52 protein-coding genes (2 of these 52 only partly in view) are annotated in these 57,671 nt (G+C 64.5%); 21 read left to right on the top strand and 31 right to left on the bottom strand.

From position 1 onward, the window contains the following. On the top strand, positions 1 to 380 hold the 3' end of the coding sequence (locus tag D9V28_RS09565) for a Glu/Leu/Phe/Val dehydrogenase family protein (protein WP_121659465.1). The gene continues 787 nt to the left of window position 1, outside the view; 380 of the gene's 1,167 nt are visible here — the last part of the coding sequence; its start codon lies off the left edge, out of view; the stop codon is at positions 378 to 380. Positions 381 to 645: 265 nt separating this feature from the next. Further along, positions 646 to 2,064, top strand: a complete 1,419-nt coding sequence (locus D9V28_RS09560; protein ID WP_121659464.1) for a DUF6421 family protein — start codon at positions 646 to 648, stop codon at positions 2,062 to 2,064. 74 nt (positions 2,065 to 2,138) lie between these two features. Here the strand turns inward: D9V28_RS09560 and D9V28_RS09555 are convergent, their stop codons facing one another. Beyond that, positions 2,139 to 3,872, bottom strand: a complete 1,734-nt coding sequence (locus tag D9V28_RS09555; protein WP_229727839.1) for an alkaline phosphatase family protein — start codon at positions 3,870 to 3,872, stop codon at positions 2,139 to 2,141. Positions 3,873 to 3,902: 30 nt separating this feature from the next. On the opposite strand from D9V28_RS09555, the gene D9V28_RS09550 reads away from it, so the two are divergent. The 3 genes from D9V28_RS09550 (at position 3,903) to D9V28_RS09540 (ending at position 6,667) form a co-directional block, all read left to right on the top strand. Next, positions 3,903 to 4,568, top strand: a complete 666-nt coding sequence (locus D9V28_RS09550; RefSeq protein WP_121659462.1) for an SDR family NAD(P)-dependent oxidoreductase — start codon at positions 3,903 to 3,905, stop codon at positions 4,566 to 4,568. Positions 4,569 to 4,631: 63 nt separating this feature from the next. Further along, complete coding sequence (locus D9V28_RS09545) at positions 4,632 to 5,981, top strand: sensor histidine kinase (RefSeq protein WP_229727841.1); 1,350 nt, start codon at positions 4,632 to 4,634, stop codon at positions 5,979 to 5,981. Continuing rightward, entirely contained in the window at positions 5,978 to 6,667 is a 690-nt protein-coding gene (locus D9V28_RS09540; protein ID WP_121659461.1) for a response regulator, read from the top strand. Before D9V28_RS09545 ends, D9V28_RS09540 begins: the two co-directional genes overlap by 4 nt. Positions 6,668 to 6,697: 30 nt before the next feature. Here the strand turns inward: D9V28_RS09540 and D9V28_RS09535 are convergent, their stop codons facing one another. From D9V28_RS09535 to D9V28_RS09485, 11 genes are all read right to left on the bottom strand, one after another. Then, positions 6,698 to 7,573: an HpcH/HpaI aldolase/citrate lyase family protein gene (locus tag D9V28_RS09535; protein ID WP_121659460.1), complete on the bottom strand. Its 876-nt coding sequence runs from the start codon at positions 7,571 to 7,573 to the stop codon at positions 6,698 to 6,700. Next, complete coding sequence (locus D9V28_RS09530) at positions 7,570 to 8,757, bottom strand: CaiB/BaiF CoA transferase family protein (protein WP_121659459.1); 1,188 nt, start codon at positions 8,755 to 8,757, stop codon at positions 7,570 to 7,572. Before D9V28_RS09530 ends, D9V28_RS09535 begins: the two co-directional genes overlap by 4 nt. Next, entirely contained in the window at positions 8,754 to 10,691 is a 1,938-nt protein-coding gene (locus D9V28_RS09525; RefSeq protein WP_121659458.1) for an SUMF1/EgtB/PvdO family nonheme iron enzyme, read from the bottom strand. Before D9V28_RS09525 ends, D9V28_RS09530 begins: the two co-directional genes overlap by 4 nt. Next, on the bottom strand, positions 10,688 to 11,620 hold the full coding sequence (locus tag D9V28_RS09520) for a ribokinase (protein WP_121659457.1): 933 nt from the start codon (positions 11,618 to 11,620) through the stop codon (positions 10,688 to 10,690). Before D9V28_RS09520 ends, D9V28_RS09525 begins: the two co-directional genes overlap by 4 nt. Next, the gene (locus D9V28_RS09515; RefSeq protein ID WP_121659456.1) at positions 11,617 to 12,984 is read right to left on the bottom strand and encodes an ADP-ribosylglycohydrolase family protein; all 1,368 of its coding nucleotides are present in this window, start codon (positions 12,982 to 12,984) and stop codon (positions 11,617 to 11,619) included. The genes D9V28_RS09520 and D9V28_RS09515 overlap by 4 nt, the downstream gene beginning before the upstream one ends. Next, positions 12,981 to 14,150 (bottom strand): ADP-ribosylglycohydrolase family protein, encoded by a 1,170-nt coding sequence (locus D9V28_RS09510; RefSeq protein WP_121659455.1) that lies wholly within the window; start codon positions 14,148 to 14,150, stop codon positions 12,981 to 12,983. The genes D9V28_RS09515 and D9V28_RS09510 overlap by 4 nt, the downstream gene beginning before the upstream one ends. Before the next feature lie 73 nt (positions 14,151 to 14,223). Continuing rightward, positions 14,224 to 15,519 (bottom strand): ABC transporter substrate-binding protein, encoded by a 1,296-nt coding sequence (locus D9V28_RS09505; protein WP_121659725.1) that lies wholly within the window; start codon positions 15,517 to 15,519, stop codon positions 14,224 to 14,226. 42 nt (positions 15,520 to 15,561) lie between these two features. Further along, on the bottom strand, positions 15,562 to 16,401 hold the full coding sequence (locus D9V28_RS09500) for a carbohydrate ABC transporter permease (RefSeq protein WP_121659454.1): 840 nt from the start codon (positions 16,399 to 16,401) through the stop codon (positions 15,562 to 15,564). Then, a complete protein-coding gene (locus D9V28_RS09495) occupies positions 16,398 to 17,330 on the bottom strand; it encodes a carbohydrate ABC transporter permease (protein ID WP_121659453.1) in 933 nt (310 codons plus the stop codon). The genes D9V28_RS09500 and D9V28_RS09495 overlap by 4 nt, the downstream gene beginning before the upstream one ends. Continuing rightward, a complete protein-coding gene (locus D9V28_RS09490; RefSeq protein ID WP_121659452.1) occupies positions 17,327 to 18,403 on the bottom strand; it encodes a LacI family DNA-binding transcriptional regulator in 1,077 nt (358 codons plus the stop codon). Before D9V28_RS09490 ends, D9V28_RS09495 begins: the two co-directional genes overlap by 4 nt. 138 nt (positions 18,404 to 18,541) lie before the next feature. Then, positions 18,542 to 19,759: an MFS transporter gene (locus D9V28_RS09485; RefSeq protein ID WP_121659451.1), complete on the bottom strand. Its 1,218-nt coding sequence runs from the start codon at positions 19,757 to 19,759 to the stop codon at positions 18,542 to 18,544. 138 nt (positions 19,760 to 19,897) lie between these two features. Between D9V28_RS09485 and D9V28_RS09480 the strand changes: the two genes are divergently transcribed. From D9V28_RS09480 to D9V28_RS16515, 6 genes are all read left to right on the top strand, one after another. After that, a complete protein-coding gene (locus D9V28_RS09480) occupies positions 19,898 to 20,782 on the top strand; it encodes an ABC transporter ATP-binding protein (RefSeq protein ID WP_121659450.1) in 885 nt (294 codons plus the stop codon). Further along, positions 20,779 to 21,900 (top strand): ABC transporter permease, encoded by a 1,122-nt coding sequence (locus D9V28_RS09475; RefSeq protein ID WP_121659449.1) that lies wholly within the window; start codon positions 20,779 to 20,781, stop codon positions 21,898 to 21,900. Before D9V28_RS09480 ends, D9V28_RS09475 begins: the two co-directional genes overlap by 4 nt. Before the next feature lie 139 nt (positions 21,901 to 22,039). Continuing rightward, the gene (locus D9V28_RS15960) at positions 22,040 to 22,276 is read left to right on the top strand and encodes a hypothetical protein (protein ID WP_147440961.1); all 237 of its coding nucleotides are present in this window, start codon (positions 22,040 to 22,042) and stop codon (positions 22,274 to 22,276) included. 46 nt (positions 22,277 to 22,322) lie between these two features. Next, a complete protein-coding gene (locus D9V28_RS09470) occupies positions 22,323 to 23,411 on the top strand; it encodes a threonine aldolase family protein (RefSeq protein WP_121659448.1) in 1,089 nt (362 codons plus the stop codon). A 129-nt stretch (positions 23,412 to 23,540) separates the two neighbouring features. Then, complete coding sequence (locus tag D9V28_RS09465) at positions 23,541 to 24,998, top strand: amino acid permease (protein WP_121659447.1); 1,458 nt, start codon at positions 23,541 to 23,543, stop codon at positions 24,996 to 24,998. A 715-nt stretch (positions 24,999 to 25,713) separates the two neighbouring features. Beyond that, entirely contained in the window at positions 25,714 to 26,163 is a 450-nt protein-coding gene (locus tag D9V28_RS16515; protein WP_371870003.1) for an FUSC family protein, read from the top strand. On the opposite strand, the gene D9V28_RS09455 is transcribed toward D9V28_RS16515, so the two are convergent. Beyond that, entirely contained in the window at positions 26,160 to 27,143 is a 984-nt protein-coding gene (locus D9V28_RS09455) for an NAD-dependent epimerase/dehydratase family protein (RefSeq protein WP_121659445.1), read from the bottom strand. The genes D9V28_RS16515 and D9V28_RS09455 overlap by 4 nt on opposite strands. A gap of 155 nt (positions 27,144 to 27,298) precedes the next feature. Between D9V28_RS09455 and acs the strand changes: the two genes are divergently transcribed. From acs to D9V28_RS09440, 3 genes are all read left to right on the top strand, one after another. Continuing rightward, positions 27,299 to 29,353 (top strand): acetate--CoA ligase, encoded by a 2,055-nt coding sequence (gene acs, locus D9V28_RS09450; RefSeq protein ID WP_121659444.1) that lies wholly within the window; start codon positions 27,299 to 27,301, stop codon positions 29,351 to 29,353. A gap of 333 nt (positions 29,354 to 29,686) precedes the next feature. Continuing rightward, positions 29,687 to 31,378, top strand: coding sequence for an RICIN domain-containing protein (locus D9V28_RS09445; protein WP_220700478.1), 1,692 nt, complete (start codon positions 29,687 to 29,689; stop codon positions 31,376 to 31,378). 79 nt (positions 31,379 to 31,457) lie between these two features. After that, positions 31,458 to 32,450, top strand: coding sequence for an LLM class F420-dependent oxidoreductase (locus tag D9V28_RS09440; protein ID WP_121659442.1), 993 nt, complete (start codon positions 31,458 to 31,460; stop codon positions 32,448 to 32,450). Positions 32,451 to 32,513: 63 nt separating this feature from the next. On the opposite strand, the gene D9V28_RS09435 is transcribed toward D9V28_RS09440, so the two are convergent. Genes D9V28_RS09435 through D9V28_RS09425 form a run of 3 tightly spaced genes read right to left on the bottom strand, consistent with a single transcriptional unit; the run spans position 32,514 to position 34,482 of the window. Then, positions 32,514 to 33,224 carry a hypothetical protein gene (locus tag D9V28_RS09435; RefSeq protein ID WP_121659441.1) on the bottom strand — a complete coding sequence of 237 codons (711 nt, stop codon included), beginning with the start codon at positions 33,222 to 33,224 and terminating at the stop codon, positions 32,514 to 32,516. Next, positions 33,221 to 34,126 carry an ABC transporter ATP-binding protein gene (locus D9V28_RS09430; RefSeq protein WP_121659440.1) on the bottom strand — a complete coding sequence of 302 codons (906 nt, stop codon included), beginning with the start codon at positions 34,124 to 34,126 and terminating at the stop codon, positions 33,221 to 33,223. Before D9V28_RS09430 ends, D9V28_RS09435 begins: the two co-directional genes overlap by 4 nt. Continuing rightward, positions 34,123 to 34,482 carry a GntR family transcriptional regulator gene (locus D9V28_RS09425; protein WP_121659724.1) on the bottom strand — a complete coding sequence of 120 codons (360 nt, stop codon included), beginning with the start codon at positions 34,480 to 34,482 and terminating at the stop codon, positions 34,123 to 34,125. The genes D9V28_RS09430 and D9V28_RS09425 overlap by 4 nt, the downstream gene beginning before the upstream one ends. Before the next feature lie 208 nt (positions 34,483 to 34,690). Between D9V28_RS09425 and D9V28_RS09420 the strand changes: the two genes are divergently transcribed. Beyond that, complete coding sequence (locus D9V28_RS09420) at positions 34,691 to 35,281, top strand: nitroreductase family protein (RefSeq protein ID WP_121659439.1); 591 nt, start codon at positions 34,691 to 34,693, stop codon at positions 35,279 to 35,281. Between the two features lie 76 nt (positions 35,282 to 35,357). Here D9V28_RS09420 and D9V28_RS09415 read toward each other — a convergent pair whose 3' ends face one another. Then, positions 35,358 to 37,511 carry an ATP-dependent Clp protease ATP-binding subunit gene (locus D9V28_RS09415; RefSeq protein WP_121659438.1) on the bottom strand — a complete coding sequence of 718 codons (2,154 nt, stop codon included), beginning with the start codon at positions 37,509 to 37,511 and terminating at the stop codon, positions 35,358 to 35,360. A 129-nt stretch (positions 37,512 to 37,640) separates the two neighbouring features. Between D9V28_RS09415 and solA the strand changes: the two genes are divergently transcribed. Next, complete coding sequence (solA, locus tag D9V28_RS09410) at positions 37,641 to 38,804, top strand: N-methyl-L-tryptophan oxidase (RefSeq protein WP_121659437.1); 1,164 nt, start codon at positions 37,641 to 37,643, stop codon at positions 38,802 to 38,804. 59 nt (positions 38,805 to 38,863) lie between these two features. On the opposite strand, the gene D9V28_RS09405 is transcribed toward solA, so the two are convergent. The 5 genes from D9V28_RS09405 to D9V28_RS09385 form a co-directional block, all read right to left on the bottom strand. Next, on the bottom strand, positions 38,864 to 39,238 hold the full coding sequence (locus D9V28_RS09405) for a hypothetical protein (RefSeq protein WP_121659436.1): 375 nt from the start codon (positions 39,236 to 39,238) through the stop codon (positions 38,864 to 38,866). Positions 39,239 to 39,371: 133 nt separating this feature from the next. Then, positions 39,372 to 41,114, bottom strand: a complete 1,743-nt coding sequence (locus tag D9V28_RS09400) for an HNH endonuclease signature motif containing protein (protein WP_121659435.1) — start codon at positions 41,112 to 41,114, stop codon at positions 39,372 to 39,374. A 207-nt stretch (positions 41,115 to 41,321) separates the two neighbouring features. Next, complete coding sequence (locus D9V28_RS09395) at positions 41,322 to 42,707, bottom strand: LLM class flavin-dependent oxidoreductase (RefSeq protein WP_121659434.1); 1,386 nt, start codon at positions 42,705 to 42,707, stop codon at positions 41,322 to 41,324. Positions 42,708 to 42,769: 62 nt separating this feature from the next. Continuing rightward, positions 42,770 to 43,441, bottom strand: a complete 672-nt coding sequence (locus D9V28_RS09390; RefSeq protein ID WP_121659723.1) for a response regulator — start codon at positions 43,439 to 43,441, stop codon at positions 42,770 to 42,772. Beyond that, the gene (locus tag D9V28_RS09385; protein WP_147440960.1) at positions 43,429 to 44,676 is read right to left on the bottom strand and encodes a sensor histidine kinase; all 1,248 of its coding nucleotides are present in this window, start codon (positions 44,674 to 44,676) and stop codon (positions 43,429 to 43,431) included. Before D9V28_RS09385 ends, D9V28_RS09390 begins: the two co-directional genes overlap by 13 nt. A gap of 130 nt (positions 44,677 to 44,806) precedes the next feature. On the opposite strand from D9V28_RS09385, the gene D9V28_RS09380 reads away from it, so the two are divergent. Genes D9V28_RS09380 through D9V28_RS09370 form a run of 3 tightly spaced genes read left to right on the top strand, consistent with a single transcriptional unit; the run spans position 44,807 to position 46,952 of the window. After that, positions 44,807 to 45,517 carry an ABC transporter ATP-binding protein gene (locus D9V28_RS09380; RefSeq protein ID WP_121659722.1) on the top strand — a complete coding sequence of 237 codons (711 nt, stop codon included), beginning with the start codon at positions 44,807 to 44,809 and terminating at the stop codon, positions 45,515 to 45,517. Beyond that, positions 45,514 to 46,278 (top strand): hypothetical protein, encoded by a 765-nt coding sequence (locus D9V28_RS09375; RefSeq protein WP_121659432.1) that lies wholly within the window; start codon positions 45,514 to 45,516, stop codon positions 46,276 to 46,278. The genes D9V28_RS09380 and D9V28_RS09375 overlap by 4 nt, the downstream gene beginning before the upstream one ends. Before the next feature lie 44 nt (positions 46,279 to 46,322). Continuing rightward, entirely contained in the window at positions 46,323 to 46,952 is a 630-nt protein-coding gene (locus D9V28_RS09370; protein ID WP_121659431.1) for a hypothetical protein, read from the top strand. Positions 46,953 to 47,217: 265 nt separating this feature from the next. Here D9V28_RS09370 and D9V28_RS09365 read toward each other — a convergent pair whose 3' ends face one another. From D9V28_RS09365 to clpS, 3 genes are all read right to left on the bottom strand, one after another. Next, positions 47,218 to 48,426, bottom strand: a complete 1,209-nt coding sequence (locus D9V28_RS09365) for a glycosyltransferase (RefSeq protein ID WP_121659430.1) — start codon at positions 48,424 to 48,426, stop codon at positions 47,218 to 47,220. Positions 48,427 to 48,507: 81 nt separating this feature from the next. Then, positions 48,508 to 49,035, bottom strand: coding sequence for a DUF2017 family protein (locus D9V28_RS09360; protein ID WP_121659429.1), 528 nt, complete (start codon positions 49,033 to 49,035; stop codon positions 48,508 to 48,510). Beyond that, on the bottom strand, positions 49,032 to 49,316 hold the full coding sequence (clpS, locus tag D9V28_RS16310) for an ATP-dependent Clp protease adapter ClpS (protein ID WP_371869999.1): 285 nt from the start codon (positions 49,314 to 49,316) through the stop codon (positions 49,032 to 49,034). The genes D9V28_RS09360 and clpS overlap by 4 nt, the downstream gene beginning before the upstream one ends. 162 nt (positions 49,317 to 49,478) lie before the next feature. On the opposite strand from clpS, the gene fgd reads away from it, so the two are divergent. Continuing rightward, positions 49,479 to 50,483: a glucose-6-phosphate dehydrogenase (coenzyme-F420) gene (fgd, locus tag D9V28_RS09350; protein ID WP_220700491.1), complete on the top strand. Its 1,005-nt coding sequence runs from the start codon at positions 49,479 to 49,481 to the stop codon at positions 50,481 to 50,483. A gap of 2 nt (positions 50,484 to 50,485) precedes the next feature. Beyond that, positions 50,486 to 51,268 (top strand): MBL fold metallo-hydrolase, encoded by a 783-nt coding sequence (locus D9V28_RS09345; RefSeq protein ID WP_121659426.1) that lies wholly within the window; start codon positions 50,486 to 50,488, stop codon positions 51,266 to 51,268. Positions 51,269 to 51,302: 34 nt separating this feature from the next. Here D9V28_RS09345 and D9V28_RS09340 read toward each other — a convergent pair whose 3' ends face one another. From D9V28_RS09340 to D9V28_RS09315, 6 genes are all read right to left on the bottom strand, one after another. Next, positions 51,303 to 52,967, bottom strand: coding sequence for a RecQ family ATP-dependent DNA helicase (locus tag D9V28_RS09340; protein ID WP_229727847.1), 1,665 nt, complete (start codon positions 52,965 to 52,967; stop codon positions 51,303 to 51,305). Positions 52,968 to 53,053: 86 nt separating this feature from the next. Then, positions 53,054 to 54,175: a class I SAM-dependent methyltransferase gene (locus D9V28_RS09335; RefSeq protein ID WP_121659425.1), complete on the bottom strand. Its 1,122-nt coding sequence runs from the start codon at positions 54,173 to 54,175 to the stop codon at positions 53,054 to 53,056. A 66-nt stretch (positions 54,176 to 54,241) separates the two neighbouring features. Then, entirely contained in the window at positions 54,242 to 55,438 is a 1,197-nt protein-coding gene (locus tag D9V28_RS15955; protein ID WP_147440959.1) for a DUF2062 domain-containing protein, read from the bottom strand. 247 nt (positions 55,439 to 55,685) lie between these two features. Next, positions 55,686 to 56,099 (bottom strand): heat shock protein transcriptional repressor HspR, encoded by a 414-nt coding sequence (locus D9V28_RS09325; RefSeq protein WP_121659423.1) that lies wholly within the window; start codon positions 56,097 to 56,099, stop codon positions 55,686 to 55,688. Between the two features lie 3 nt (positions 56,100 to 56,102). Then, entirely contained in the window at positions 56,103 to 57,089 is a 987-nt protein-coding gene (locus D9V28_RS09320) for a DnaJ C-terminal domain-containing protein (RefSeq protein ID WP_121659422.1), read from the bottom strand. Between the two features lie 5 nt (positions 57,090 to 57,094). Then, positions 57,095 to 57,671 carry the 3' portion of a nucleotide exchange factor GrpE gene (locus D9V28_RS09315; protein WP_121659421.1) on the bottom strand. Its footprint extends 53 nt past the window's final position, so the window shows 577 of its 630 coding nt (coding positions 54-630); its start codon lies beyond the right edge, outside the window; the stop codon is at positions 57,095 to 57,097.

Genomic DNA, 57,671 nt, shown 5'->3' with positions numbered 1-57,671 from the left:
GGTGCGCGGCCGTCGTCGGTGCAGCGAACAATCAGTTCGCCGATGCTGACGGGGCTGAACTCCTCGCCGAGCGCGGGATCCTCTGGGCGCCGGACTTCATTGCGAACGCCGGAGGTGTGATCTACCTCGACATGGCGTCGAAGCCGGGTGCGGACCGGGCCGCAATCCTCGGTCGCGTCGACGACATCGGCCACACGCTCAAGGCTGTGTTCCGTGATGCCGCCGCACGGTCAGTCACAACGCTGGCCGCCGCGGAGAAACTCGCGATCGACCGGCTCGACGCGGCCCAGGCTCCAGCAACATCGACCGAGGCCGCGCACCACGTTCGCGCCGCTCGGGGCGTAGCGGCGACGACGGGTCAGTTTCTGCAGCCGGCATAGATCGGGCGTGAGGTCGAGCCGAGTGAACACTCGGGCGCTCACGGCAGTTGCCGTGGCATCCGTTCTGCCTCGAAATCGTGTGCCGCCCACGCCCGAATGCGGAGACCTTGAGCGCCGCCTGTTCCGTGGCTTACCCAGCGCACGCAGTTAACCTGCGCGCCGGTGTGATTTCCCGCAGCCAACGCTCGCAGGAGGCAAAGAAACGCTCCCACTGCGCCGGATACGCTCGAGACACACCGTTTGCAACGACGCCGGGAGGGTTGTTATGTCTGAAATTCACGCACAAGTGATCGTTGGCGAGCCCGAGGTCGTTGAAGACCGCGACCTGGCCATGCACCCGGCCTGGCTTCGTCTCAAGGACGCCGCTGTGAGCATCCGCCCGCTTCAAGTCAAGGACGGATCAATTCCCGAAGCGGATGCCCATGGTGCAGCACACGAACTCGTCACGACGATCGTCGGTGCGGTTCGTGAGCTGGCTCCGCTGTTTCCCTGGGACGCCGAGTATCTCGACGCCGTTGTGATCGACTTCGAACGCTGGGCGGCCGAGGACTTTGGGGTGCCCGACTTCTACGACTCGCTTCGAGCGTTCCAGCCGCAGCAGCACCGCATCGACGGGCGCAAGCACCTGGTGATGTTTCCGATGTACACGCAGAACGGGTCGACCGACCGGCTCGTTGAGGCTGTGCTCGTTGAAGTGGTCTGGCCGGTCTTCGTCGCCGAGCTCGAGGCCGGGGAGTACTCAAACAAGCTGTTTGTTCCAATCCGGTTTCTCGACTTTACGCCGGGGTACGACACCAACTCCGCTGTGTTGTTTCCGGAGACCGTCGCGATGCGCGCGATCCCGACCTTCACCTGGGGTGCGATCTTCGCCGACCGTGAGGCCGCGAGGTTCCGGCGGGTCGTGAAAGCGGCCGCCGACATCACGAAGCTTGAGTTGCCTGCCGACGCGCAGGCGCTGCTCGAGAGCCAGGAGCTCGCCGAGGAGACCTTCGTGATGTGGGACCTCATCCACGACCGCACGCACATGCGCGGCGACCTTCCGTTCGACCCGTTCATGATCAAACAGCGAATGCCGTTCTTCCTCTACTCGCTCGAGGAGTTGCGCTGCGACCTGACGGCGTTCCGTGAATCGGTGAAGCTCGAACGAACCCTGTCTGCGCAGAGCCCGGCCGAGCTCACCGAAGCGGAGACCGAGATCCTCGCCCACGCGAAACTCGTGCAGTACGCCGTGATCTTCGACCGAATCTTCCGGTTCGCGCTCACCGGCAGCAGGGTGCGCAACTACGACGGGCTCGGCGGCCAGCTGCTGTTCGCGTGGCTGCACCAGCACCACGTGCTTCACTGGACAGACACAGCGCTCACCATCGACTGGGCTGACGTGCCCGACGTTGTGGTCGCGCTCGGCAATGCGATCGACGAGCTCTACTGGCGCTCGATCGACCGGCCGAAGGTCGCGCACTGGCTCGCCGCGTACGACCTCGTGTCGAGCACGCTCGAACCGCACCCCGCCTCGGCGTGGGCGCGCGGCCTGCCCGACGACGTCCTGACCGGTGCTCCGAAGGGTTACACCGACCTGGTGAGAGACGACGAGTTCCCGCTCAGCATGTTTTACGAGGCACTCTCAAAGAAGATGAGCGACGTGATCGAGTCGACGGCGGGTATCACCGGGACCACGGGCAATTAGGAGGCTGTTTTCGAGAACGGATGCTCCGGCATCCGTTCTCGAAAACACAGCTCGGTTCGCGACCGGGTTACGGATCAATCGGAGAGCCCGAACAGCCCCCTGCCGTGTTGAACGAGAACGTCGTAGGCGTCGCCGTACGTCTCGGGGACGGGCCGGTTGGGCTCATACTTGGCGAGCAACAGCCCGAGCACCCCTTTGGCGGGCGGCGTCAGCGGGTGGTGCGCGTCGGTTTCGTGAACCTTCCCCTGTGACTCCGAGTTCGGTGGCACGTACGCCGGATGAGTGTCAGGCCACAGCGCCGGCTGCCGCGGTTGGGTCAGGGTGAGCGCGTTGGTGATGGGGGATGCTGTGTCGTTCCGCCTGCTCAGCGGTTTCAGGCCATGCAGTGCGCTCAGGGTGCTCGCAACGGCTCCGTGGTGCATTTCTTCGGAAATGATCGTGCCGGACGGCGTGTAGGCGGAGATCACCAGGGCCGGAACCCGGCAGCCGAGTCGGTCGAAGGTGAAGCCCATTTCGCCGGGTTTCTGATCCTTGTCCGGCGGGGTCGCCGGCGGGGGCGGCACATGGTCGAAGGTTCCACCGTGCTCGTCGAAGGTGACCAGGAGGGTCGTGTTCATGGCGTTCGAACCGGATCCGGACGCCGAGTTCTTGATCGAGGTATAGATCTCCGAGAGCAGCACCTCCCCGGCCCGCACATCGGAGAGCGCACCGTCGATGACCGGTTCACCGTCCACCTCGCTCTCGCGCAGCCGACCCACTGGCGGATGCATGTCGTTGTGGTTGAAGATCATCCGCGGTTCGATGAACGAGTATGCCGGCAGGGTGCCGTTTGCAACGTCCTGATGAAATTGCTTCATACCGCGGAAGTTGGACATCCAATACTTCTCGGTCGCCGCGGCATGGATGAGTCCGGTCAGCGAGATCAGCTGGTCGTCGTCGTAGTACACCCGCCAGGAAACCCCGGCGGCCTCGAGCTGGTTGAACAGGGTGGTTGTGAACCTCGGGTCGAGCCACTTGCGAATTCCGCCGTTCTCGACATTGGTGACGAACCCGTGCGAGGTGCCGGCGTGGAAGAACGATCGGTTACAGAACGTCTGTGACGGCACTGCGCAGTGCCAGGCGTCGTACACCGCGAAGTTGCGGGCCAGGGTGCTCATCACCGGAAGCATCTCCGGCGAGAATCCGCCCATCGCGGCCGCGTACTCGACCTCGGTCGGTTCTTTCCCCTGTTCGTGTCGATAGTTGATGATGTAGTCGGTCACGAACCCCGACATGGTCGGGGTGGCCCCTTTCGGCGGAGCGTTGAACGGTGACGCCGCGCCGCCCTCGGTCAGGTGGGCGTTGCCGGGCGGGTCGACAAGGTTGAACAACTGCGTGTTCACGTGCGGGTAGGTCTCACCAGGGTCGGGGTCCGGCTGCGACATCACCGTGTCGGTGGGCCCGTCGTACACGTGGGTGGCCACGACAGTGCCGTCTGGCGCCGTGTTGCTGTAGTCGCCATCCGTGACCCCCTGAAACGACTGGCCGCGCGGCGGATCGGTGTTCTCGTACAGTCGCCCGAGCAGGTTGTCGAACGAACGGTTCTCGAACATCACAACGACGAGGTGATCGAACCCGGGTTCGGACCGAGCGGGCACCGGCGTGTAGCCCAGGTCGGTCCCGACGTTCGCCGCGACGGCCGCACCGGCGAGGCCGCCGACCGCGAGCCCCGAAACCGCGATGCCGGACGCCCGGAAAAAGTCGCGACGCGATGCGCCCGACGACGGTTCTGGCTCACGTTCCCGCGATTCCATGGTTGATTCTGGCACGGCACCGCCTCACGCGGCCAGAATGGAGCCATGATCGCACTTGCCGGAAAACTCGTGCTCGTTGCCGGCGCCACAAGCACCGCAGGCGTTGCTGTCTGCCGTGAGCTGGCCGCGGCTGGCGCACGGGTGATCGCTGTCGGTTCCAATGAGGAGCGCCTGGCCCGGTTGACCGAGCAGGTACCGGATGCCATAAGCCAGGTTTATGACCTGGCCAGCTTCGACGACGTGGTCGCGTTGGGCGAACGCATCCACACTGAGATCGGTTCGGTCGACGGGCTCATCCACCTCGTCGGCGGGTGGCGCGGCGGCGGTGGGCTCTCCGGCCAGAGCGATGACGACTGGGAGTTCCTGCATTCCCGCATCGTCACCACCCTCCGTAACACCACGCGGGTGTTCGTCGACGACCTGCGCGAATCGCACGCGGGTCGGCTCGCCATCGTCTCGACCACCACCCTCGGCCACCCGATGCCGGGCGGCGCGAACTACGCCGCCGCGAAGGCCGCAGCCGAAACCTGGGTGCGTGCGATAGCGAACGGATTCGAGAAGTCCGCACCGACAGCATCCGTCACTGTCTTCGTCGTCCGTGCGCTCGACGGCCTCGAATCGCAACTGGCGACCGAGGTGACGCGTCTGTGGGACACGGACGTGGCATCCGCCCCCTTCTTCCGTCGTGTGCTCACACAGGACATGTCCTAGGTGCGCCCCGAACTCCGTCGCACGACGGATGCCGCAGCAACTCCCGGTCGCTAGCGTGGAACCGTGACTTCCACCTTCGTGCCCGCTCTCGACCCGAACGACCCCGCCTGGCGTCGGCCGACGGTCACGCCACGGCAGTTGCGCGCCGACGTCATTCTCGCTGTGGTGCTCTTCATCGGCACCCTGTTCAGCCTCATGCTCTACCAGGTGGCCGGTCTCTACGATGACCCGGCGCCGATGTGGCTCAGTCTGATCTGGGCCGTACTCATCACCCTGCCGCTCGCGCTTCGCCGCCGGTTCCCCAACACGGTGGCCATCGTCGTGTCGATCGCGTTCATCTGTGGCGGTGAACTGCACGTGCCTGAGCTGCTGATGTGCAACATCACCCTGTTCATGGCGTTGTACGCCGTTGGTGCCTGGGTGGACAACCGGCGCACCGCCCTGCTCGTGCGGGCCGTCATCATCGCCGCGATGCTCGGGTGGCTGGTGATCGCCATGTTCCGGCAGACCACAGACCCTGACGCGCTCGAGGGGCTCTCACGGGTGGGCGCGTTCTCGCCACTCGTGGCCTACCTGATGATCCAGATCCTCACAAACCTGCTCTACTTTGGTGGCGCGTACTACTTCGGCGACCGGTCATACAGCTCGGCACGGCAGAAGGCGCTGCTGGAGTACCGCACGGCGGAGCTCGAATACGAGCGGGAGCGCACCGAACAGCAGGCCGTCGCGCTCGAGCGGGTGCGCATAGCCCGAGAACTGCACGACGTCGTCGCCCACCACGTGTCGGTGATGGGCGTGCAGGCGGGCGCCGCCCGAACCGTGCTCGACTCGAACCCCGCGATGGCTCGGGACGCACTGGCGAACGTCGAAATCGGAGCACGCACAGCCATCGACGAACTGCAGAAGCTGCTGCACACCCTCAGGGAGACGGAGCATGACGACGATTCCGCCTCAACGAGCGCATCGACGCTCGGCCTCGACTCCCTCGACGCTCTGATCGCAGACTCCACGGCCTCCGGCCTGCCGACGACCCTCGAGGTCATTGGGAAACCTCGTGAGGTGCCAGGGCTGGTGCGCTTGAGCCTCTACCGGATTGCCCAGGAAGCGCTCACCAACGCCCGCAAGTATGCCGGGTCTACGGCGACCGCGGATGTTCGGGTGCGCTACCTCGACGACGCCGTCGAACTGGAGGTGGCGAACACCGGAACCGTTCCATCCCAACCGCGCCAGGGCGGGCTCGGCCACGTCGGCATGCAAGAACGCGTCGACGCGCTCGGTGGCACCCTCGAGCTCGGCCCGCGTGTTCGAGGTGGCTACCTGGTGCGCGCCCGGATCCCAGAAGACACAGTTTCAGTTGCCGACGCAACGCCGAGCCCTGCCAGGCAGCACACCACCCAGGAGATTCCACGATGACAGCCACCCGAGTGCTCCTCGCCGACGACCACGAAATGGTGAGGGCCGGGTTTCGGATCATTCTCGGTTCGCAGGCGGACATTGAGGTGGTGGGAGAGGCCGCAACAGGAACCGAAGCCCTTGCCCGCGCCGCTGAACTCCAGCCGGACGTCATTTGTATGGACGTGCAGATGCCAGACATGGACGGACTGGAAGCGACAAGGCGAATCACCTCGAACGACGACGGAACATCCGCTGTCCTCATCCTCACCACGTTCGACCGCGACGACTACCTGTTCGAGGCATTGTCGGCAGGAGCGAGTGGGTTCCTGCTGAAAAACTCCACTCCCGAGCAGCTCATCGACGCCGTTCGGGTGGTTGCGGCCGGCGACGCGCTCCTCGCTCCGGCGGTGACCCGTCGCGTGATCGAAAGATTCGGCAGTCGAACGGATGCTCCGGCGAGCGGTGCAGGGACGTCCCCCGTTTCGCGACCGGCGGCTCTCGACACCCTCACCGAGCGAGAGTCCGAAGTGCTCACGCTCGTCGCGCAGGGCCTGTCGAACGCCGAAATCGCTCAGCAACTCTTCGTCGGCGAGGCGACCGTGAAGTCACACGTGTCGAAGGTGCTGCAGAAGCTCGGCCTGCGCGACCGCATCCAGGCCGTCGTCTACGCCTACGAGCACGGGGTCGCTGTTCCGGGGTCCTGACCTCGGCTCAGTTCACCACACCCAGCGATGTTATGGCCCCGCCTGCGGCATCCCGCCCGGCGGATTGCCACGCGCTCCGAGCACCCTCTCGGCAGCCCGCACCATGGCGATGTCGATAAACGTGCCATCGTCAAGCACGAAAGCGCCGGTGCCGTCCGCAGCGGCGGACTTCACGCGGTCGACGATGCCCTGTGCCCGGGTTATTTCCGCAGCGCTGGGTGTGAAAATCCGTCGAATGACCTCGAGCTGACGCGGGTGCACTGCGGTGCGGCCGGCGAACCCGAGCGCGCGGCCGGCACGGCAACTCGCCTCGAGACCCTCAAGGTCGGTGACATCGGCGAAGACGGCCATCAAAGGCGCCCGGATGCCGGCAGCGGCGGCGGCATTCACGATACGGCTGCGTGACCACGCGAGCCCGACCTCGCCCTCCGGTCCCGCCGGGACGCCGAGCTCGGCTCGGAGGTCGGCCTCCCCGGTTGCGATGGACGAGACACCCGAGCGTGCAATCTCGAATGCGCGCTCGATCGAGATCGCCGACTCGAGGAGTGCATGCACCTCGCGGCCCGGCAACGCGGCCCGGATCGTGGCGACGTCCTCAGCGGACTGGGTCTTGGGCAAGCGAACGCCGAACGCGGCGGGGAGTTCGGCGAGCGCCGTGAGATCGGCGTCGTGCGCGAACGATCCGACACCATTGACGCGCACCTGCACCGCGGGCGCTCGCTCGCCACGGGCGTGCCATTGCGCGGCGAAGGTCGGAAGCGCTGCACGGGCCTCCGTCTTCCGCGATGCGGTGACGGCATCTTCAAGATCGACGATGACCGCGTCCGCCCCGGCGTCGAGAGCCTTCTCGAACCGTTCCGGTCGGTCTGCCGGCGCATACAGCGCGACGATGGTCGTCCGGCTCATGTAATGCTCCCTGTCGCGCGGAGAGCCGCAAGTTCCTCGGTTGAATAGCCCAGCTCGCCCAGCACCGCGTCCGTGTCCGCGCCGTGCGCACGCCCCGTGAACGCGATGGTCGCTTCATCCCGCGAAAGCCTAAACAGTGGGCCTTGCATGGCCATGTCACCAAGATCGGCATCGTGAATGCGGTGGATAGTGCCAAGCGCGTTGAACTGCGGGTCTGCGACGATGTCAGACGGCTCATAGATCGGCGCGACGGCGGCTTCCGCTTGCTCGAACGCTGCGATCACCTCGTCGCGCGAGCGTTGCGCGATCCAGCCGCCGACGGCCTCATCAAGAAGGTCGGCGTGCTCGGCGCGGGTTGCCCCGGTGGCAAACCATGCCTCATCAGCGAGTTCAGGTCGACCAACGAGAGCAATGACACGCTCGGCGATCGACTGCGCGCTGGTCGAGATTGCGACCCAGGATCCGTCGGCCGTTCGGTAGGCGTTGCGCGGTGCATTGTTGACTGAACGGTTTCCCGTCCTTGGCTGCACCGTGCCGAGCTGGTCCCATCGCGTGATCTGCGGGCCGAGCATGGCGAGGATCGGCTCGATGATCGCGACATCGATTTCCTGGCCGACGCCATCTCGGTCGCGAGCATGCAGGGCGACCATGATCGCGTACGCCGTGGCGAGAGAGGCGACGCCGTCCGCGAGGCCGAACGGAGGAAGCGTCGGCGGACCATCCGGCTCACCAGTGGACGAAGCAAACCCGCTCATCGCCTCAGCCAGCGTGCCGAAACCCGGTCGGCGTCTGTACGGACCGATTTGGCCGAATCCGGTCACGCGCGCGAGCACCAATCCGGGATTTTCGGCGGAGAGTGCGGCGTAGTCCAACCCCCACCGCTCGAGCGTGCCGGGGCGGAAGTTCTCGATCACAACATCGGCGGTTGTGGCGAGTCGAACGAACGCGTCTCGCCCGCCGTCTGTGTGCAGGTCAATCGCCACGGTGCGCTTGTTGCGACCGAGAGTTTTCCACCAGAGGTTCTGCCCGTCCTTGCTCGGCCCGTGGCCGCGTGCCGGATCGGGCCGGTGGGGATGCTCGACCTTGACAACGTCGGCACCCATATCGCCGAGGTGCATCGCGGCCATCGGACCGGCGAACAGAGTCGAGGCGTCAACAACCCGCACTCCGTCAAGCGCACTCATGGCTTCTCCTCCCTGCAGATGCGGAAACCGATTGACGGCGATGCGTCCTGACCGAGTCCGGGCAACAGCAGTTTGGCGCTGAACTCCGGAGGCTTCACCCCGCCGTCGAAGTACCAGTCCGAATCAACACTGCGATGGGCGCTTCCACCCTTAAGCATCACGAATCGCGTGCGACCGTCCGAATACTCCGACTCGGTCCAGTTCCACACTTCGGGCGCACGACGGGTGAAGCCAGGCCGGGTTGCGGCAAGCTGCCACTCATCTTCGGTGGGGAGCCGGCCTCCCGCCCAGGCCGCGTACTCTCGAGCGCGCATGAACGTCACATTTGTCGCGGGACGTTCAGGGTCTGTGCCGCGCGCGTCTTCCCCGATCGCTTCGAGGAATCGAGCGAACTCAGCTTCGCTCACCTCGGTGGCAGCGACCTGCACAAGCCGCGGAACGGCCACCGCGCGGTCGAGGGTGCGCTGATCGTGCAGCCGTGGAGGAAGCGGCTTCCATTCGTCAACGTACGGCGCACCGTCGTACATGCCGGTCTCTCTCATTCGGAATCGCACGGTGAGCATGTACTCGCCAGCTGTCACCTCGACGCAGGGTGAGCCCATGGATTCGGGAGGCACGACCGGACCGTTCCACCGCGGCGCGGCAAGACGACGGGAGGTTCGGTGCGGGAACGTATCGTCGCGGTGGGCAGCTTCGTCGGCGAGCGCTGCCCGCGCAAACCCGAGCGCGTCCGGAATTGTGGCTCCAGGGCCGATTTGCACGGCGGCGGCGATCCCGCCAGCGGGCACAGTAATCGCATCGGCGGTGTCGCCCACGTGCAGCGGCAACCATCCCGAGCCGGGAGGGACGTAGACGGCGCTGTCGTCTGCCGTGTTGGCGAGGAGCATCAACGTCACGCCGCCGCGCTCAAAAGTGGATCCGACCACCCCACCGTCACGCACGGTGAGCGGGGTCCACTCTCCATCGACCAGCCAGCGCTGGAACCCGCGCTGAACCGGGAGCATGCGGCGCAGGGTCGCTGCATCCCGGTCGTTCCAGCCGACCCACGCACCGAAGACGACCTCCCAGACCATGATGCCGACGCCGTTGAGCCAGGCCGATCGAAGTTCGGCCGCATGATCGCGGTGCCAGCGGCGGATGTGGTGCTGCATGTGACGGCGTTCGAACCACCGGGCGCGAAGCACGCCCGGAACTTCGGAATCGGCGAACCACTGCGCCCAGGAAAGCGTGTGGTCGGCGATCCGCTCCGTCGCAAGCTTGGACTCTCCCTCGAGGCCGATGCCGGGGCGGGCAGCATCGAGAGCAGCAACGAGTTCGGGATCAGCCTTCTTGAGAGTGTCGAGGAAGACGCCGTCAGCCCCAAGACGGCGGACCGTCGCCGCGAGTTCGTTCTGGTCTGCGCCCGCGCGACGAGTCCCTGTGTCCCAGGGGTTGTAATCGAGGAAGACGGCGACGCCTTCGCCCCGCAACACTGCCGCGACGTCGGCCAGCCCTGGCACGTCGTAGAAGTCCCACTGATTGCGATCGTCGATGCCGATGACCGGATACGCGTGCCACAGCACGACACCGTCGAGTCCGCCGAAACGCTCCCGCGCGTCAGCGAGAAATCGCTCAGGGGTAAACCGCTGTGTCGCGAAGTCGAAGAACAGTTCGTCCCACAACCAGACCTGCGCCACAGTGAAACATTCGCTTGCCCAGGCTGATGCGGGGTCGTCGTACCGGGTGGGCTCACCATGGCGTCGCCTCGCGCCATCGCGCCACGCGTCGAGTTGGGACCGCCACTCGTGAAGGTCCTTTGCGTCGTCTGGCGCCGCAAAGATCTTGGCGTCGTCGAGAGCGATTGCCGCGTCCCCCGCGGAGACGTCCACGTCGAGTGGAACTCGCGTTGGCAAGTCCAGTTCCCGCGGGTGCAATGGGTTGAATCCGCCGCTCATTCGTTGGCCCTTTCGATCAGCGCGGCAACCTCTGCCGCGGAGGGCACTGCATCCTGCGCGCCCGTGCGAGTGACCGCAATCGCGGCCGCAGCCGCCCCCGCCCGAGCGGCGTCTGCGAGCAAGGCAGCATCGACATCTCCCGGCACTCGGCCGGATGCCGCGAGAGCGGCGGCGAACACTCCGCAGAACGTGTCTCCCGCACCCGTCGTATCGACCGCATCGGCTGCAAAGGCAGGAACGTCAGCTCGCTCTTCCCCACAGACGACAATCGACCCGCGACGCCCGAGGGTCACGACGAGCGCGCGTACGGAAGGCGCAAGCGACATCACGGCCGTCTCGAGATCGTTCACGCCAGCAATGTCGAGCGCCTCATGCTGATTGACAATGAGCACATCGACGGAGGCGAGCAGCGCGGCGCTAGCCGCGACGAACGGCGCCGACGGCGCGGCGTTGAGGAGATGCCAGGCCTGGGCGCCGCGGGTGGAAGCAGCATCCTGCACCAGGTCAGTCGGAATCTCCAGTTGTGTGAGCAAGACACTCGCTGTCGCCACGAGTGAACGCTGCTCGGGCGTGAGAGTGGTCGCTGCCGCATTCGCCCCGGGTACAACGACGATCGCGTTGTCCGCGGAGTCGTCTACCGAGATGAACGCCATGCCGCTCGGTCCCTCCACCTGTGACAGTCCCGAGACGTCGATTCCGTCGACGACGAGGGCATGACGAAGACCCTCACCCTCCTGATCCGAGCCAACAGAACCGACGAAAGCAACGGAGGCTCCTCCCGCACGGCGTGCAGCGACGGCCTGATTGGCGCCTTTCCCACCGCCGGTGCGCACCATCGCGGACGCGAGTACCGTCTCGCCCGGGCCAGGGATCCGGTTGACACGAGCGACGACGTCCTGATTGATGCTGCCTACCACGACGACACTCATGACATACCTGCCGACAGGCGAAGCGTGCGCTCGGCGAGTTCGCGGATAGATCGCTCTGTGCCGCCGGGCATCGAGGTGGCGATACGGTCCTTCAGCGGTGCGGTCCACGCCTCATCGATCCCGTCAGCCCCCAGGAGTCCGCCGACGACGGACCCGACTGTTGCGCCGACTGAATCGGTGTCCCAGCCGCCGGCAACGGCGAACGCGATTGCGGCACCGAAATCGTCGCCGTATGCCTGAAGAGCGCACGCAGCGAGCGCCGCATTGTTCAGGGTGTGCACCCAGTGCATGCCTTCGAAAGCTTCGTGCAGGGTGTCGAGGGCTGAGTCCACGGTGAGCAAACCACCAGTGAGCGAGCGACCCGTCTCGCGGCCGAGGCGCACCGCGGCCGCGAGACGTGAGGCCGGAGGAACAACCGTGTCAGCGGCATCCAATGCCTCGTCGGCCGATCGCGCTACCAACGATGCAGAGCAAAGCGCTGCAGCCCACATCTCGCCGTATATGCCGTTGCGAGTGTGGCTGAGTCGAGCATCGGTCCACGCCGATGCGGCAGCGGCACGCACGTCGCTGGGGTGCGCCCAGCCGTGCACATCGGCACGGATGAGGGCTCCGATCCATTCGCGGAAGGGGTTGTGATGCGTGGCAGTATCCGGGACCGGCCGCGCGTCGAGGATGTTCCGATAGGCGGCACGCTCGGCGGTGAAGACTCGCCCCGCTGGGAGTGCACCCAGCCAGGCTTCCGCAACGTGCTCAGTTGTCAGGTTCTTGCCGTGGGTCTCGAGCAGGTCGAGGGCGAGGATCGGGAAGTTGAGATCGTCATCCTCGGGCATGCCGTTGATGTTCTCGATGAGAGAGGTCGGCGCTGAGCGACGGTTCCACGGCCAGCGCCGCGCGATCTCGTCGGGGAGCCCGACAGCCGTGAAGTATGTCCGGATCGGCCAGTTCCCTGTGGCACGAGCGATCTGCTCGATGCCGCTGCGAGGGATCTTCTCCACGGGCTTTCCAAGCAGGCAACCCGCGGACCGGCCGAGCCAGGCACCGTGCACACGGGTGAACGCGACGGATGCGTCAGCGGGAGCTACCGCCGCGGGAAGCAAGGCGACGATATCGGACCACTCGTCCGGTTCGTCGACGCTGGGCGCGTGCAAGGCCTGCAACTCCTCGAGCACCGCGCGTGCGAGTACGCGCAGCTCCGGAGCAGCAGATTCAGCACTCGCGCCTGACGGCGCGAGTGCGATCGATCCGCCGGCATCCGCCCATCGCCGTTGGATGGGGGCGAGATCGCTCTCGGCAGCGCCCTGTTCGCGAAGCGCGGCCAGTTCGGCCGGAACCAGGTCCTCCGGCTGCGCCCACGTCAATCTCACGCGTGGCCCTCGTCGCCGAGCACCGTCGCAAGGGCGTTCACTCGCCGAGACGCGCGATCGGCGTCCGCTCGTGCAACATCACGGACGACCTCTGTCATCGATGTCACCACCCCGTCGAGATCGAGTCGGCTCGCGGTAGTCACGCCTGAGACCCACTCGGTCGGAACGGCGTTGTGGCCGTGGATGCCGCCGCAGATAGCGCCGGCCATCGTCGCGATCGAGTCGGAGTCACGGCCATAGTTCACGGCGTCGAGCACCGCAGCTCGGAGGTCTCCGTCGCGAGCGACAACGAAACCAAGCGCGACCGGAAGTTCCTCGATCGACTTAGTCCGGGACGGCAGTCGGGCATCCATCGCGGGCGAGCGGTAGTGTTCGCCCACTGTGTCGAACGGGGCTACGGCCGTACGCACGACTCGAGCGAGGTCCCGCGGGTCGTCCGACCCACCTGCGGAGATGAAGGTGTCGACGGCGTCGAAGACGGCCCGGATTGCGGCTGCAGTACCGTCGTGAGCGACATCGAGAACAGCAGAGCGCACGTCAGCGACGGTAGCGCCAGGCGCTGCGGACGCCGCAACAGCCGCGGCAAACACCCCTGCGGCTTCACGCCCATAGGACGACTGGTGCGCTCCGGCGATGTCGATGGCCTCAGCGTAGGCACCGTGCGGGTCTCCAATGTGCACGAGCCCGACTGGAGCCATGTACATGGTTGCACCGCAATTAACGATGTTGCCGACGCCCGCCTCACGGGGATCAGCGTGGCCGTAGTGAAGTTTTGCGACGATCCACTTCTCGGCGAGAAAAACCCGCTGCAAGATGAGCGCCTGGTCCTCGAGCTCGGGGACCCAGCGTCGCTCGCCAATCATGAGAGGCACAAGATCACCCGCGACGTCGTACGCATCGAGGTGGCGACGCCTTTTCGCATAGACCTCCACGAGAGCGTGCGTCATGAGGGTGTCGTCCGTGACGTGCCCGTCTCCCTTGTGGTACGGCGCGATCGGCCGCGCGGTTTTCCAATCGGCGAGGAATGGTCCAACGATTCCCTCGACTCGGCCGCCGTGGCGCTCTTCAATCTGCTCAGGAGTCCACCCCTCGGTCGCACCCCCCAGAGCATCCCCAACTGCGGCACCAGCGAGCACTCCAGCCACTCGATCTTCCAACACGAACATTCGCACTCCTTTTGAACCTTCAATTTTCGACAACGCGCGGGGGCGAACAGACGGCTCGCCCCCGCAGGCGTCATCAGCCGGCGATGCTTGACCAGCCGTCGGTCAGCTGCTCAGCTAGCTGGTCGGCGGTGATCTGGTCGGCGAGATACTGCTGGAAAGCTGGCGTGGCGACCGTGTCCTTCCACTCCGTGTACTTCTCCACTTTGAGGAACGGCGGCCCGACGAGACCTTCACCGGATTTCAGCACCTGAGTCCAGGCGGGGTTGTCCGCGGCCAGCTTCTCCACCTCGGCGCGCGCCGAGTCAGACGATGGGATGAGCGCGTCGGCGTAGGCGATCTGAGCCAGGTTGTCGCCGCTCATGAAGAAGTTGAGGAACTCGGCGGACTCCTTCACGTGCTCGGAATCGATATTGACCGAGTACGTCTGCGGGTTTGCGGCCTGGATGGCGCCTTCGGAGCCTTCCAGCGGCGGAAGGGCGACCCAGTTGAGTCCCTCCGGTGCGTCGTTGGCGATGTTTGTCGCTTGGAACGAACCCTGCACGGTCATCGCGGCCTTTCCACCGTAGAACGACGCGAGCACGTCTGATCCCGACTGGGTGAGAGAGGTGGGATCGACCGATTTGTCGGTGTACGTCATCTCATGGATCAGCTCGGGCACGGCGAGTTCCGCTTCACCAACCTCAATCGAGGCATCGGTGCCATCGCCGGAGAAGAAGCCGCCATCGAAGCCGAGTGCCAGGCTCATAATCGTTGCGGTCGGCGATGCGAGTCCCCACCCGAGGCCGTAGGTTTCGCCCGTGGTCGTCGCCGCTGCCATCTCCTGCAGTTGCTTCCACGTCATCGTTTCGCCGGTGGGAATCTCCACGCCGGCGGTCTCCAGAAGGTCGGCGTTGGCGAAGACCATGTACGACTGCAGTGTCGATGGGTACGCAATGATCTCTCCGTCCTGGGTGACGGAGTCCCAGATGCCGTCGGAGATGTCCGACTTCAGGTCGCTGTCGATGTAGTCAGTGAGATCGGCGAGATAGCCGTCGGCCGCGAAGGAGGCGATCGAGCTGGCTTCATAGTGAATGATGTCCGGTGCCGTTCCACCAGTGAACTGTGTGACGAGCTTGTCGAACGTCCCGTCCCATCCCGCCTGGACGATCTCGACCTGGACGTCGGAGTTCTCCGCGTTCCACTCATCGACGATCGCCTTTACGGCCGCTTGGGCGTCTGGCTGGTCTGACAGCGACTGGAACTGAAGGGTAATGGCGCCCCCCTCGCCGTCATTGCTGTCCTTGGTTGCGCTGCCCTGCTGGCATCCGCCCAGGGTGAGGATCGCGATCCCCGCGAATGCGATGGCGCCTATGCCTCGTATTCTCTTCATGTTGTTCGCCTTTCTCATTGTGATTCCACTTGGTGGGTTGGGTCAGCCCTTGACTGCGCCGGCGAGCATTCCGCCGGTCAGCTTCTTCTGGAGGATGCTGAAGATGATGAGCGACGGGATCGTCGCCAGGATCGCGCCAGCGGCAAGCGGACCGAGTTGGGTCTGCCCTTCCGCGCCCAGGAATGACCGCAAAGCGATCGGAAGGGTATAGAACTCGGGACTCTGCAACAGCACGAGAGCGAGGAAGAACTCGTTCCACGCCGAAACGAAAGTGAACATCGCGGTTGCGACGAGACCGGGTGCGAGCAGAGGAAGGATGATCGTCCGGAGGATTGTCAGACGTGACGCACCGTCCATCTCGCCCGCTTCTTCCAGCTCGGTCGGAATCGCCGCGACGTACCCCTGCAGCATCCAGAGAGTGAACGGCAGCGTGAACGTGACGTAGACCAGGATCAAACCGAACAGAGTGTCGTTCAGATTGATGGTCCGCAACACCAAAAACAGCGGAATGATGATGAGGATCGATGGGAAGACCTGGCTGGTGAGAATCCACACCGTTCCAACGGCTCGCATACGCCCTTGGAAGCGGGCGAGCGCGTAGGCCATCGGCATCGACAGCAGCACGGTGATCAGCATCGTCGCGATCGAGACGAAGAGCGAATTACCCGCCGCGAGCAAGAGATTTTGACGCTCAAGCGCCGCACCGTAGTTGCTGAAGTCCCACTCCGCAGGCAGCAAGTTCACGGCTAGCGAGTTCAACTCCCCGCTCGACTTGAAAGAGGCGGACAGCAGCCACAGCAGCGGAAACCCGAGAAAGAAGAGAAAGGCTGCGAGAGCCACGTACATCAGCACCGTTGCGTACCAGGGGCGCTTCGTGTTCATGAGCGGGATCCCTTCGTCTGACGGAACTGGTTGATGAGATAGAGCGACAGGATGAGCATGATGGCGATCACGAGCACGTCACCCATCGCCGACGCGTAGCCAATTTCGCGGTTGCGGAACGCCTCAAGGTAAGTGAACAGCGGGGGAATCATCGTGCGCCCGCCCGGACCGCCCTCGGTGAGAACGTAAATGAGTCCGAAGGAGTTGAACTGCCAAATGAAGTCGAGCGCGGTGACGGCGACGATGATGGGGCGTAGCCCCGGGAGTGTGATGTGCCAGAAACGGCGGAAGACGCCGGCGCCGTCGACGGCCGCCGCCTCGTGCTGCTCTGCCGAGATGGACTGCATTCCGGCAAGCAGCAGCACAGTCGTCTGTGGGATACCCGACCACACTCCGACGAGAATGACCGCGGGGAGCGCCGTCGAGAAGTCGCCGAGCCAGTTGACGCCGGGTATTCCAATCGCTTCGAGCGCGCCGTTGAGGGGACCGGAGTTGGGGTTGTAGATCATCCTCCACACGATTGCGATCACCACCGGTGGCATCGCCCATGGAATCAGGGCCAGAACTCTGGTGAGACCCTTCAGCTTCAAGTCGCTATTGAGCAGCAACGCGAGCCCCATGGCACAGACCAAGGTGAGAAGCGCTACCGATCCGGCCCAGATGATGCCAATGCCGAACGACTCCCAGAACCGGCTATCGCCGAGCAACTCGATGAAGTTGCCAAACCCGATGAAGTTGATCTCCGCGTTGCGCTTCAACGTTGCGTCCGTGAAACCGAGCGCGACACCGCTGACCAGCGGGATGACGGAAAAGATGAGAATCGGGAGGAGCGCGGGAATAACGAGGGCGACGGCTTCTCGGCGCTGCGCGCGGGCGCGGTGACCGACCCGCGTCGTCTGCCTCGGGGTTTTGGTGGCGGACGCTCTCATCCGGCTGCCTCCTCTGTGCCGAATGCGGTGGCCTCGTCGCCGTGCTCGAGTGCCGGTGCAACGCGTTTCGGCCCGTGACCAGCTACGAGTGAAGATCCGCGCACAACGAGCGACGGCGCTACCGTGACGGTGTGTGCAGCACGCGAGGGCTCAGCGATGCGCGCAAGCAGGAGCTCGGCCGCAACACGGCCGCGTTCCTCCGCCCCGAGGTCGACGCTTGTCAGCCCCGGTCGAACCACCCCGGCGAGTTCCGTGTTGTCAATACCGGTGACTGCGATGTCGCGCGGGATCGTCAAGCCAAGGTCCTCGGCTGCCCGGATCGCGCCGATAGCGATCAAATCGTTGGCGGCGACGACGGCGTCTGGGCGTTGGTCGCCCGCGAGGACCTGCCGCACTGCGGTGTATCCGGCGGCGATCGTGAAGTCTTGAGCATCAACGGTGCGTGTTGAGAGATAAGGATGGGAGGTTACCGCCGCAGCGAAACCGTCCCGGCGAAACGCGCCCGGTGTTGTGTCCGTCGGACCATTCACGAAGGCGATGTCCCGTCGCCCCTCGGTAACGAGGTGGTCCACAATGAGCCGCATCGCGGTAAACGAGTCGGCGCGCACGGTATCCAGGCGCGCGCCGTCGGGAAGGCGACCGAGAACCACGACGGGCGTCGGGCTTTGGGCGAGAGCGGTGAGGAGTTCGTCGGTAATGCGAAGCGGCGAGAGGATCATGCCGTCGACATACCCACGACCCAGGTCGCGCACGACGTCAACGGACGACGAGGTGGTACCCGTCGAAGAGAGGAGCAGACGGTAACCGGACGCTGAGACCACACGCTCGATCGCACTCATCATCTCGACGTAGACCGGGTTTCCGATGTCGGCAACGGCATATGCAAGCTGATTGGTGCGGCCCCGTTGAAGTGATTGAGCCGTCGCATCGGCGACGTAGCCCAAAACTGCCGCCGCGTGCCTCACCTTCGCGATTGTCTCCGCGCTGGCGATCTGGCCATTTAGAGCCCGTGACGCAGACGCGACCGACACGCCTGCATGAGCGGCAACCTGTGTGATGGTGACCCGGACCAATTCTCTCCTTTGAGGACTGTAAACGTTTCCAGCGGTGCACACGAACATGCCACCTGACCGCTCGACTGTCAAGCTTTCAAGGGATCGGCGTCGATTCTTGGTCCGCTCGGGCAGCGTTCACGTGAGGAGAGCGCGCGCCTAAGCTTGGTCGCCAGCCGTTCGCGGCTCGGCCGGCATGCGCAGAGCGAACAGGGACGTGGCCGCGAGGAAAACGGCGGCGAGCCCGAATGCCAGCGGGAACGAGCCCGTGTCGACGAGCCAGCCGGCGACGAGCGGGCCGATGATCGCACCAAGGTCGCTGGCCATCGAGAACACGGCCACAGGCCGACCGCCCTTCGACCCAGCGGTTGCATCGCCGACCGACGCCGCCGGCGCCGTTCCCATGAACGCGGCAGCCACTCCGTACACAGCGAGAAGCACGGTGAGCACGATCATGTTCGGCGCGAACGAGATGCCCAGGATGGTGAGCGAAGCGACGGCGTACGCGCCCAGGATCGCCGGCCTGCGGCCGACGGTGTCAACGAACTTTCCGGCGGGAGCCAGCGCGAGCGTCTGCGCAACGGCGGCGATCGCGAAGGCAATACCGGTCCACGCCGGTTCGCCAAGGAGCACGTCCACAACGAGCACCGGGATGAGCGCACTGCGAACGCCGAGCGATGTCCAGCCGTTCGCGAAACTGGCAAGCACAGCAACGCGGAACCGGGTGTCGCGAAGCACAACCCGGAAGGGCACGACGTCGACCGGCGCCGAGGCGGCGACGTCCCGCGACTTCGGTTGCAGCAGCAGCACGCCGACAAGCCCGGCGATCGCGAGGGTTCCCGCGTAGAAGAAGAACGGGGCGGTGAGCGAGATCGAGGCTAGTACACCGCCGATGGCCGGTCCGGCCATTCCGCCGAGGAGGAAACCGCCCTGATAGAAGCCAACGGCACGGCCGCGCTGGGTCGACGGTGTTGAACCGAGCAGCAGGGTCATCGCCGAGACGGTGAACATCGCCGAACCGATACCGCCGATTCCGCGCAACATCAACACCTCGACGTAGCTCTGCGCGATTCCGACGAGCCCGCTCGACAGCGCGACGATCCCGATACCGACCGCGAGGAGGACACGCTCCCCGACCCAGTCGATGAGTCGCCCACAGAACGGGCTCGTGACGAAGCGCATCAGCGCGAATGCCGAAACGACCGCGCCGACCTCGACGTACCCCACTCCGAACGTGGCCACATAAACAGGAAGCACCGGGATGACCACACCGAAACCGACCATTACGAAGAATGCGACCACCCCGAGCACGAGAACATCGCGCGGCAGCCGCGGCCGCTCGGGGTCACGACGCCTGCTGAGGGGAAGGGCGGGCATCAGCCCATCGTAGGTCCGTTCAGATGGAGCGCACCTCCTCTCCCCCGTGAGGGGGAGATCAAAGACCCTTCCCCAGACGGATGCTCCGGGTCGCCACCCGGCCCTACCGTTGAGTTACGTTCACAAGAAGGGCTCCCCATGCTCGAGATTCGCAATGTCACCAAGACCTATGGCACGAGGCAGGTGCTCACCGATGTCAGTTTTGACGTGGCACCCGGCCGGATGACCGGGTTTGTCGGCGGAAACGGCGCAGGCAAGACGACAACCATGCGCATCATCCTCGGCGTGCTGAGCGCAAACGAGGGCACCGTGTCCCTCGCAGGCAACCAGCTCACTCCCGATGACCGCCGCCGCTTCGGTTACATGCCTGAGGAGCGGGGCCTGTACCCGAAGATGAAGGTTGAGGAGCAGCTCGTTTACCTGGCTCGGCTGCACGGTTTCACACCGGAGGCTGCGCGCCGCAACGCCAGGGACCTGCTCGAGCGGCTCGATCTCGGCGAGCGCCGCAACGACGCCGTCGAGAGCCTCTCCCTCGGAAACCAGCAGCGCGCGCAGATCGCGGCAGCACTCGTCCACGATCCCGAGGTACTCGTGCTCGACGAGCCGTTCTCCGGCCTCGACCCGCTCGCTGTCGACGTTGTCGTCGGCGTGCTCAAGGATCGCGCGACGGCGGGAGCCCCCGTGCTCTTCTCCTCGCACCAGCTCGACATCGTCGAACGCCTGTGTGACGACCTCGTCATCATCGCCGACGGCAAAATCCGCGCTAACGGTTCTCGCGACGGGCTCCGCGCGCAGCACTCCCGGCTTCGCTACGAACTTCTCTCGAGCGGGGATGCCGGTTGGTTGCGCACCGAAAGCGGAGTCACCGTTGTGAACTTCGACGGCGGGTACGCGGTCTTCGACGCCGACAGTGAAGCAACAGCACAGCACGTCCTTCGCACAGCACTCAGCCGCGGTGATGTCGCCACCTTCGCCCCGCAGCATCCGTCTCTCGCCGAAATCTTCAAGGAGGTCATCAAATGACGACCGTGACCCCGGATCGCGCACAGTCGACGCGACCATCCGCCCCGAGCACGATTCAAGCCACCTGGCTCGTGGCGGAGCGTGAGATCACCATGCGCCTGCGCAGCAAGGCGTTCCTCATCTCAACGGGAATCCTCTTGCTCGTTGTGCTCGCGTCCATCGTGATCGGCGGCTTCGCGGCGCAAAACGTCAGTGACACCAAGGTGGCTGTCGTCGGAACCGCATCACAGGCGGTTTCGGGGGCCGATGGGCTCGACGTCACCGAGGCGTCAAGCGTCGATGCCGCAGAGACGCTCGTGAAGGACGGCAGCGTTGAGGCGGCCATTGTGCCGGACTCGACAACGCCACTCGGCATTGCCGTCATCGGCAACACGGACGTGCCCAGTGGATTGCTCGCGCAACTGAGCATCTCTCCTCCGGTGCACCTGCTCGATGAGAATGCCACCAACCCACTGATCGTCTACTTCGTCGCCCTCGGCTTCGGTCTCGTTTTCTTTATGTCCGCGATGACCTTCGGCTCGACCATCGCGCAAAACGTTGTCGAGGAGAAGCAGACCCGGGTGGTCGAAATCCTGATGTCGGCCATTCCCGTGAAGGCGCTGATGGCAGGGAAGGTCCTCGGCAACTCGGTTCTGGCGTTCGGACAGATCGCGATCATCGCCGCGCTTTCCATCATCGGGCTCACCATCACCGGACAGACCGATCTTCTCACCGGGCTCGGCGCACCCATCGTCTGGTTTGTCGTGTTCTTCGCGATCGGGTTTGTGCTTCTCGCCTCACTGTTCGCCGCGACGGGGTCGATGGTGTCCAGGCAGGAAGACATCGGTGCAACCACAACTCCGGTGACCATGCTCGTGATGATCCCCTACTTCCTGGTGATCTTCTTCAACGACAACCCCACAGTGCTCGCGATCATGTCATACGTGCCGTTCTCCGCCCCAGTTGGGATGCCGGTTCGGTTGTTCCTCGGAACCGCCGAGTGGTGGGAGCCGCTTGTCTCACTCGTGATTCTCATTGCGACAACATTCGGGACGATCTGGCTCGGCTCACGCATCTACCAGAACTCGCTGCTCAAGATGGGCGCCCGAGTGAAGTGGGGCGAGGCGCTCAAGAGCTAAACCTCGCGTCTGAAACGACGATCACCCCCGAAGGACACCACGTCTTCGGGGGTGATTTCGTGCATCAACCTCGAACTTGAGCATCCCTCAGTTATAGGCTGCAGGTCTTACTCGGTGCGTTACCCGACAGGACCGGACAATGACAACTTCTGCTGCCCACTCGCCCACCCCACACCCGACCGGCCGCGCGCCGGAAACCCCGCTGAACCCCCTGCGCTACCACGCCATGGTCAACCCGATCCGGATTCCGGAGCCAACGCCTCCCCGCCGGCCCAGGCGGCGCTGGCCCGCCATCGCGGGGCTCGGGTTCACGGCGGTACTTCTCGCGGTCGCCGTCGCCGTGAGCCCGACCCTCGCTGCACTGTTGCCGACCTGACGCCGGCCCGTACGACAGGGAGCACGCTCGCTATTACGCTGAGTTCGTGACTGAAATTCTGCATGACCCCAACTTCCGAGGCTTCGCCAGCGACAACTATGCCGGCGCGCACCCCGAAGTTCTTGACGCGATCGCTCAGGCCAACGGCGGCCACCAGGTGTCATACGGAGCGGATGTCTACACCGCGCACCTCCAGGAGGTGTTCGCCACGCACTTCGGCGACGGCGTCGAGGTGTTCCCGGTTTTCAACGGCACCGGCGCGAACGTCACGGCGCTGCAATCCATGCTGCCCAGGTGGGGTGCGGTCATCTCGGCCTCGACGGCGCACATCAACGTCGACGAGGGCGGAGCACCCGAACGGGTCGGCGGCATCAAGCTCCTCACCGTGCCGTCCCCCGACGGCAAGCTCACTCCCGAGCTCATCGACCTCGAGGCGTGGGGCTGGGGCGACGAGCACCGGGCACAGCCACTCGTTGTCTCGATTACCCAGTCCACTGAACTCGGCACTCTCTACTCTGTCGACGAGGTCCGCACGATCGCCGACCACGCGCACGCACACGGCATGACCCTGCACATGGACGGTGCGCGACTCGCCAATGCGGCAGCGTCGCTCGGCGTTCCGCTGAAGGCCTTCACAACTGACGCTGGCGTTGACGTGCTCTCGTTTGGTGGAACGAAAAACGGCCTCCTCTTCGGTGAGGCAGTAGTGGTACTCAACCCCGCAGCATCCGATGGTCTGATCTTCCTTCGCAAGCTCAACATGCAGCTCGCCTCGAAGCTTCGGTTCGTTTCAGCGCAGCTCATCGCCCTGCTCGAGGGAGACCTGTGGTTGCGGTCGGCCCAACACGCGAACGCGATGGCCGCGCGGCTTCGGACCTCGCTTGAGGACCTTGTCGACACCGGTGCGGTCAGCGGTCTGGGATTCAGCCAGCCGACACAGGCCAATGCCGTGTTCGCGACGCTTCCGCGGAAGTCGATCGAGGTGCTGCGGGAACGCTTCCACTTCTACGACTGGAATGCGGCAAACAACGAGGTGCGCTGGATGTGCTCGTTCGACACCACCGAGGAAGACATCGACGCGTTCGTTGATGGCATCCGTGCGGAGTTAGCGACCGCTGCGAAAGCGAGCGCATAACCCAAAACAGGACAGATGTCGAGGTTCTTGCGCACACTCGACCCCCTTGTAAAACTTCCACTGTCTTCTCACCGCTGCACGGCTCACCGTCGGTGAACACCCGGTCGGGAAGGTGGACAGGGGGTCCCGATGACCGCGACACACTCCAGCCGATCGGTTCTGCGGCGCAAGCCCATTGAGGACATCGAGGAGGAGAGCAAACACAGCGGGTTGGCGAAAACCCTCGGGCTGTGGCAACTCACAGCCATCGGCGTCGGCGGCATCATCGGTGTCGGCATCTTCTCGCTTGCCGGGCTGGTCGCAGCGGGAAGCGAAGGCTCACCAGGAGTCGGCCCAGCTGTATTGATTTCCTTCCTGATCGCTGGACTCGCGTCTGCCGCGGCGGCGCTGTCCTACGCCGAATTCGCGGGAATGATCCCGCGAGCGGGCTCCGCGTATACCTACGGCTACGTTGCCCTCGGGGAAATCATCGGTTGGTTCATCGGCTGGGACCTGCTCCTGGAGTACATCGCCATTGTCGCCGTTGTGGCCATCGGCATCTCCGGATACTTTGATGCGTTCCTGTCGGGGATTGGCATCCAAATGCCGGTCGAGCTCACCTCAACCTTCGATGAGGGCCGTGGCGGAGTAGTGAACCTTCCTGCCATCGTCGTGTGTCTTCTGGTGACCTGGATCCTCAGTCGCGGAACACGGGCGTTCGGCCGATTTGAACTCGTCGCGGTCGTGATCAAAGTCCTGCTCATTCTGTTCATTATCGGACTTGGAATCTTCTTCATCGACACGGCGAACTACAACCCGTTCATGCCAAGCGGCTTCGGGCCTGTTGTGGCTGGCGCGGCGACGGTCTTCTTCGCCGTCTTTGGTTACGACGCGATGAGTACGGCCGCTGAGGAGTCGACGGACGGCAAAAAGCACATGCCGAAAGCGATCATCCTGTCGCTCATCATCGCCATGCTGCTGTATGCCGCCGCCACTCTCGTGCTGACCGGAATGCAAAATTACAAGGACATTTCACCCACAGCGGGCTTCGCCTCCGCGTTTCAAAGCGTCGGGCTCCCGGTCATTGCGACCATCATCGCGATGTTCGCCGTGCTCTCCATCCTCACCGTCATGCTGACGTTCCTCCTCGGTGTCACTCGGGTGTGGTTCTCGATGAGCCGCGATGGGCTCTTGCCCGCCTGGTTCTCCAAGACAGATAGGCGCGGCACTCCACAACGTGTGACCTGGATCGCCGGGATCTCTTCGGCATTCCTGGCGGGTGTCTTCCCGATCAAGGAGGTGGCAGACCTGACCAACATCGGCATCCTCGCGGCATTCGTCGTGGTGTGTACTGCGGTGATCGTGTTCCGGTACCGGAAACCGGATGCTCCGCGGACCTTCCGGCTGCCGTTTATGCCGGTCGTTCCTGCCTTCGGAGTTCTGGCATCCGCTTTTCTCATGGCGCAGCTGCACTGGGAGACGTGGGTGCGGTTTGGCGTCTGGCTCGTGATCGGGCTCGCCATCTACTTCTTCTATGGACGGCGCCACTCGCTCATGAACCCGGACAGCCCGCGGCACCGCACATCCAGCACGCCGACGGGGACCTGACGCCGACGCTCTGAACGCTCCTGCCTGCGGCCGAGCGTAGGCCGAAAGGGAGCCTGGCGCAGGGCGAGTCGAGGGAAAAAGAATGAAGCCTGACCGGTACCGCACCGATGGGATTCTGTTCGATCCCCGCGAGCTGGTGCGATTCGGTCCACATCTGGGTGCACACAAGGTTGCTCTTCGCGTCGTGTTCTCGATCTCAGGACCGCTCATCCTGCTTCTCACTGTGGGGCATCTTGAGCTCGCCGGATATGCACTGCTCGCAGCACTGGCCTCGGTCTACGGACGGATGGCTCCGACACGCCAACGCCTTGCCGTTCAGGCGGAGTTCGGAACCTGTCAGGTCGCGCTCATCATCCTGGGGGCGGCGCTCTCCGCCGCCGATGCGCCTGGCTGGTTGATTCTCCTTCTGATCGCGAGTGCGGCTGGACTCGGAACCGTCATTGCGGACGCACGATCCTGGCGACCAGCCGGAAGCGTGTTCTTCGTCTTTGGGCTTGGCGTCTCGGCGTCGTTGCCGGCAACCTGGCCCGGCGTCGGCGTCGCCGCTCTTCTTGCCTCGTCCGCGCTCGTCTTCACTCTTTTGGTCACGTTGATCTCAGGCGCCGGGAAACAGAGACTTCGTGCACGGAGACGACTGGCTGGAGAACCGACCGGCTCCTACCCAGCGCTTCGACCCGCGTCGCGAAACTGGCGACTGATTTCCACCCACGCACTCATGTGCTTTGTCGGTGCCTTTGTCGCCGGTGCGATTTCGCTGGCTCTGGGTTGGCAGCATCCGTACTGGGCAATGGTGTCCGCGGTAGTGCCCGTCGTGGGCGCCTCAACCTCTGGCCAGCTCATCCGCGGAAGCCACCGCGTGCTCGGCACACTCATCGGACTGATCGTCGCGATCCTGCTGTTCGGCTGGCAGCCGCAAGGGCTGTTGCTCGTCCTGATTCTGGTTGCGCTCCAAGCGGGGACCGAGCTCGTCGTTCTGCGGAATTACGCCGCGGCCCTGCTCTTCCTCACCCCACTGACCGTTGGGATGGGGCTTCTGAACGGGCCGGTGCCTGTGCTCCCGCTCGTGATCGACCGTGGTCTGGAGACTGTGGTCGGCGTCGCCGTTGCCGCCGTACTCATCCTGGCCACACACCGGGTGCGCCACCCCAAGCCGATCGTCGGTTAAACGCCGAAGCGCTCGGCCAACCGGTCGGAGAGCGCATCGAAAGCGGAATCGGTTACGCGCCGCGTGGCATCCGCTTCGTGCCATTCAATGATTTCGCGCGCGCCGTCCTCGAAGAAAGTTCGCTGGCCGAAGTCGGGGACGAGCGCCTTGAGCTTGCTGTTGTCGAACACCATCGAGTGGGTTTTGTCGCCGAGAAGGCCGGGACCCAGTTCGGGTGAAGCAGCTGCGATGACCTCGCTTGGTACATGCACGAGGTTCGGCTCGACGCCAGCGGCCCGACCGAGCGCAGCGTAGATGGCGTCCCAGGTTGGCGCCTGGTCGCCGGTGATGTGGAAGGTGTCGCCGATCGCGGCATCGCGGCCCAAGAGGCCCACGAAACCGACGGCGAAGTCACGAGTGTGCGTGATCGTCCACCGGGTCGTGCCGTCGCCGTGCACGATGACCGGAACACCGCGGCGCATGCGGTCGATGTCGGTCCAACCACCGAGGGTCGGCAGCGCGGTGCTGTCGTAGGTGTGGGACGGCCGCACGATGGTGATGGGGTAACCGGATGCCCGGTATTCGGCGACGAGGACGTCTTCGCAGGCGATCTTGTTGCGTGAATATTCCCAGAACGGGTTGCGCAGAGGCGTTGATTCCGTGACCGGCATGCGAGCAGGCGGGGTCTGGTACGCCGATGCCGAACTGATGAAGAGATACTGGCCGGTGCGGTCGCGGAAGGTGTCGAGGTGCAGCTGGTTCGGCGTGAAGCTGAGGAAGTCTGCGACGACGTCGAAGCCGCGCTTGCCGATTGCGGCGGAAAGGGACTCCGGGTTGCGGATGTCGGCTTCGAGGGTTTCGATGTCGGGGCCGAGAGGACGGTCCGTTGACTTACCGCGATTGACGACGGTCACGTCCCACCCCCGCTCAGCGGCGAGCGCGACCGAGGCGCTGCTGATGATTCCGGTACCGCCGAGGACGAGAACGCTCTGTGCAGACATGTCGCCCAGTCTGTCAGTGTTGGGTGCGGCCAGTCGGGAAAATTGCGGGGGTTGCGTGCGGGACAACCGCCGCACATGTTCGCAGCACGCGGTCACGTTACTCCCTGTTGCGCCGTGATTTATCGCCGGGCGCCCGCCACACGTAACGTCAAAGAATGACCGCGCCCGAAGCATCCGCCGCCACGATTTCGAACCTGCTCACGGAGACACGTCGCTACCCCGCGCCGGAGGAGTTCACAGCGCAGGCAAACTTCTCGGCGGTGGAGTGGGAGCAAGCGGATGCCGACCCGATTGGTTTCTGGGCTCAGGCCGCTGCGCGGCTGGAATGGGCGGAACCGTGGCACACCACGCACTCGTGGGAGCCAGTGACCGAGGACGCCGATGGTGAACTGAGTGTGCCTCGGGCCGAGTGGTTCGCCGGCGGCAAGCTCAACGTCGCCGTGAACTGTGTTGACAGGCACGTCGCCGCTGGAAATGGCGACAAAGTGGCCCTGTACTTCGAGGGCGAGCCGGGTGACCGACGAACGATCAGTTACGCCGAGCTACAGCGTGAGGTGTCGAAGGCCGCGAACGCGCTGACCGAACTCGGCATCGGTGAGGGTGACCGTGTCGTCATCTACCTGCCGGTGATTCCGGAAACCATCATCGCCACTCTCGCGGTGGCGCGGATCGGGGCCATTCATTCGCTCGTGTTTGGCGGGTTCAGCGCCGAGGCTCTGCGATTCCGGGTGGAAGACACCGAGGCGAAGCTGCTCATCACCACCGACGGGCAGTTCCGTCGCGGGGCGGCGGTTGCCGTGAAGGGCAACGCTGATGCCGCCGTCGATGGGGTGCCGAGCATCGAGCACGTACTCGTTGTGCGTCGCACCGGTGATGCAACCCCCGGCATCGCGTGGACGCCCGGGCGGGACGTGTGGTGGCACGACACGGTGGACGTGGCATCCGATGTTCATGTTCCTCAAGCGTTCGATGCCGAGACACCGCTGTTCATCATCTACACCTCGGGGACGACAGGCAAGCCCAAGGGCCTCGTGCACACCTCGGGCGGCTACCTGACACAGGCGTCGTGGAGCCACTGGGCGATCTTCGACGCGAAAGCCGACGACGTGCACTGGTGCACGGCCGACCTGGCCTGGGTCACCGCGCACACCTACGAGATTTACGGTCCGCTGTCGAACGGGCTCAGCCAGGTGATCTACGAGGGCACCCCGAACACCCCGCACACCGCGCGGCACTTCGAAATCATCGAGCGCTACGGCGTGACGACGTACTACACGGCGCCGACGCTCATCCGAACGCTGATGACCTGGTTCCCCGCTGGAGTGCCCACCGAGTACGACCTCTCCTCACTTCGGCTGCTCGGCACTGTCGGCGAAGCCATCAACCCGGAGGCGTGGGTCTGGTTCCACACCCACATCGGTCGCGGACAGACGCCGATCGTCGACACCTGGTGGCAGTCAGAGACGGGTGCGGCCGTGATGGCACCCGTGCCGGGAATCTCAACGCTCAAGCCGGGATCGGCAAACCGTGCGCTGCCGGGCCTCTCGACTCTGATCGTTGACGACGACGGAACACCTGTGCCGTTCGGTGAAGGAGGTTACCTCGTCGTCGACCGCCCGGGCCCCGGGCTCGCCCGCACCGTCTGGGGCAATCCCGAACGCTACCGGGACTCGTACTGGGCCCGATTCTGGAAGCAGGGCTACTTCTTCTCCGGTGACGGTGCCAAGTGGGACGCCGACGGCGACATCTGGGTGCTCGGCCGGGTTGACGACGTCATCAACGTTTCGGGGCACCGGCTGTCGACGATCGAGATCGAATCGTCGCTCGTCGCGCATCCCGCGGTGGGCGAGGCTGGCGTCGTTGGGGTGACGGATGCCATTACTGGCCAGGCCATTGCGGCTTACGTCATTCCGGCCCAGCGTTCACAGGGCGTCGAAGCCGAGGACCCCGCGTATTGGTTGGGGCTTCGCGATGAGCTCACGACGGTCCTGCGGGAACACGTTGCCGCGCAGATCGGGCCGATCGCCAAGCCCCGCGACGTCGTCGTCGTGCCGGACCTGCCGAAGACCAGGTCGGGCAAGATCATGCGCCGGCTGCTCGGGGACATCTCCGACTCGCGCCCGCTCGGCGACGTGACGAGCCTGCAGGACGAGACAGCGCCGGCGCGGATCGAGCGAATCGTTCGAGCGGGGCGCGCGCTCAACCGCTGACCGCGCCACCCGCTCGCCCATCCCCCACCCCGCCGTCCGCACTCCGCCGTCCCCGTCCGCGCCCGTTTCTCGCCGTCCCGTGGCCCGTCACTCGCCGTCCCCCAACCCGCTCGCCCATCCCCGCCATCGGCACTCCGCCCGCAGCCTGCTCGCCCGCGATCTCGACGGCCCGTTTGCCAAAAATGGCTCTGAAACCGTGGATTCAGGCGCCCAGCCAGCACTTTTTGGTAAATGAGCATCGCGGTGATGTTCAGGCGCGCCCTCGTCGAACCGGAGTCGCTCGCGCATATCCGTAGGATGAGAACGACCGTATCCGTTCACGAGACAGCCGAGATGCCCGCTCCTGCCCCCGCTCGCACTGCACGCGTTCGGCGAGCGCGGCGCCCGAAGAGCAGGGTTGCTCTCGGTGCTTCCGCGGTTCTCGTCGTGCTCTTGGCGCTCCTCACAACGGGAAGCGCGGATGGGACGTACGCACTCTGGTACGACAGGGCCACCCAGCCGCCGATCGTGATGCAGGCTGCGTCCATCAAAGCGGTGAGCGCACTCGACACGCCGCCGACCGTCACTTTCTCGGCCGGGCTCACCGAGAAGACCGGCGGCCTGACCATCACCAACGCCGGAACGATCGACGCTGCCTATACGACAACGACGACCGCGACGGGTTCGACCCAACTCACCCAGGGCATCACCGTCGACGTGTGGAAATCGACGATCACGCAGGGATGCTCCACCCCGATCTCGCCGGTTCGCGGAACATGGGCGGCGTTCCCTGTGCTCACCGGCACGCTCGCGGCGGGCGCGTCACAGTTCTACTGTCTGAAAACAACGCTGACGACCGCCGTCGGCATCACCTCAGACACCTCAATGACGGCTACGTTCAACACAGTGTTGCAGCGCAGCAACTGGACAAGTCCGGCTTCGTCTTCGGTGACCCAGTCTTTCGTTGACGCGTCTCCGAAGGCACCGACCAGCCTGTCCTTCAGCGGCACGACCTCAACGTCGACCACCTTGAACTGGAGTGGCGCAACCGATGATGTTGGCGTGACCGGGTATGACATCTACCGGGATACAACGCTGATCGGAAGCACGACGGGGGCCACGTCGTTCATCATTACCGGTCTCGCCGCGTCGACAGCGTACAGCTACACCGTCGTGGCGAAAGACGGGGCTGCGCACGTTTCACCCGCGTCGCCGAAAGCAACCGTCACAACCCTGGCGGTGGGTGCTCCCTCCGGCTGGTTCCAGATCGTCAACAGCACGAGCCAGCTCTGCATCGACGCCACCGGTGCTGGCACAGTCAATTTCACGGCGCTCATCCAATACGCCTGCAGCAACCCTGCAGCAGCGAACCAGCAGTGGTCGTTCTCCGGCCCGAACGCCGACGGTTACTACACAGTCGTCCCGAAACATTCCAACGCCATCATCTGGGACGTCGAGGCGGCGTCGAGCAACAATGCAACACGCATCATCCTCTATGCACCCAACCTGGGAACCAACCAGCAGTGGAGCGTCATCGCTGTTGGGGGCGACAAATATCAGTTCGTCGCCCGCAACAGCGGCAAATGCATGTCAGTCATCGGCGGAGTCGCAACCTCCGGTGCGGGGTTCGAGCAGGTCACCTGTAATCCGAACGACCCAGCGCAGACATTCACGCTGAAAAACGTCGGTGCGACGAACGCGAGGATGAGCACACCAGAGCACGTTGTGACGCAGCTCACGTGTGAATCCTCGGCATCGCCGTCGTGGATGGCCACGTACAGATGGACTCCCCCGACCGGTGTCGACCCAGCGACCCTGAAGTACAACCTCTACGTCAACGGGGTCAAGATTGCGAACACCGCCGACGGATGGAACCCGTACGTTCAGCTGACCAACGCCACCGTGCCGTCATCGATCCCTCTCGGTCGCTCCCCCGTCAGCGTCCAGCGCATCATGCCGGACGGCAGCGAGACCGCCGTCGGCGCCGGAATCGTGGACATTCAGCGATATCAAACGACAACGGATCGGACGTTCGCCTGCGGATAGTCCGCTGCCACGCAGCATCCGTCATCGTTTGTTGTGTCAATCCCCGAAGAACGGACGGTGCCGCCAATAGGCTGACCGCATGAGATTTGGAATGTTTGTGCCACAGGGTTGGCGCTTTGACCTCGTAGGAATTGACCCGGCTGAACAGTGGGCAACGATGAACAGCCTCGCGGCCCACGCCGACGCGGGCGAGTGGGAGTCGATCTGGGTGTACGACCACTTTCACACGACGCCCGAGCCGAGCGAAGAAGCAACGCACGAGGCCTGGACGCTGATGTCCGCGTTCGCAGCCACGACAAAGCGCGTGCGCCTCGGCCAGATGTGCACCTGCATGAGCTACCGCAACCCGGCGTACCTGGCCAAGGTCGCGGCGACGATCGACGTCATCTCGGGCGGTCGCGTCGAGATGGGCATCGGCGGCGGCTGGTATGAGCACGAGTGGCGTGCGTACGGCTACGGTTTCCCGAGCGCTGGCGACCGCCTCGGTCGGCTCGACGAGGGTGTGCAGATCATGAAGCAGGCCTGGGAAACCGGCACAGCCACCCTCGACGGCAAGCACTACCAGGTGGACGGCGCCATTGTTCGCCCGCTTCCGCTTCAGGGCTCGGGCATCCCGTTCTGGATCGCCGGTGGCGGCGAGAAAGTGACCCTCCGGATCGCGGCGAAGTACGCTCAGTACACGAACTTCGACGGATCACCCGACGGCTTCACCCACAAGAGCGACATCCTTCGTGCCCACTGTGACAAGGTCGGGCGAGACTTCCAGGAGATCGTGCGCAGCTCGAACTACAACGTCGTGATTGCTGACACCGAAGCTGAGGTCGCCGACCGGCTCGACGCCATCCAGGCGAGGGTCACCCCCTACCTCGGCGAAGCGAAAGCAGCCAGCTTCATGGCCGAGTACCGGAGCGGTAATGCGCTCGGTGTCGGAACCCCCGAGCAGGTCGCCGAGCGACTCTCGGCAATGCGCGACAAGGGACTCGCCTACGCGATCACGTACTTCCCCGAGGCGGCATACGACCGCTCGGGGATCGAACTCTTCGAACGTGAGGTCATGCCAGCGCTGGTCTGAGCGTGACCACCAAGCAGGGTTCCGCCACGAGTGTGTGCGGAACCCTGCTTGGTTTTGGAGTGGCTAGCGAACGATCGCGGATCGCAGCAGCGACCACATTCCGGCTGAGCTCAGCGCTATGACGACTGCAGCGGTGACCGCGAGCCACCACAGCTCGAACCGGCCGAGGATCTCGGCGGCCGATGGGATGAGCACGATCAGTGCGAGCACCAGCACGAGCCCGACTCCGACGCCGATGACCTGGGGGCCGCGTGCTCCGAACCGGAGCCACGCAGCGCCGAAGACTCCGCCGATGGTGAGCATCGACAGCGTGCCCAGGAAGACGGTCGGCAGGAGCCGACTGAGATCCCCTGCGCCGAGGACGTAGACGTCGAACACGTAGAACCCGGCGAACCAGTGATCCGTCGCGATTTCAATGGTCGTGAGCACCGCAAACACGAAAGCGAGGTAGGCGGAGACCAGGACGGCCCAGAGCACAGTCCCTCCGGCGAACCCGCGCCGCGTGGCTCCGAGACTCAGAGCGAAGGGGAACGTCGTTGCGACCGACTGAACGCCGAGGTAAACGAGGAAGCCCGCGAGCGAATAGAGAATGCCGGGGTTGGACTGGGAGCCTGAGATCCAGCCCTCAGAGCCGGGCTGGCTGCCGGCCCGCCAGAACAGGAACGAAATCAACACGGAGACCACGGCGACCAGCCCGGTGATGTACAGCGGCACCGCGAAGGTGATCTCGCGCTTGTTGAGGTGCAGTTTGGTGCTCGAAATCAGTGTGCTCATGCGCTTCGAACCTCTTCTTTTCTGTCGGATGCTGCGTCGTTCGCCCCGTAGGCCGCCACAAGCTGCTGCAGGGTTGCGCGAACGATCTGAACTCTGAGTTCCTGTGCGAGTTCGCGAGTCTCGCTGTCGAGAGCGCCGAAGCCGGTTGCGGACATCAACCCGCCGACGGTGCTCGTCGACAGGACCTGCGCGTTGCCGGTCAGGCGGGTGACGGCCGGTGTTGTGCCACTCATCACCCACGCCGTTTCGGTGGCCTCGTCGCTGGCCGCGTCAAGGACCACGCGGCCCTTGTCCATGATCACAACGCGGTCGAAAAGCGATGCGCTTTCTTCGATCAGGTGGGTTGAGAAAACGACGGTGCGGGGGTGATCCTCATAATCGCGCAGGAGAACCGTGTGGAAGAAGGCCCTCGCGGTGACATCGAGGCCGAGGTACGGCTCGTCCAGGAGGGTGATGGGGGCACGTGACGCGAGGCCGAGCACAATCGCGACCGATGAGAGCTGACCACGCGAAAGCTTCTTGATCGGTGTTCTGGCGGGGATGCGGAATCCCTCGACGAGCTCGGCGGCGACCTCAGGACTCCAGTTCGGCGCGAAGTTCGGGGCGATGCGCAGCACGTGGTGCAGCCGATAGTCGTCCGGATACCGTTGGTTGTCGCGCACGTAGCTGATCTGCGCGAGCGTCGGCGCGTGTTCGAACGGATCGTGTCCCGCCACTGTCACGTTGCCCGAGGTGGGGCGATCCTGCCCGGCCATGATCGACATCACGGTGGTCTTGCCCGCTCCGTTTCGGCCGAGAAGCCCGACGAAGGAATGCTCCGGAACAGCGAAGCTCACGGAGTCGAGCGCTCGAACACGACCGAATTGTCGGGTGACCGAGTCGATTTCAATGGTGTTCGTCATTTGCTGTCCTCCTGGTTGATCAAGTCGTCGAGTTCTTCCCTGTAGATGCGAAGCAAGCGGGCCTCATGCACCAGTGGGGCGATGTGTCGTTCCGAAAACGCCGCGCGCCGCTTCACTCGCAATTTCTCGCGCGCACCAGCGGCCACAAACATTCCGACTCCGCGTTTTTTGTAGAGCACGCCCTGCTCGACGAGCAGGTTCACACCCTTGGCGGCCGTGATGGGACTGATCTGGTAGAAAACCGCGTATTCGTTGGTGGACGGCACGCTGGATTCTTCCGGATACGTTCCGGCCAGAATGTCTTCGGCCACGCGATCAGCAAGCTGCTGGTAGATCGGGATTTCCCCTGTGAACATGATCACGACCTTAGGTTCTATAGTTCACTAGTTAACCTAAGGTCTTGCTCGATCCTTGTCAACCCGCCCACGACATCCGTAACCATCAGCTCTCGAGCGGATGCCGTGGGTACAGTGAAAGGGGGCGGTCACGTGGAATTTCCTGCGCCACCAGTCCCTTCCATATACATAGGTCAATGGCGACTTCCGTTCTCACAGAAAGATCCTCATGACCACGTCATCACTCAGCCGCACAGCGGTCACAAGCGCCCCCATTCACGAGGTGCTCGCCGAACGGTGGAGCCCCCGCTCCTTCGACCCATCAGTCGAGGTCCCGGCCGAGAAGATCACCTCGGCCCTCGAAGCCGCTCGCTGGTCGGCCTCAGCGTCGAACACTCAGCCGTGGCGCTTCATCGTTGCGCGCCGCGGCACCGCCGAGCACGCAACCATCGTTGAGAACCTCATGGGCTTCAACCAGGTGTGGGCGAGCTCCGCGGCGGTCCTCATCGTCAATCTCGCCGCTGTCACCACCGAAAACGGAACTCCGCTGCGGTGGGCACAGTACGACCTCGGCCAGGCCGTCGCCAACCTCACCGTCCAGGCCCACCACGACGGACTCCACGTTCACCAGATGGGTGGCATCGAGGTCGATGGACTGCGCGCCGCCTTCACGATCGATGCGACCCTCGAACCCATTTCCGTCACCGCCCTCGGATACCTCGGAGCGCCCGACGCCCTCGAGAGCGATGTCCTTCGTGAGCGCGAGGTCGCACCGCGCGTGCGTCGCCCGCTGAATGACCTCGTTTTGGTCAGCGCGTAACCAGCGAGGAAACGCAAGACATAAAGAAGAGCGGATGCCATGGCATCCGCTCTTCTTATCTGTTCAGTTTTCGGTACTACGACACCGTTACCGGAACCGATCCGACCGTGAGCGAATCAGCGGCAGCGTCGAGGTCGACGCGCACGGTGTCACCGTCACGGATCGCGCCGCCCAGCAACGCCATAGCGAGTCGGTCGTCGATTTCGGTCTGCATGAGTCGACGCAGCGGACGGGCCCCATAGATCGGGTCGTATCCTCTCTCGGCGAGCCAGCTGCGAGCGTCGGGGGTCACGGCGAGCTCGAGTCGGCGCTCGTTGAGCCTGCGCTGCAGCCGGTCGATGTAGAGCTCTACGATCTGGCCGAGGTCCTCCTCGCTCAGTGCGGAGAACACCACGATGTCGTCGAGCCGGTTGACGAACTCGGGCTTGAACGACTGGCGCACCAGCTGCTGAACGGCCTCTTCCTTCTCGGCCCACGGCAGCTCCGAGTCGACCAGGTAGTGCGAACCGAGGTTTGAGGTGAGGATGAGGATCGTGTTGCGGAAGTCGACCGTTCGGCCCTGCCCATCGGTGAGCCGACCGTCGTCGAGCACCTGCAGCAGCACGTCGAACACCTCGGGGTGTGCCTTCTCGACCTCGTCGAACAGCACAACCGAGTACGGGCGCCGCCGCACGGCTTCGGTCAGCTGACCGCCCTGCTCATAACCGACGTAGCCGGGAGGAGCACCGACGAGCCGCGACACCGAGAACTTCTCGCCATACTCCGACATATCGATGCGAACCATAGCCTTCTCGTCGTCGAAGAGGAACTCGGCGAGCGCCTTGGCCAGCTCGGTCTTACCGACACCCGTTGGGCCGAGGAACATGAACGAGCCTGTGGGGCGGTTGGGATCCGAGATGCCGGCGCGGGTGCGCCGAACAGCATCCGATACCGCTGAAACCGCCTGCTTCTGGCCGACAAGGCGTTTGCCGAGCTCGGTTTCGAGGTGCAGCAGCTTCTCGGTCTCACCTTGCAGCAGCCGTCCGACCGGGATGCCGGTCCAGGCGGCGATCACCGCGGCGATGTCGTCTGAGGACACCTGGTCGTTGACCATCAGCGGTCCGTCGGTTTCGGCCTGCTCGGCCTCTTTAATCTCCGCCTCGATCTTCGGAATCACCTCGTACTCCAACCGCGATGTCTCCTGGTAGTTCGCCTCGCGCAGGGCACGGTCGCGGCGGGACTTCATCTCGTCGAGCTGGGTCTTGAGGTCGCCGACCCGGTTGAGGTTGGAACGCTCCTTGTCCCAGCGCCCCTTCAACTCGTCGAGCTCGGACTGCTTCTCGGTCATGTCCTCACGCAGTTTGGCGAGGCGCTGCTTTGACGCGTCGTCCTTTTCCTTCTTCAGAGCGAGCTCCTCCAGCTTCAGTCGACTGACGGCGCGCTGCAGCTCGTCAATTTCCACCGGCGACGAGTCGATCTCCATCCGCAGGCGGGATGCAGCTTCGTCAATGAGGTCGATGGCCTTGTCTGGCAGTTGCCGAGCGGGGATGTATCGATTCGAGAGGGATGCCGCGGCAACGAGTGCGGAGTCGGCGATCGTGACCTTGTGGTGGGCTTCGTACCGCTCCTTGAGTCCACGCAGGATAGCCACGGTGTCTTCGACGCTCGGCTCCCCGACGTAGACCTGCTGGAACCGCCGCTCCATGGCGGCGTCCTTCTCGATGTACTCCCGGTACTCATTGAGCGTGGTCGCGCCGATCATGCGGAGTTCCCCTCGGGCGAGCATCGGCTTGAGCATGTTGGACGCCGCGACGCTGCCTTCACCTGCGCCGGCTCCCATGAGGGTGTGGAGCTCGTCGATGAAGGTGATGATTTCGCCCTCGGCGTCCTTGATCTCCTGCAGCACGGCCATGAGCCGCTCCTCGAACTCACCACGATATTTCGCGCCGGCGATCAGGGCTGCGAGGTCGAGCGAAACAAGCTGTTTGCCCTTGAGCGAGTCGGCCACGTCTCCCGCGACGATCCGCTGCGCGAGACCTTCGACGACAGCGGTCTTGCCGACGCCGGGCTCTCCGATCAGGACGGGGTTGTTCTTGGTGCGGCGAGTGAGAACCTGGCTGACCCGGCGGATCTCCGCGTCGCGGCCGATGACGGGGTCAAGCTTTCCGGTACGCGCCACGTCGGTGAGGTTGACACCGTACTGCTCGAGGGCGCTCTTCTGCTTTCCCTGCGGCTGCTGTCCAGGCTGCATGCTTCTCCTAAAGTTGAGTCTCGGTGACTCAAGTTTAGCAAGGGCCCTCCGTCCGCGCCAGCTTCTAAGCTGGGAGACGTCCGCGTGCCGTGAGCCGACGGCATCCGCTCCCCAACGTGAAGGACACCGATGAACCACGTCGACGTTATTGTCATCGGCCTCGGATCGATGGGCGGAGCCGCGGCGAATGCGCTCGCCCAGCGCGGCCACAGTGTGCTTGGCATCGAGCGGTTCTGGCCGAGCCATGATCGCGGATCCGCGCACGGAGGAACTCGCATCATTCGACAGTCGTACTTCGAGGGACTCGAGTACGTACCGTTGCTCCGCCGGGCCTATGCGGGCTGGCGGCAGCTCGAGGAACAATCGGAGAGGTCGCTGATGACGCTCACCGGCGGGATCTACATTGGTGACCCCGGTGAGGATACTTTCACCGGGGCGCTCGCGTCCGCCCAGCACTGGGGACTGCCGCACGATGTGCTCACCAGCGACGAAATCTCCGAGCGGTTTCCGGCGATGCAACCAGCCCCGCACGCCATGGGCCTGTTTGAGCAGAATGCCGGATTCGTTGATCCCGAAGCTACCACCGCTGCGAACATTCAGGTGGCGACCATGCACGGCGCCCAACTGCACTTCGGCGAGACCGTGCTGTCGTGGACGGCAACCAAAGGCGGCGGGGTCGAGGTGGTGACCACGCGCGGACGTTACGGTGCCGACCGACTGGTCGTCGCGCCTGGTGCGTGGTCTGAGCGCCTGTTGGGCGAGGTTGGTGCGCCAGTGGCATCCGAGCGCCAGGTTGTCTACTGGTTTGAGCCGGACTACTCCAGCGGTAAACCGCGCCCGAGCGATTATGCGGTCGGTACGCAGCCGGTCTTCATCGAACGCACCGACGGGAACGAGCAGGTCTACGGTTTCCCCGTTGTTCCCGGCCAGACCGCCGGCATCAAGATCGGCTTCTTTCACGACTACACACCCACCGACCCGGATGCCATCAGCCGCGACGCGTTGCCGTTCGAGGTCGCGCAGATGCAGTCCCGCGCGCTGGATCTGTTTCCGCACCTCACCGGACGACTACTCGCGGCGAGTACGTGTCTCTACCCGAGCTCGCCGGACGATCACTTCATGCTCGGCCTGCACCCCGAGCACTCACAGGTTACCGTCGCCACCGGATTTGGCGGACACGGGTTCAAGTTCGTGCCGGTCGTCGGCGACATCGTGGCCGACCTGTCGACCCGTGGGCGCACCGATCTGCCGATTGGCTTGTTCTCGCTTGAGCGGGAAGCGCTGCGGCGATAGGTCCGGGTCCGTCAGGCCGCGCTACTTCCGCCGAGCTGTTGCGTTTCAGTCTTCGGAAGTCAGCGGGCTGTGTCGTCTCCGGGTACCGCGTCACCGTCTTCAGTCACCAATCCCCCGTCGGTGACTCGTGCACCGTTCCGGTCGACCGTCCCGTCGACGGCGCCGCCAGCGCGGACCGGGAGGTCACTGTCGACTGACGTCCCATCGGGCGAAGCAGCGACATCAGTTCCTTGAACGATGCGCTCGTCGAACTGCTCAACGATCCCATTGGTCTGGTCGAAGGGGTGGGCAACATCGCCGAGCACTCCGACGTTGTCGTCCTCGGTTGTTTCCGAACCGGTGTTTGCGCCGGCCTCCGTGCGATCGGCGGGGCTGACTTCTGCGTCAGCGTCCGTGATCTTCAGCTGATCCTGGATTTCGCGTTCGTCACTCATGATGTGAAGCTACGCGCCGCCCCTCCGTCGGCCAAGGGCTTGACAGGCACGTACGGCGTTCCGAAGGGTTAGCGTTCCGATCGGTTGAGGCGTCGGAAAGATGAGGCGTCGGACGCCGAGCGGACCCGCGAATTCAGCCGGTGCTCGCCGTCCTGTTTTCACCGTCTGGGATGTAGGCGGCGTCCTGCCTGCGTGCTCGCGCTTGAGCGGTCGCGCGCCGCCGTGCCCGCATGAGCCCCGACTTGCTCTCGAGCAGAATCTCTTTTTGCTCCGGATCGATGCTGACCGGAGGGATCAGATAGTAGTCGGCACTGCGGCGCTGAATCACCCAGCCGTTGTTGTGCACGAGCATGTGGTGATGTCGGCAGAGCAGTATCCCGTCAACCACCTCGGTTTTGTTCGACTTCTTCCAGGGCACGATGTGGTGGGCTTCCGTCCACGACACTGGCCGGTCGCAGCCAGGGAACATGCAGCCGCCATCGCGAGCGGCAAGGGCTCGGCGCTGGCGGCGGTTGAACAGGCGCATCGAGATGGAGGATTCGAAGGGAACGTTGTCAGCGCCGAGGAGGATTGCGACAATCTCGGCGTGACAGATCGCGCGTTCGACCGTGGCGAGCGAGACCGCTTCACGGGAGTCTTCGAGCATTCCTATGCTGCCGAATCCCACCACACCCGAGCACGAGTCCGTGCGTTGTAAACCGCCGGTAACGCCCTGTCCGACCGTGAGGCCCGTGCGGCTGCGGCCTGCAGTGTTGTCGGGGTTGCCGATACTGACCGAGCCCCTGGTGTCATCGGTCGAAACAATCAACCTGACCGACGCCGTGCGGTCAAAAACCGTGTCAGGGTCCGCCGTCGCTCCGACCTGCATGAGGTGGATCAACGTGTCGAGGGCTATCTGTTCTGTGCTGCGGGGATCGTTGATCAGAGCTTCGGCCGCAGCAATCTTCTCCGGGTCAACGAAACGGGGTCCGCCTCGTCGCGGGCCGGTGGCGGCGTCGATGATCGACGCAAAGATCGCTTCGTTCTCGGGGTCGAGGCGGATCGCGACGCCACGCATTCCGGTCGCATCTCGGCGGAGCATGCGCAGGCCGCGCATTTCACGGAGCAGGTCTTCGCGTTCGGCGACGCCAGCAACATCGATCAGGTTGCGTTCCTCGCGAGCCAGTCGGGCGAGTTCGTCGGCGTCGCAGGTGGCCGCCATGGGCAGCAGACGCTCGGCCGCCGCCCGCAACAGGTCACTTGGCACTGTCTCGCTGGGTTCACCGAGACCGCGGGTGATTACTCCCGCAGCAGTGGTGGAAAGAGTTCCCTGCGCCACCGCCAGGGAGACAGGTGAATGCCAGGGCACCTCCACGGGAGGCACAGGAAGCGGTTCAGATTCTTCCCCGTCGTCGGGGGTGCCGCCGTCGGCCGATCGCTCGGCCTCTGCGCGCTCGGCGGCAGCGCGCAGCCGTTCGGCCGCTTCAGCTTCACCCAGTGCGGTACCCACCCGAACCTGCTTCGCAGCCTCACCGCGGGTAGACCCGGTGATTGACTGCACCAACTGTTCAGGCGTGCGCATCCCTCGGCGCTGGGCGAGGCCGGAGTAGCCGAGTTCGCGGTCGGAGAGCTTCGCGATTTGTCCGGCACCTATTGCGACGAGCGCCTCGCCGAGCTTCATCACCTCAGCGGCAGCCTTTGTGAACCGCTCCACTTCGTCGGCACTGAGCTCACAGACGAGGTCGCTCTCGCTGACATCGCTGGCCGGGCCAGTCGTTTCGCCGCCCGGAAAGTCACCGATGTGGTCGCCGTTGTGGTCGCCGGAGAACACCGGAAGGCCGAGGGTGGTTCGCAATTGCGTGACCACCTCGGGCAACCGATCCAGAATCTGAGGCATACTCCGATTCTATCCGAAACGAACCTCTTTTTCGAAGATTCGTTCGAGTTGCGGCAAAGTCGTGGATAGCCTTTTTCGTCATGCCGACTGTGGAGGAACTGATTGCATCGCCGCCGCAGCAGGGGGTGAGCATCCGGTTGAGGGGTGGTGGTGAAAGCCCCGGTTACGGGGGTTACGGGCGAGACCGAGCGGCGTTACCTTGCTTACTCAGGCCGACGCGACGCGCTCCCGATAACTGAACGATGCACCTTTGTGCTCTCCGGGCAGCCGATCACCACGACCATGCAACTTGTTGCGCAGGGTCCCCGGCGTGTAGTCCGTGGGGTACGCATCACGCTTTTGCAGCTCGGGAATGACGAACTCCACAATGTCCTCGAACGAGCCTGGCGTGATCGCGTAGGCCAGGTTGAAGCCGTCGACATCTGTCTCCTCAACCCATGACTGCAGCTGGTCCGCAACCTCACTGCCCGACCCGACGATGCGGGTGCCGAGGCCACCGATTCCCGCCCAGGCTGCGATATCGCGCACGGTCCACTCGCTGCCGTCCTCCGACGCCGCCTGGAAGTTCGCCACAGCCGACTGGATCGCGTTGCTCTTCACATCGCCAATCGGAGCGTCGAGGTCGTACTGCGAAAGGTCGATGCCCATCCAACCAGACATGAAGACCAGTGCACCTTCGACGCTCGCGTACTTCTGATAGTCCTCGTGCTTGGCCTGCGCCTTCTCAGGCGTTTCGTCTGTGATGACAGTGACCAACTGGTAAATCTTCGCACTGTACCGATCCCGCCCTGCCGCTTCGAGAGCATCCCGAATCTTCGACACGGTCGCCTTGAGCACCGCCTTCGTGGGCGATCCTACGAAAATCGCTTCGGCGTTCTCGGCCGCGAACTGCACGCCTCGACCAGACGCCCCAGCCTGGAAGATGACCGGGGTGCGCTGCGGCGACGGCTCAGACAGGTGGATACCCGGCACTGTGTAGTTCTTACCGAAGTGACCGATCTCGTGCACCTTGGTCGGGTCGGTGAACACACCGGTCTCGCGATCGCGCACGACGGCGTCGTCTTCCCACGACCCTTCCCAGAGCTTATAGAGCACCTCGAGATACTCGTCCGCGATGTTGTATCGCTCGTCGTGCTCGATCTGGTCTTCGTGGCCCATGTTGCGGGCAGCGCTCGGCAGGTAACCGGTGACAACGTTCCAGCCGACCCTCCCCTTGGTGAGGTGGTCGAGCGTCGACAGTCGCCGCGCGAACGGGTACGGGTGCTCGTACGCGGTGCCGGCGGTGATGCCGAAGCCGAGGTTCTCGGTCACGGCGGCCATGGCCGAGACGAGCAGCAGCGGGTCGCTCACCGGAACCTGCGCTCCGTTGCGCAGCGCGGCCTCATTGCTGCCGCCGTACACGTCATAGGTGCCGAGCACGTCGGCGATGAACAAACCGTCGAACTTGCCACGCTCGAGCAGTTTGGCGAGATCGGTCCAGTAGCTGAGGTCCGTGTATCGCTGCGACTGGTCATCGGGGTGACGCCAGAGGCCGGGCGACTGGTGAGCGACGCAGTTCATGTCAAAAGCATTGAAGCGGATGTGACGAGGCATCTTCCCATCGTCGGTCACGTCGCGCGTGTGGTCACGTAGCAACGAAACACGGCGTCACATGGTCAGTTGAGGCCAGCGTCGTGCACCACCATGGCAACCTTGACCCGGTTGTCGGCCTGCAGCTTGTCGAACACCCGGCCGAGGTGGGTTTTCACTGTGCCGACGCTGAGGAACAGTTGCGTGGCGATCTCAGTGTTCGATGCACCGCGTGCGACGTGGATGGCGACATCTCGTTCGCGGTCGGTGAGCGCGTCCAGCCGCGCGCGTGCCGCCGACCGCACCGACAAATCAGGCTGGCGCGCTACGGCGTCGATGAGTTGTTCGGTGACGGACGGCGACAGGATCGATCGCCCAGCCGCGACGCGGTGGATCGCATCGATCAGGTCAGCGGGTGGAGTGTCCTTGAGGAGAAAGCCCGAGGCACCATTCCGCAACGCAGTGAGCACCGCGTCATCGGCGTCGAACGTCGTCAACACGATGACTCGGATGCCCGGGTGTGAGGCGAGCACTCGACTCGTCGTCTCGAGACCGTCACGTCGAGGCATCCGGATATCCATCAGCACAACATCTGGTTGCGTACGAGCGACCACGGCTGAGGCGTCGATCCCGTCCGCCGCTTCGCCCACAATGTCTATCGTCTGGTCACCTTCGATGATGAGCCGGAGGCCAGCGCGAACAAGGGCTTCATCGTCAACCAGAACGACGCGGATCCGATTTTTGGTTAGTTCGTCCACGGCAACCACGCTTCCACAACGAAGTCGCTCCCGACGACACCGTGCACCAGTTCGCCACCGGCGAGCCGTGCCCGTTCGGTCATCCCTGTCAGTCCCATTCCCACCCGGTGCCGTGCTCCGTTCAGCGCTTCCGACTCCCGCGGTTGCGACAGTCGGTTGCGCACCTTGAGCTCGAGCCGCGTCCCCGGCGTGCCACCGAGCGTCACCTCCACTCGGGAACCCGGGGCGTGCCGACGTGCGTTGGTGAGCGCCTCCTGCACGATCCGGTAGGCGTGGCGGCTCTGAACGGAGGAGAGCGTTGAGAGGACGGGCGCGATGTCCGGCGCTATCTCGCAGTGCACTGCCAATCCCGCCTGGGTGCTCTCGGCGAGAAGCTCGTCGAGCACGCCGAGCGATGGCTGTGGCGTCAAGGCATCTGGGTTTGTTTCTGCCGAGGGGGCACGAAGTACGCCGAGCACACCGCGCAGTTCCGCGAGGGCGAGTCGCGCGTTCTCCTGCACAACGGCGGCCGTCGCCGCCGACTGCTCGCGTGAGAGGTCCTCCCGCCAGGCCAGGCCACCTGAGTGCATTGCCACAAGTGACAATCGGTGCGCGAGGACATCGTGCATCTCGCGGGCGATGGCCGAGCGCTCCGCAGATCGAGCCTGCTCGAGCCGAAGAGCCTGTTCCTCCTCCAGAAGTTCGGACCGTTGCACGAGCGCCTTGATCAGCTCACGCCTGCCTCCAATGTAGAGACCGGTCACGATGAGTACGGCCAGGGCGACGGCCATGACGAGCGTGACTTGCCACCACACGGCCGGTTCAGCGATCGGAGCCAGAATCGTCGAGCTGATCCACGCTTCAGCGAGGACGGTCACCACCAGTATCACCACAGCAAGTACGGCGAGCTCTCGAGCCCGGCGCCGGGTTGCGAGGGAAATGATGGTGACGATCACGGCGCCAAGTGCGAAATAAGAGATGGAACCGATGATCCCCACCATCAAAGTGATGGCGAGGGGCGCATGGTGCCTGAAGGGAACAAGCGCCGTCGCGGCGAGCCCGAGGAGGACATCGAGCAGCATGAGCGCGCCAAGCCAGGCGCCTGACGCACCAGCCTCATCGAAGAGGATCAGCTCCCAACCGCGAAGGACCGTGAATGCCAGACCTCCGACGACGAGCGAGAGACCTGTGCGCCATACCGCACCCCAAAGAGGCCGGGGCCTCGGGCTAGCGGAAGTTGTTGCATAAGAAGACACCCCGGAAGTCTAGGGATCTCCCCGGGTTCCAAGATCGGCCAAATGGCCGATCTCCGGTCAGCCGATCGGCGCTCGAGAGCCAAGCGCAGGGTCGATGGCAAGCGTTCGCACCTGCAGCACACTCGATCCCATGATCGACATTCAACAGCTCAGCAAACACTACGGCGATGTAATCGCCGTAGATGACATCTCCCTCTATATCCCGGCCGGAACCATCACGGGCTTCCTTGGACCCAACGGCGCAGGCAAGTCAACGCTCCTGCGACTGGTTTGCGGGCTGACTCGGCCAACCACCGGTTCCGCCTTGATCGGCGGGTTGCCTTACTCTGCGATCGGAAATCCCGGTCGCACGGTCGGAGTGTCACTCGACGCGTCCGCCCTCCATTCGGGACGCACCGGCCGTGAGTCGCTTGCCCTGGCCGCGCTTCTGATGGGGGTTGGCACCGACCGGGTCGACACGGTCCTCGAAACCGTCGGCCTGTCGCGAGGCGAGTCCCGCAGGAGGGTCGGCTCATACTCGCTCGGCATGCGTCAGCGCCTCGGACTTGCCCATGCGGTTCTCGGCGACCCTCGGGTGCTCATCCTCGACGAACCGGCAAACGGCCTCGACCCCCACGGCATCCACTGGTTGCGCTCCTTCCTGCGCAGTTACGCGGACGGCGGTGGGACCGTGTTGCTGTCGTCACATCTGCTCGCGGAGGTGGATGCTCTGGCGGATTACCTCGCCATTCTCGGACGCGGGCGCCTGCTGGCCCATGGACCGCGCGACTCGCTTGTCCAGGACAGCGCACCCGACCTCGAGTCTTACTTCCTCAACCTGACCGGAGACTTTTCGCGATGATTCCTACGACATCTGTTCCCAGCCCCGCTGTTCCGATGGCACGTCTCGTTCGCGTCGAGAGTCGAAAACAGGTCAACACCCGAGCCGGGTTCGGCCTGCTGCTGGCGCTCGGCATCCTCATCCTGCTCTTGCCGGTTCCGAGTTTGTGGCTCGTCGAGCCGAGCGGGATGTCGTTCGGTCTTTTCCTCGAAGCCGCGTTGCTGCCTCAATCAATTCTCGTTCCGGTGATCGCTATCGTCGCTGCAACAAGTGAGTGGTCACGGCGGACAGCCCTGGTGACCTTCGCCCTCGAACCGCGCCGCTTGCGTGTTGTGGGTGCACAGCTCGTGGCCGTACTGGGCATCGCCCTCACCGTCTTTCTGGCGGGTATCGTGTGTGCCACCGTCGTCTACTCAGCTGCCATCCTGTTCCGCGGTGCAGCACATGACTGGACTGTCCAACCGGCACTCATCGCTGGCCTGGCGCTCTCCCAGGTCGTGTGCATGGCGTGGGGCTATGCGGTCGGGCTTCTGATCGGAACGACAGCGACGGCTATCGTCGCCTTCTATCTGATCCCGACCGCGTGGACGATCGCGGGATTCGTGTTCCCCGTGTTAGCCGGTGCGGCTGGGTGGCTCGACGTCAACCGCACACTTGAGCCGTTCCTGCGGCCGGGAGTGGGAGCATCCGAAATCCTTCCCCTCGTGACGTCGCTGGCGGTGTGGGTGCTGCTTCCCTTAATACTCGGCTCCCTCCGCGTGCGCCGAAAAGACATCCGCTAGTAGGCTGTGCCGGCACCCACCCTCGCTGCGGAAACCGGAGACCAATGCTCGACGACGACACTGCGGAGTATGCCCGCTGGAACGCAGCGGCTTACCGTGCCGCCGGAGTGCCCGACGAGGACATTTCTCCGCGCACGGTCCACGCGTTGAGAAGCATCGGCGTCGTTGTCGCTCTGTGTGTTGCCCTCGGTGTTGCGCTTGCCCTGCTTCGCGCCGGCGAAGACTCGACCGGCATATCGAGCGCACAGCGACTCGTCGAGCAGTTCGCATTCACAACCCTCGCCTTCCTCGTCGGTGTCGGTGGGTTCCTGTGGGCTCGGCAATCCGGCCATCACCTGACCGGGGACCAGTCGCTCTCGCGCCTGCTGACCCGGGCGGACCGCAGGCAGGCACGGCGGTGGATCGGCGGCCAGCAACATCCGGACCCGCGCTGGCTGCCGACCCTCGTCGCGCTCGCTCGGCAGAACCAACGAACGATCCTGGGGGCCGCGCCGACCTACGCCGCCGTGATGTTGCTCGAGGTGTCAGTTGCGATCTCCACCGACGTGGTGGCGATCCGCATTTTCGCGCTCCTCGCCGTCCTGCTGTTTGCCGCCGTCGGGGTCACATCGGTGATCGACTTTCGGCGGGCGGGCCGTTTCATCGCCGCACATCGGCTGCCGCACCGTCCGTAAGCCCGGCTTCGGTCGTCCTCTGCCGGCTCCGAGCTGGCGTCATTCAGGCACGGCGGTGGTTCGGCGGCCAGCAGCATCCCGACCCGCGCTGGCTGCCGACCCTCGTCGCGCTCGCTCGGCAGAACCAACGAACTTTCCTGGGGCCGCGCCGACCTACGCGGCCGTGATGTTGCTCGAGGTGTCAGTTGCGATCTCCACCGACGTGGTGGCGATCCGCACTTTCGCCCTCGGCTCGGCTCGGCAGAAGACGGTGTGGTTCGCCGCCCTATCTGGCGCTGTTGCCCGTGTTCTGCGCCGCAAGCACCCGCTCGTAGACGGCGATCATCCGCGCGGTCTGATAGCTCTGCCGAAACTCGAGGCTCGTCTGCGGCTCGACAACCAGCCGGGACCCTGACGCGACGTCCGCTGCCGCGTGCCGAAGAGCATCCGCCAACGCCGTCACACTGCCGTTTGCAGGCTGCCAGTAAATGCCGTCGGGCAGCTCGCCCGCGATGTTCGGGTCGCTCACGATTGACGGGGTCCCGAGCGCCGCGGCCTCGAACACCGTCATGCCCTGGGTTTCGAACCCGATCGAGGTCTGCACGAGGGCGTCGGCCGACGCGATCGCGGCGAGCGCATCGCGGTACGGCACCTTCCCGGCGAAAACAACCCGGCCATCCAGTCCGTTCTCACGCACGAACGCCTGCGCCTTCTTCAGCAGCAGGCCGGCCCCATACAGCCGGAACTCGGCGTCGACATCGGCGAGCCGAATCGCCTCGAGGTACTCCATAATCCGCTTCTCGGCGCTCATCCGCCCCATCCACACGAACAGCGGCCGGCTCGAAGCGGCGGGCCGGGGCGCACTAAGTACCTCGTCGACCAGAGCGTCGTCCGCCCCGGTCCACATCACGTCGATCCCGGTGCCGACACCGTGTGCTTCGAGCAACCGGGCGAAATGCCCGCTCGGCGCCACGCTCGCGTCCGCGCGGGCGGACAGCTCATCGAGGTAGCTCCACGCGCTCGGCGCCAGTTTCGACAAACGCGGCTTCAGCACCAGATGCTGCCACCAGAGCAGCGCACGAATCACGATTTTCGGAAACGGCACCACCTGTTCGAGACCGAACTCCATGTGGTTGTGAAACGTATGCACAGAACGGATGCCATGCCTCACCGCGAAACGATACCCGAGCATCGCTCCCCAGTAGTCGGCCTGCACGTGCACAATATCCACCGGCGGGCGGGTGGCCAGTGCAGTGTCAAGAACGCGGTCGACCCGGCGGCTCGGCAGCGTCAGGGAATACTCGCGGTCGAGGGTGATCGGAACGGACGGGGTGTCGACGTATTCGGTGCTGCCCGCGTGCTCCCGATGCATTTTCGGAGCGACGACGGTGACCCGGTGCCCGGCCAGCTCGAGGAACCGCTTCTGCAGTCTGATCGAGACCTGCACTCCGCCGAGGGAATCCGCGTGCTGGTCGCTGAACATCAGTATGTGCATGGTGCTCTCAGGCTACCGGTGACCAACGGGGAGTTCCCGCGTGCTGGAGCAGCAGCATCCGCTCGCCTGAAATCTTTCCGTCTAACCGGAGATGCCCTCGACCTCTTCGAGGGCTTCGATCAGCGAGCCCTGGGTGAAACCAAACCACTCGTAGAGGCTCTGCACGTATTCGTTGTCTGTGCCCTCGACGGTTGGCGCTTCGCTGCCAATGCCGAGGTTGGTGGCGAGGACGAGGCGAAGGTCGGTGAGGGTGCCGAGCCAGTACATCGAGAATTCGCGGTCAAGCCGCACGAGGGCCACATCACCATCGGCTGTCGCTCGTACTCCCGCTTTGTCGAACGATTCGAGGACCCCCTGTGCGTTTTCAATCTTGCGGTCGATAAGGTCGTCGATGGTGAAGCGCCGGAATTCGTCTGATGCTTCGGCGTCGTCTGTGTACGCGTCGGGGAACAGGCGGGTTAGGACAGCGCCGTCGATGTCTGCTTCGCCCTCCTTCACCCGTACGAGCAGGGCGATGATTTGCTGCACCAGATCGGTGAACATCATCACTTCCTGCGATTCAAACTCCGCGAGGATCTCTCCGCCAGAGGCCACACCGAAAGCCCTCATCGTTCGCTCCTGCTGAGGCTGGCCAGCAGCCCGTAGCCGTGCATGGCGACGACGTGGCGTTCCATTTCTTCGCGGGTTCCTGTGGCGACCGTTGCACGCCCGTGCGTGTGCACCTGCATCATCAGTTCTTCTGCGCGCGCCTGGGCGAAGCCGAAGTAGCTGCGGAACACCCACGCCACGTAGGTCATCAGGTTGATCGGGTCGTCCCAGACCACAGTGTTCCAGGGCTCGCCGAGTGTCAGTTGCTCGTCGAGGTCTCGCAGCTCGTCAACTTGGGGCACACGTCCAGCTTTGCACTGACGGGCGACAAAGCACAGCCTGTGACAGGTGCTCGGTAAATTCCCCGGTTCTTTTCGCACGCACCGATGTGTGGCGCGGAATTCACGGATAGTGTCGAAAGGGCGGCGAAGCGCGCCGAGAGTTGCATCACGGTGGGAGCACTTTTGTTGAAACTGGGTTTGAAGGCATCGGCTGAACAGTTTGGCCCTCGCGAGCTCGTCGAGCTCGGTGTTCAGGCGGAACAGCATGGTTTTGACAGCGTCACAGTGAGTGACCACTTTCAACCCTGGCGTCACAATGGCGGTCACGCTCCGTTCTCCCTGGCCTGGATGACGGCCGTCGGCGAGCGCACCGAGCGGATCACGATCGGAACCTCGGTGATGACGCCGACGTTCCGCTATAACCCTGCCGTCGTCGCCCAGGCATTCGCCACCATGGGTTGCCTCTACCCCGGGCGCATCTTCCTCGGTGTCGGCACCGGAGAGGCCCTCAACGAGATCGCGACGGGCTACCAGGGTGAATGGCCCGAGTTCAAGGAACGGTTTGCGCGACTGCGCGAGTCGGTTGACCTGATGCGTCAGCTCTGGGTTGGCGACCGTGTCGATTTCGACGGCGAGTACTACAAGACCCAGGGCGCGTCGATCTATGACGTCCCGGAAGGCGGCATCCCCGTTTATGTTGCGGCGGGCGGACCTGTGGTTGCCCGGTATGCGGGTCGTGCGGGCGACGGCTTCATCTGCACCTCGGGCAAAGGAATGGAGCTCTACACAGACAAGCTCCTGCCCGCCGTTGCCGAGGGTGCGGCGAAGGCGCAACGGGACGTCGGCGAAATCGACAAGATGATCGAGATCAAGATTTCGTACGACACCGATCGGGACGTCGCGCTCGAGAACACCCGGTTCTGGGCGCCGCTGTCGCTCACGCCCGAACAGAAGCACTCGATCGACGACCCGATCGAGATGGAGGCCGCGGCGGACGCCCTGCCGATCGAGCAGGTCGCGAAGCGCTGGATTGTGTCAAGCGACCCGGACGAAGCCGTCTCCCTGATCAAGCCGTACATCGACGCCGGGCTCAACCACCTCGTCTTCCACGGCCCCGGCTCCGACCAGAAACGCTTCCTCGACCTGTTTGAGCGCGACCTGGCTCCGAGGCTTCGCGCGCTCGGTTAAAGATGCCAATCCCGTTGAGCAAAGTGGTGCGCGTCGTTCTCGCACCGAACCCGGGGCCGATGACGCTCGATGGCACGAACAGCTACGTGCTCGGCGCCCCGGGGTTCGGCTCAGTGGTGATTGTCGACCCTGGTCCGAGAAATGCGGGGCATGTCGACGAACTCGTGGGAAGCGGCGCCGTCGACCTCATCCTGATCACGCACTTCCATGACGATCACACCGGCGCAAGCGCCGAACTCCACCGGAGAACCGGGGCTCCGGTGCGAGCGTTCGATCCGGCGTTCTGCATCGAGGGCCAACCACTCTCCGACGGCGAGGTGATCGATGCGGCCGGCGTGCGGCTGACCGTGGTTGCAACACCCGGCCACAGTGCAGACTCTGTCTGTTTCGTCGTGGACGCTGAGAAGAATCCGGGCATCATCCTCACCGGCGACACAATTCTCGGCAGCGGAACAACGGTGATTGCGCGACCGGACGGAAGCCTCGCCGCCTATCTCTCGTCACTGCGGCGGTTGCGGGAGCTCGGTTCGCTCACGGTCTTCCCGGGCCACGGTCCGACCCTGCCTGACCTGAACACGGTCAGCGGCGAGTACCTCGAGCACCGGCTACGCAGACTCGAGGAGGTACGGTCCGCCCGCGGCACCCTTGGCGCCGGCGCTTCCATTTCGGCCGTCACCGACATGGTGTACCCGGACATCGATCCCTCGGTGCGCTTCGCCGCCGAGTATTCGGTCGAAGCGCAACTGGAATACCTCGCAAGTGCCGAGAACGGTGTACCCGGTTGAGAACTCCGTTCCCAGCGGACGGCGCCGGAGCACGTCAGGCCGGTTGCAACAGTTTGCCATCGGCTACCAGCTCGAGTGACAGCACCTTGTAGCCCTCATGCTCGAAGAACACGGTCACCCGGTCGGCCTCGACCCGCATCACGGTTCCTGCACCCCATTCTTTGTGCGTGACGCTCGCTTGTGGAGCAAAGGGACCGTCCTGCTCCGGGGCGTCGGAGCCCGGTTCGTCCTCGAGCGGCGCGGTGCGCGCACCCTCAGCTCGCGAACAGACGTCGCAGTTGTCGCACGGCTCAAAGTGCTGCTCACCAAAGTAGCCGAGAAGAAAAAGCCGTCGACACTCGGTCGTCTCGGCATACCCCCGCATCATGTCGAGCCGGGACGCTTCGATTCGCTCGCGTTCCTCAATCCCCTCGACGGCGGCGGCAGCTGCCTTTCGTGCCGTGGCCGTGCCTGTTGCGCGGCTTCCTCTCCGATCCGAGCGGACCATTCCGGCGTCAGCGAGCGCATTCACGAGGCCGGTCGCTGTGCGTGTTGAGGAGTCGATGTCACGGGCGAGCTGCGCGGAGCTGACCGGTTCTTTCGACCGTGCAATCACGTTGTACGCTCGCCGCAGCGCCTCATCGTCCGGCCGGCGAGTCGCGAAGAACTTCCGCAAGCCGAGATCTTCGCTGCGGTAGTGCAGGGCGGCGGTGGCCGGCTCCCCGTCGCGGCCAGCCCGCCCGATCTCCTGGTAGTACGCGTCAACCGACTCGGGCACCGCAGCGTGCACAACGAATCGCACGTTTGCCTTGTCGATGCCCATTCCGAACGCCGATGTCGCAACAACAACGTCGAGCCGGTCAGAGGAAAAATCGTCGTGCACGGAGCGACGATCGGCCGCTCGAAGACCGCCGTGGTAACCCGCAGCCCGAAGCCCCCGGTCGGCGAGCGCCGCAGCGAAGCGCTCAGTGTCTGCCCGGGTCGCAACGTACAGCAGCCCCGGCTTGGGCAGTTCGAGCACCTGCTCGAGCACCGCGCGTTCCTTGTCGTTTTCTTCAATGTGCCGCGTCACCTGGAGCACCAGGTTTGGCCGGTCGAACCCGCGGGTCAGCTCAAGCGGGTCCCTCAGCCGCAACCGTTCGGCAATGTCGCGGCGCACCGGAGTCGACCCGGTCGCGGTCAGCGCTACCGTACGCGGGTGCCCCAACCGTTCGATGACATCACCGAGTCGCAGGTAGTCCGGACGAAAGTCGTGACCCCACGCCGTCACACAGTGCGCCTCGTCAACGGCGAAAAGTGTCACACCGAGGCCACGCAGTCGCTCTACGGTTTCGTCCTTCGCCAGCTGCTCGGGTGCGACATACACAATGCCGCCGTTCGGTCCCGATACCCGTTCCCAGGCCGCCTCAACGGCCGCCGGCCGGAGTGCCGAGTTGATCGCGACCGCCGCAGGCGCATCGGGCAGCTCCGCGAGGTTCGCGACCTGGTCGGTTTGCAGCGCGATGAGCGGCGACACCACAACGGTGACCCCACCGAGCAGTGCTGCCGCGAGCTGGTAGATGGCGGACTTTCCGTAGCCGGTCGGCATGACGGCCAGAACATCCCGTCCGCTGAGCAATGCCTCGACGGCCTCGATCTGGCCATCCTGCAGGTCATCCCAACCGAATCGTGTCCGGGCTGTGTGGTCGAGGTCGCTGCGCGATATGTTCCGTGTGCTCACTTCATCAAGCCAACATCACGGCGCCTCACGAGCGGAGGGGGTTGCGAAACACCGGAGAAATGGACTCGCTTTCACGCGGTTGTGATTCAGCGCTTCGTCGACACCGTCACCGTGAACTTGGTGTTGCGACCGAGCTGGCGGGTCGGCCCGATCGTCCGTTCGAGCGCTGGCCGGTAGCCGAGGTGAGAATTCCACACAGTCCACAGTTCACCGCCCGGCTTCAGCACCCGCGCGGCGTCGTCAAAGAGCTTCTGGGCGATGCCGGCGTGCACGGTCGCCCCGACGTGGAATGGCGGGTTGAGCAGGACCAGGCTCGACGACGCATCCGGCTGGCTCGACAACCCGTCGTCCCGCATCACGGTCACGCGCTCAGCCACACCGTTCGCGAGAGCTGTCGAGCGAGCGGATGCCACGGCCGCTGCCGACTGATCGCTTGCGATCACGCGCATGGCTGGCCGGGCGCGAGCCACCATTGTGGCGAGAATACCGGTGCCGCAGCCGAGGTCGATGGCGTCGGGCACCTCGGGCACCTGCTCGAGGAACTCGAGCAGAAACCGTGTGCCGATGTCGAGCTTTGTACCGGCGAAAGCGGCACCGTGTGCGCAGACCACGAGGTTGAGGTCGGCATGGAATTCACGGGCCGGCCACGTCGGTTCGCCCGCCGGAGCCTCCGGCTTCGTGGCGATCAGCACCCGCGACTTCTGCTGCGCGCGCGACGCGGTGACCGAACCGAAGTACCGCGCCAGCACGTCGTTCATGGCGTGCGTCATGTGCTTGACGCGGCCGCCGGCGAACACGGTGACGTCGGGTTCTGCGTGCCGTGCGATCAGTTCGGCGATCTCCGCAAGCGCTTCGAGTGACCGCGGCAGCTGGAGCAGCACCAGCCGGGCGCCCCGAAAAAGTGAGGCGTCGAGCGCGGCGTGCGCGCCAGCATCCGTTATCGACAAGGCGACAGCGTTCGCGTCGAGGGCACGCTCGCCCGAGAGCTCGTCCTGGTGGGTGCGAATCCCCGTCACCCCGGCGTGCGCCGCAGCGAGGGTGAGTGCACCGTACCGGTCGCCGACCATCACGGTCTCGCCTGCACCGACGCTGTGGAGGGCGTCTGCGGCTGTGTCGAGCAGCAGTCGATCTGTGGCGTCGAACGCGAAGAGGTTGGGAGCTTCGATGTCAGGCCAGCGTCGAAGCCGGTCGAACGGGAAGTCAGTCACCTGTTCAGGGTAGCCCGGGTCACGAGCGGGCGATGACGGGCGACTTCTTCGAACGGATGCTCCGGCTTACGACACCGGTTCGGCTTGCGGTGTCGACTCACTCGCGCGGCGCTCACGGAACGCGTGCGCCATCCACCACCAGCTGAACAGGCCGATCGCCGCGTTGATGACAAGGCTCACCAGCGACAGGAGTGCTCCTGCGCCGATGACCGGGCTGAAGTCGAAGTTCTCCAGGCTGGGTACCCCGCCGGATCCGAGGTCGCCGCCGTCGAAGTTCGGCGTCCACAGGTTGAACAGTCCGCTGATCGGCGAACTCAGCGCGCTGAGCAGGAAGCTGCCCACGATGGCGATGCCGAGGCCGCTCCAGGTCACGGCGACCGGGCGGTGCACGCGGTGGCTGCGCAGGATCCACAGGCTGGAGAAGTAGCCGAGGATCCAGATGATGATGCCGAGGATGAGCGCGCCGATGAACCAGGGAAAGAATGTCGACCACGCGTCGGCGAAAAAGCCCTCGAGCTCATCGGGGGATGGACCGCCGTTGGCGTTGAAGTCCTCCGGGTTGTTGTTGGCTACCCAGGAAATGAGGGTACTGATGAACGCGCCGAGCAATCCGAGGACGAGAGGAATCATGAACAGGGCGAAGCCGAGGCTCATCAGGGTGAAACTCACGGCACCGGCGAGCATGGCACCGCGCTTCTGGCGCCCCTCGAGGGGTGGCCTCGGCGGGGTGGCCGGGCCGGGCACCTGCGCGAGGTATGGGCGCTGCGGCTGGTAACCCTGTTGCGGTTGCGGCGGGTAGCCACCGTGCTGCGGCTGGTGTCCGCCGTGCTGTGGCTGCGGAGGGTACGGCTGCGAGGGGTACGGCTGCGCCGGGTATCCACCGGGCTGGGGCGGGTAGCCGCCCTGCTGCGGGTAACCCTGTTGTTGCTGGGGCGGCTGCGGCGGATAGCCCTGTTGCGGGTAACCGCTTGGGGGCTGGCCGCCACCTGGGTATGGCGCGCTACCCGGCTGGTTCGGGTACCCACCAGGGGCGAATCCTTGCTGCACCGGACCTGGGCTTGGCGCTTGTGGCGAGTTCGGCGCCGGTGGCATGGGGCTGCCGGGCGGTGGGGCCTGCGGGGACCCTGGTGGCGGTCCCGGTTGCGACGCTGCCCGGCCCGCGGAAGCGCTGCCATCGGCAGCGCTTGCCGGATACGGTGGCTCGTTCTGCTTCGGGTCGCCGGAGTTGTTTTCCGGGCCCGTCGGCGGCTTCTGCTCGCTCATGCGGCCCAGCATAGACCTCGCCCCGTGTCCTCGATACCCCACAGTGCGCATGGCTGAGACACCACAAATCGTCCTTTTGGGCCCGATACGACGAAGTGAGGCAACTCGATCCCGCGCTGGCGTCAACGCGGGTTCTGACAGAAATCGATCGGGCCCAAAAGGTCATTCCCTCAATCGACTGGGCCCAGATGGTCATTCCCTCGATAAAGAACGACCCTTTGGGCCGACTCGATGGGACCGCCGGTGATCAGCGCTGAAAGGGCCGCCACACCACGAGCTCGGTGCGGCGCTGGGCACGCGTCCCACTCTTGAGCGGCACAACATCGCCCTGGGCACCGGCGGCGAACACGCGCCGTCCCGGCGACTTGAGCATTTCGTCGGCGAGAGCATGCTCGAGCTCACGAACTCGAGTCGCCAGGCGCGTGACCTCATTTTCAAGCGCGAGGATCCGGCCGATGCCCTCAAGGCTGACCCCTTCGGCACTGAGCCTGGCGACCTCGCGCAACTGCACGACATCACGCATCGAGTACCGGCGGGACTTGCCAGCTGTCCGTGTGGGCGAGACGAGGCCGAGCCGGTCGTACTGCCGCAGGGTCTGCGGGTGCATTCCGGCCAGCTCGGCCGCTGTCGCGATCGCGAAGATCGGCGAATTCTCGTCCATCACTTATCCCCTCGCGCGGGCAATCAGATCGTCGCGCGGGTTCTCTTTGGGCTCCAACTCGTGGAACCGCTCGAGCGCTTCGCGCGCATCGGAGTTGAGGTGAGACGGCACCGCAACCTGGACAACGGCGAGCAGGTCACCCGTGCCTTTCGACGTGGTGACTCCCCTGCCCTTAACCCGGAGCACACGCCCGGACGGAGTGCCTGGAGCGACTCGGAGCCGCACCGGGTCGCCGCCGAGCGTGGGCACCTCGATGGTCGCGCCGAGGGTCGCCTCGACGAACGTCACCGGGACGTTCACGCGCAGGTTGAGCCCGTCACGCTCGAACACCGGGTGCTTGCGCACGGTAACCGAGAGCACCAGGTCGCCTGCAGCTCCACCGTCGGGTGACGGAGAGCCTTTTCCTCGCAGCTTGATCTTCTGCCCGTCCGAGACACCGGCAGGGATCTTGACCTTGATCGTTCGCCCGTCGGCGGTCTGTAGGGTGACGGTGTCACCCTGGATCGCCGTGAGGAAGTCGATCGTTGTGGATGCTGTGACGTCACGTCCAGGCGTCGGTCCACCGAAACCCCGGTAGCCCCCGGTCGGCTGGCCGTAGCCACCGCGACCGAACACGCCGCCGAGGATGTCCTCGAAGTCGGCCTGCTGGTAGCTCGAGCTCGTTCCCCGAGCGCCACCACCGAACATGCCGCCGAAGACGTCGTCGAAGCCACCGTTGGGCCCACCTGACCCTGGCGCGGTGAACCGCGCTCCGGATCCCATGGCACGAACGGCGTCATATTCCTTGCGCTGTTCAGGGTCGTTGAGAACCGAGTAGGCCTCGCTGAGCTCCTTAAACTTTGCTTCGGCTTTGGCGTCGCCCGCGTTCGAGTCCGGATGGTATTGCCGCGCGAGCTTGCGGTAGGTCTTCTTCAGCTCCGCTGGGGTGACGTCCTTCTTCACGCCGAGAACTTTGTAGAAGTCCTTATCGAACCAGTCCTGACTTGCCATCGCGCCTACTCAGCAGGAACGGCGACAACGACCTTGGCCGCACGCAGCAAGGTCGAACCGACCGTGTAACCGGTCTCGACGACGTCGAGGATGGTTTCGGTTTCAACATCCGGGCTCGGCTGCTGGAAAATCGCTTCGTGGAGGTTGTGGTCGAACGGCTCGCCCTTCACTCCGAACGGAGCAAGGCCAAGCTTTGCGACGCTCGTACGGAGCTTCGCGGCGATCGCCGTAAACGGTGTGTCGCCCTCAAGGTCGCCGTGCTTCTCAGCACGATCGAGGTCGTCGAGCACCGGGAGCAGCGCCTTGACGACGTCTCCGGTCATCCGCTCGCGCTCGAGTTCACGGTTGGCCTCTGTGCGCTTGCGGTAGTTCGCGTACTCGGCGCTCAACCGCTTGAGGTCGACCAGGTGCTCGTGCTCGGGTTCGGCGTCAGCGACGCGCTCGGCGTCCAGCTCGTCGTCCAGACCCTCGGCCTGGGCAGCGTCGAGGATGTCCTGGACGGTCAGTTCTTCTTCGTCGGTCTCGGGTGCGTCCGGCTCCACCTGCGACTCAGGGCCGGAAGCCGTAGCTTCCGACCCTTCG

The sequence above is a fragment of the Mycetocola zhadangensis genome, assembly GCF_003668565.1.
GTDB classification, from domain to species: domain Bacteria; phylum Actinomycetota; class Actinomycetes; order Actinomycetales; family Microbacteriaceae; genus Mycetocola_A; species Mycetocola_A zhadangensis.
Note: the sequence above shows the minus strand (reverse complement) of the source record. Positions and strands in the feature narration are given on the sequence as shown.

Coding starts and splice junctions, on each gene's coding strand:
- D9V28_RS09560 (WP_121659464.1), top strand. CDS start 646: ATGTCTGAAATTCACGCACAAGTGATCGTTGGCGAGCCCGAGGTCGTT.
- D9V28_RS09550 (WP_121659462.1), top strand. CDS start 3,903: ATGATCGCACTTGCCGGAAAACTCGTGCTCGTTGCCGGCGCCACAAGC.
- D9V28_RS09540 (WP_121659461.1), top strand. CDS start 5,978: ATGACAGCCACCCGAGTGCTCCTCGCCGACGACCACGAAATGGTGAGG.
- D9V28_RS09535 (WP_121659460.1), bottom strand. CDS start 7,573: ATGAGCCGGACGACCATCGTCGCGCTGTATGCGCCGGCAGACCGACCG.
- D9V28_RS09530 (WP_121659459.1), bottom strand. CDS start 8,757: ATGAGTGCGCTTGACGGAGTGCGGGTTGTTGACGCCTCGACTCTGTTC.
- D9V28_RS09525 (WP_121659458.1), bottom strand. CDS start 10,691: ATGAGCGGCGGATTCAACCCATTGCACCCGCGGGAACTGGACTTGCCA.
- D9V28_RS09520 (WP_121659457.1), bottom strand. CDS start 11,620: ATGAGTGTCGTCGTGGTAGGCAGCATCAATCAGGACGTCGTCGCTCGT.
- D9V28_RS09510 (WP_121659455.1), bottom strand. CDS start 14,150: ATGTTCGTGTTGGAAGATCGAGTGGCTGGAGTGCTCGCTGGTGCCGCA.
- D9V28_RS09505 (WP_121659725.1), bottom strand. CDS start 15,519: ATGAAGAGAATACGAGGCATAGGCGCCATCGCATTCGCGGGGATCGCG.
- D9V28_RS09500 (WP_121659454.1), bottom strand. CDS start 16,401: ATGAACACGAAGCGCCCCTGGTACGCAACGGTGCTGATGTACGTGGCT.
- D9V28_RS09495 (WP_121659453.1), bottom strand. CDS start 17,330: ATGAGAGCGTCCGCCACCAAAACCCCGAGGCAGACGACGCGGGTCGGT.
- D9V28_RS09485 (WP_121659451.1), bottom strand. CDS start 19,759: ATGCCCGCCCTTCCCCTCAGCAGGCGTCGTGACCCCGAGCGGCCGCGG.
- D9V28_RS09480 (WP_121659450.1), top strand. CDS start 19,898: ATGCTCGAGATTCGCAATGTCACCAAGACCTATGGCACGAGGCAGGTG.
- D9V28_RS09475 (WP_121659449.1), top strand. CDS start 20,779: ATGACGACCGTGACCCCGGATCGCGCACAGTCGACGCGACCATCCGCC.
- D9V28_RS15960 (WP_147440961.1), top strand. CDS start 22,040: ATGACAACTTCTGCTGCCCACTCGCCCACCCCACACCCGACCGGCCGC.
- D9V28_RS09465 (WP_121659447.1), top strand. CDS start 23,541: ATGACCGCGACACACTCCAGCCGATCGGTTCTGCGGCGCAAGCCCATT.
- D9V28_RS16515 (WP_371870003.1), top strand. CDS start 25,714: ATGTGCTTTGTCGGTGCCTTTGTCGCCGGTGCGATTTCGCTGGCTCTG.
- D9V28_RS09455 (WP_121659445.1), bottom strand. CDS start 27,143: ATGTCTGCACAGAGCGTTCTCGTCCTCGGCGGTACCGGAATCATCAGC.
- acs (WP_121659444.1), top strand. CDS start 27,299: ATGACCGCGCCCGAAGCATCCGCCGCCACGATTTCGAACCTGCTCACG.
- D9V28_RS09445 (WP_220700478.1), top strand. CDS start 29,687: ATGCCCGCTCCTGCCCCCGCTCGCACTGCACGCGTTCGGCGAGCGCGG.
- D9V28_RS09440 (WP_121659442.1), top strand. CDS start 31,458: ATGAGATTTGGAATGTTTGTGCCACAGGGTTGGCGCTTTGACCTCGTA.
- D9V28_RS09435 (WP_121659441.1), bottom strand. CDS start 33,224: ATGAGCACACTGATTTCGAGCACCAAACTGCACCTCAACAAGCGCGAG.
- D9V28_RS09430 (WP_121659440.1), bottom strand. CDS start 34,126: ATGACGAACACCATTGAAATCGACTCGGTCACCCGACAATTCGGTCGT.
- D9V28_RS09425 (WP_121659724.1), bottom strand. CDS start 34,482: ATGTTCACAGGGGAAATCCCGATCTACCAGCAGCTTGCTGATCGCGTG.
- D9V28_RS09420 (WP_121659439.1), top strand. CDS start 34,691: ATGACCACGTCATCACTCAGCCGCACAGCGGTCACAAGCGCCCCCATT.
- D9V28_RS09415 (WP_121659438.1), bottom strand. CDS start 37,511: ATGCAGCCTGGACAGCAGCCGCAGGGAAAGCAGAAGAGCGCCCTCGAG.
- solA (WP_121659437.1), top strand. CDS start 37,641: ATGAACCACGTCGACGTTATTGTCATCGGCCTCGGATCGATGGGCGGA.
- D9V28_RS09405 (WP_121659436.1), bottom strand. CDS start 39,238: ATGAGTGACGAACGCGAAATCCAGGATCAGCTGAAGATCACGGACGCT.
- D9V28_RS09400 (WP_121659435.1), bottom strand. CDS start 41,114: ATGCCTCAGATTCTGGATCGGTTGCCCGAGGTGGTCACGCAATTGCGA.
- D9V28_RS09395 (WP_121659434.1), bottom strand. CDS start 42,707: ATGCCTCGTCACATCCGCTTCAATGCTTTTGACATGAACTGCGTCGCT.
- D9V28_RS09380 (WP_121659722.1), top strand. CDS start 44,807: ATGATCGACATTCAACAGCTCAGCAAACACTACGGCGATGTAATCGCC.
- D9V28_RS09375 (WP_121659432.1), top strand. CDS start 45,514: ATGATTCCTACGACATCTGTTCCCAGCCCCGCTGTTCCGATGGCACGT.
- D9V28_RS09370 (WP_121659431.1), top strand. CDS start 46,323: ATGCTCGACGACGACACTGCGGAGTATGCCCGCTGGAACGCAGCGGCT.
- D9V28_RS09365 (WP_121659430.1), bottom strand. CDS start 48,426: ATGCACATACTGATGTTCAGCGACCAGCACGCGGATTCCCTCGGCGGA.
- D9V28_RS09360 (WP_121659429.1), bottom strand. CDS start 49,035: ATGAGGGCTTTCGGTGTGGCCTCTGGCGGAGAGATCCTCGCGGAGTTT.
- D9V28_RS09345 (WP_121659426.1), top strand. CDS start 50,486: ATGCCAATCCCGTTGAGCAAAGTGGTGCGCGTCGTTCTCGCACCGAAC.
- D9V28_RS15955 (WP_147440959.1), bottom strand. CDS start 55,438: ATGAGCGAGCAGAAGCCGCCGACGGGCCCGGAAAACAACTCCGGCGAC.
- D9V28_RS09325 (WP_121659423.1), bottom strand. CDS start 56,099: ATGGACGAGAATTCGCCGATCTTCGCGATCGCGACAGCGGCCGAGCTG.
- D9V28_RS09320 (WP_121659422.1), bottom strand. CDS start 57,089: ATGGCAAGTCAGGACTGGTTCGATAAGGACTTCTACAAAGTTCTCGGC.